Raw genomic sequence first — 57671 nt, 5'->3', positions numbered from 1 at the left:
TCCAAGCACCGGATGTTTGTTGCAACAACGGTTAGGCATCAAAAATTGCGTGGCCTTCGATATACAAGCGGCGTGTTCTGGGTCCATTTTCGCGATGAGCGTGGCGGATCAATACATCAAAAGCGGCGCGGCCAAGACGGTGTTGGTGGTGGGTTCGGAAATCTGTTCCCGCATAGTCGACTGGACGGACAGAAGTACCTGCGTATTGTTTGGCGACGGGGCGGGCGCAATTCTGCTCCAGGCTTCGGATAAACCCGGCATTATCTCTACCCATATTCATTCGGACGGAGAATTTGAGGAATTGCTTTATTTGCCAAATCCGCAGTCTGCCTCGGAATCGAATAAAAGCGAAGCCGGTTTTGTGCGTATGCGCGGTAATGAGGTTTTTAAAGTGGCGGTTAATACTTTGGGGCGCATTGTCGATGAAACCTTGTCGGCAAATGATATGTCGCAAGAGGAAATCAACTGGCTGGTGCCGCATCAGGCCAACACTCGCATCATTGCTGCGACAGCCAAAAAGCTGAGGATGTCCATGGACAATGTCATATTGACTTTGGAAACTCAGGGCAACACGTCTTCTGCATCCGTTTTGCTTGCCTTAAACGAAGGTGTACAAGACGGCAGAATTCAACGTGGCCATGTGCTCCTGCTGGAAGCCTTTGGAGCTGGATTCACCTGGGGTTCCGCGTTAATTAGATACTGATTGAGAGAAAGCAATTCATGAGCGAGCAAATTTATAGCCTGGCATTTGTTTTTCCTGGCCAGGGTTCCCAGTCAATTGGCATGTTGTCGTCACTGGCGGCTGCATATCCAGAAATAAAGGATACCTTTGATCAGGCATCCGATATTCTGGAAACCAATTTATGGTCTCTGGTAGAAAACGGTCCCATTGAAGATCTGAACCAAACTCAGAATACACAACCCGTTATGCTGGCTGCCGGTTATGCGGTATGGCGGCTGTGGTGCAAACTGAGTGATGTTAGGCCCGGATGGGTCGCGGGACATAGTCTTGGCGAGTACACTGCATTAGTCTGTTCAGAATCCCTGTCTTTTGCCGATGCGATCAGGGTCGTTGCCGAAAGAGGAAGATTGATGCAGGTTGCTGTGCCTGCAGGAGAAGGCGCGATGGCGGCAATAATCGGCCTTGAAGACCACCAAGTGGGCAAGGTCTGTCTTGATGCGGCCCAAGGCGAAGTGGTATCGGCTGTTAATTTTAACGCGCCGGGCCAGGTCGTCATTGCCGGTAACGCCGCCGCAGTTGAAAGAGCGCTGGTGCTGGCAAAAGAATCCGGTGCGAAACGAGCGTTGCCGCTGCCGGTCAGTGTGCCCTCGCATTGTGCGTTGATGGAAGGCGCTGCAGAAAAATTAGCGGCCTACTTAGAAGGAATTAATCTGGAAACACCGCGGATGACGTTAATTCATAATGTCGATATCAGCACGCACAGCGCTCCCGAAGTTATCCGGAATGTTTTAAAAGAACAGCTCTATAAACCTGTTCGCTGGGTCGATAGTATAAAATTTATGTCGGAACAAGGGGTTAGCAGATTTGTTGAATGCGGGCCAGGCAAGGTTTTAATTGGTCTGAACAAACGTATTGTCAAGGAAGCAGATCATCTTAGTATTTTTGATCCTGAATCTTTAGATCAGGCTTTGGAGAAACTCAATGGATAAGAAAATAGCGCTGGTAACCGGTGCGAGCAGGGGAATTGGACGTGCTATCGCTGAACAATTGGCAAGTGATGGTTTTTTTGTCATTGGAACGGCTACCTCCGATAGCGGCGCAGAGGCGATTTCAATTTATCTGGGCGATAACGGCAGAGGATTGAAATTAAATGTAACCGATTCTGACTCGATTGAAAACATCATAAAATCAATCAATGACGAATACGGGACTCCTGCAGTATTGGTCAATAATGCAGGCATTACCCGTGATAATTTACTGATGCGGATGAAGGATGATGAGTGGGATGAAATCATTGCCACTAATCTCACTTCAGTGTTTCGTATGAGTAAAGCGGTACTTCGGGGAATGATGAAAGCCAAGTCGGGTAGAATCATTAATATCTCGTCAGTGGTAGGTGCCACCGGAAATGCCGGTCAAGCCAATTATGCCGCTGCCAAGGCTGGGATGATCGGCTTTGCCAAATCGATGGCTAAAGAAGTAGGTTCTCGAAATATAACGATCAATACAGTTGCGCCGGGCTTTATTGATACCGATATGACGCGAGAATTATCTGTAGAACATAAACAGACACTGTTAAGTGCAATTCCACTGGGGCGTTTGGGCGAGGCAAACGAGATAGCGAATGCTGTTTCATTTTTAGCCTCTGACAAAGCAGCCTACATCACTGGAGAAACGCTGCACGTCAATGGTGGCATGTTTATGCCTTAATATTGTGATATGGTTGAAAATTAAAGTATAATCCCGTTCGCCGTCTGGAATTGAGAATGGCGAGATTTCTAACAAGATAAATATACTATTGTAAGTATTAAATATAACTAAAAGCTTACATTGTTGAGGATAATAATTATGAGTAATGTTGAAGAACGAGTAAAAAAGATTGTCGCAGAACAGTTGGGTGTTAAAGATGACATAGCGAACGATGCATCCTTTGTCGATGATCTTGGTGCTGATTCTTTAGATACAGTTGAACTCGTCATGGCTCTTGAAGAAGAATTCGAATGTGAAATTCCAGATGATGAAGCTGAAAAAATCACAACCGTACAACAAGCTATCGATTACGTAGAAAAAAACGCTTAAATTTTGATTTCTTGGTGGGTGAATCAGTTCATCCACTAAGAGACTCCGCACTTCCCCCCTATCTATATCAATTACTTCAGGTAAATCAAATTGAGCAATCGCCGCGTTGTAATAACAGGATTAGGCGCAGTTACGCCTATTGCAAATACAGTTGCTGAAACTTGGGACGGAATTATCAATGGCAAAAGTGGAATAACTCCGATTGATTCCTTTGATATTTCTGCATTTTCAACAACATTCGGTGGCGTGATCAGAAATTTCGATATCACCCGGTACATTGCCGAAAAAGATGCCAAGCGTATGGACGGATTCATACATTATGGTTTGGCGGCTGGTTGTCAGGCCTTTGAAGATTCGGGCCTGGAAGTCAACGAACAAAATGCAGAACGGATTGGTGTTGCGATAGGTGCAGGTATCGGCGGAATCACTGGAATTGAGGAATGCTACGCCACTTTTGAAAAAGGCGGACCACGAAGGATCTCACCTTTTTTTGTTCCGGGTAATATCATCAATATGATTTCAGGCAATTTGTCCATTAAATACGGATTGAAAGGGCCAAACTTTGCCATTGTGACAGCGTGCACAACCGGCACCCATAATATTGGCGATGCAGCCCGATTGATTAAATACGGTGACGCCGACGTGATGATTGCCGGTGGCGCTGAGCGATGCACTTCGTCCCCCACAGCAATGGGCGGATTTGCTTCAGCTAAGGCATTGTCAAGAAGAAATGATGATCCTCATGCTGCCAGCAGGCCGTGGGATAAAGACAGGGATGGCTTTGTTTTGAGTGATGGTTCCGGTGTTGTTGTCCTGGAAGAGCTGGAACACGCCAAAGCGCGCGGCGCGAAAATTTATGCCGAATTGATCGGGTATGGCTTGAGCGGCGATGCTTACCATATTACTAGCCCATCCGAGGGCGGTGAAGGCGCGGCACGATGCATGAAAAATGCAATGCGCGATGCCAAGATCAATCCGGAAGATATCGATTATATCAATGCTCACGGCACCTCCACTCCTGCGGGAGATATCGGGGAGACGCATGCCATGAAATCAGCATTAGGTTCACATGCCTACAATTTGGCTGTCAGCTCGACAAAATCCATGACCGGGCATCTGTTAGGAGCGGCGGGTGGTATTGAAGCTGTTTTAACGGCATTGGCTTTACAAAACCAGATCGCTCCGCCAACCATCAATCTTGATAACCCGGATCCCGAATGTGATCTGGATTATGTTCCTCACACGGCCCGTGAAATGAAAATTGATGTGGCGATTTCAAATTCGTTCGGATTTGGCGGAACAAACGGCACACTGGTTTTTAGACGTTTTCAATAACGCTGCCCCCCTCGGTCCTGATAGCGCAGTCTCATCATGTATTTGGTAAACGGCCAAATCAAGCATGAAATAGCTATCACTGATCGAGGCTTTAGCTACGGTGACGGTCTTTTTGAAACCATAGAAATCGATCACGGTATCCCCGTTTTTTTCTATCGGCATCTAAAAAGACTGACCGCTGGTTGTCAACGACTTCGAATTCCTTTATTTGAGACCGACCAGCTGATTGCTGAAGTTAAGCAAGCTTTGCAAGGTGTGGAGCAAGGCGTTCTCAAAATTATAATCACGCGAGGTTCCGGAGGTCGAGGCTATCGTCAACCCGATCCTGTCATGCCCACCCGAGTGATCAGTGTTCACCCTTTCCCTGGCTATCCAGCCGATTTTCAAACGCAAGGCATCAGCCTGACCTATTGTGAGACGCGCTTGGGTCTTAACCCGGCCTTGGCCGGAATCAAGCATCTAAATAGACTTGAGCAGGTCTTGGCCAGAGCCGAATGGAATTCGGATGCCATTCATGAAGGTCTTATGCAGGATATCCAGGGTCATGTCATTGAGGGAACCATGAGCAATTTTTTTCTGGTAAAGGGCAACAGGCTAATCACTTCATTCATTGATCAATGCGGTGTTGCAGGCATAATGCGCTCTGTAGTAATGGAATGCGCAGATGAACTCGATATGGCTCTTTCAGAGCAATGGATCGACAAAACTGATCTTTTGGAAGCCGATGAACTCTTTGTTTGCAACTCATTGATTAAAATATGGCCGGTCAGCAAGCTGGAAAACCGGTTTTATCCAGTAGGTCCTGTGACCCTGGCAATAAGCCGAAGGGTTGATATAAAAAGAAGTAGAGAAAAAAATTTATGACGAGTAAATTTTTGGGCATTGCCATTTTGTTAACCAGTTTGTCCGTTGGGTGGTTATGGCTGGACTATCAAAACGCAATACAACAAGCGCTGGTTGATAAAACGGTTTATGTCGAAATTGAAAAAGGCGATTCCCTAAACCGGATCACCGAAAAATTGCAAGAACAAGGCGTTTCAATCAAACCCATTTGGTTTAAATGGTATGCCTACGTGAATAACAAAGCGGCTCTTTTAAAAACCGGCGAATATGAATTGGCGGAGCATTCAACCGTCCCCGAACTGATCGATCTCTTTGTTTCAGGCAAGGTAAGGCAGCATTCAATTACCTTTCCTGAAGGTTGGACCTTTTCGCAATTATATGAATTAATTAGAAAAAACGACAAGGTGCATAAAACCATAGACACGATGGATTTGGGATCAATTGCCTCTATGATCGACCGAAATTACTCGCATCCCGAGGGTTTGTTTTTTCCTGATACCTATTTTTTTGAAAAAAACACAACTGACATTGCTTTGCTTAAGAGAGCTTATGACCGGATGCGTTCAGTTTTGGAAACTGAATGGCAAAACCGGCAACCCGATCTGCCGTTGACGTCGCCTTATCAGGCATTGATTCTGGCATCTATCATTGAAAAAGAAACCGGGCTGGCTTCTGAACGACCCGCCATTGCCGGTGTTTTTGTCCGTAGACTCAAACAAGATATGATGCTGCAGACCGATCCTACTGTGATTTACGGCATGGGGGCCGGATATGATGGGGATATAAGGAGCAAGGATCTCAAAACGCAGACACCTTATAATACTTATGTTATCAAGGGATTACCGCCTACACCCATTGCCTTGCCTGGCCGGGAAGCTATCCGTGCTGCATTGCATCCGGAACCCGGAGAAAGTCTGTATTTTGTAGCCAAAGGCGATGGCTCTCATGTTTTTTCAGCCACATTAAAAAAACATCAGGAAGCCGTCAATCTTTATCAATTAGGCCGATAATGAAACTGAGAGGGAAGTTTATTACTTTTGAAGGCGGGGAAGGAGTCGGTAAAACGACTAACTTGACCTTCTTGAGAGACTATCTGATTCAGCATCATATTCCTGTGGTGGTTTCGCGCGAACCGGGCGGGACGCAACTGGCTGAAAAAATTCGCAGCCTGCTCTTGACCAAACATAAAGAATCCATCACTGAGCAGGCAGAGCTTTTACTGATGTTTGCAGCCAGATCACAACATATCAGGCATGTGATTGAACCGGCATTAGCTGAGGGTTCTTGGGTGTTATGCGATCGATTTACCGATGCGACCTATGCTTACCAGGGGGCCGGGCGAAACTTGGGAGCTAGCACTATTCAATGGCTGGAGCATTTTGTTCAACAGGGTTTGACGCCGGACTTGACGATTTTACTGGATGCGCCGGCCGAGACAGGTCTTAAACGCGCTAAGCAGCGGGGTGAACTTGATCGCATCGAAGATGAAACGCTGAGTTTTTTTGGCCGGGTCAGGCGGGGGTATTTGCTGCAGGCAGAATTGGAACCGGCCAGGATAAAAATAATAAAAGCCGATCAACCGTTGGTAGATGTTCAAAATGATATCATCGGCTTGATAAAACATTTTTTTGTCAATGAGCATTGATAGCCAAATGCTACCCTGGCATGAGCCTTATTGGCATCAATTAGCCGCCTATCTTCAACAGAAGCGAATTCCTCAAGCACTGATCGTCAATGGTCCGCGTGGATTAGGTAAACACCAGCTGGTTAATCAGTTCGCCTATTCATTACTCTGTATTCAGCCCTTGGCTAACGGCATTCATTGTGGTCAATGCAGTTCATGCTTACTGGTTAAGGCGCAAACGCATCCTGATTTGTTATATCTGGAACCGGAAGAAGCGGGTAAAGCCATTACAATCGGACAAATACGCGAACTGATTCCTACGCTATCACTGAAGCCCCAGTACCAAAGTTACCGGGTTCTGATTATTAACCCTGCCGATTCGATGAACAGAGCGGCTGCCAACGCCTTTTTAAAGTTTTTGGAAGAACCTACCGAAAGAACGATCATTCTGTTGATTACCGAGATACTTTCCCAATTACCGGCCACGATTGCCAGCCGCTGCCAAAAAATGACCTTAAAAAAGCCGGAACCGGACGCCGCGAGGCTTTGGCTGGCGGCTCAGGGCATTGAGCAGAACAAGTCGGCCCTATTGCTCAGTTTGGCTTTGGGATCTCCTTTGCTGGCAAGCGCTTATGCAGAAGACGGTACGATAGAACAAAGACAAAACTGTCTGACGCAATGGCTTAAAGTTGGAAAACACCAGTTATTGCCTACCGTGGTAGCGGAAGAATGGAGCAAACTACCAACGGGCAAGCTGCAGTTCTGGATGACAAGCTGGGTTATTGATTTGATTAAATGTTGTTTCGGATTGCCGGTTAGCGCCCTGATCAATCCTGATTTAAAAGTACATTGGCAAGAATTTAAGCAGCCGCTAGAATTAAACCAGCTTTATTCACTGTACGATTTGTTGCTGCTAAGCCGCGAACGTTTTGAAAAACAGCTCAATAATCAGCTGTTATTAGAAGAAATTTTAATAAACTGGTCCCACGTAACCAGGAGTCCATAACACCATGGCAGAACCGACGAACCCAAGACAAGGAATATTGTCGCTTTCGATCAAGGACAAAAACGCACTTTATTCCGCCTATATGCCCTTTGTACTGAACGGCGGGCTTTTTATTCCTACCAACAGGGAATATGAGATGGGGCAGGAAGTGTTTATGTTGCTGAATCTTATGGAAGAAACAGAGCGTATCCCGATAGCGGGCAAGATTATCTGGAAAACTCCGGCGGGGTCCGAAGGCTACCGGACGACCGGCATAGGCGTTCAATTCAGTGATCAGGATGGCGGTCTTGCCAGAAGCAAAATTGAAAACTACCTGGCCGGAGCACTGGAGTCCGATCGGCCGACCCATACCATGTAAGCGTAACAGAACCTTTACTTTTCCTTATTACGGTTTCTGATGGCGGTTTTTAGCTGTCAGAATCCGGCAAAATACTCCCATTCAATCCTTCATTATGTTCATTGATTCGCATTGCCACCTCGACCGTATAGACCTTTCCCCCTACGATAATAATTTTGCTACCTTCATGAATGCTGCTGCCGAGGCAGGCATAGATCACATGCTTTGTATCAGCATTGATTTGGAAACCTATCCGGCCATGCGGGAGCTGGTTATCAATTATCCGCAAATTTCTTTAAGCGTAGGGGCTCATCCGAATACAACAGAAGGTATTGAACCCGATGCAGAACAACTTTTGGCATTGGCTCAGGATGACAGGGTCGTTGCCATCGGCGAAACAGGGCTCGATTATTTTAGAAGCGAAGGCGATTTGACCTGGCAACAGCAACGCTTGAGAGAGCATATCAAAGTTGCATTAACAATAGACAAGCCCTTGATTATTCATACCCGGGAAGCCAGACAGGATACCCTCAAGATCTTAAAAGAAGAGGGCGCTGAACGTGTTGGTGGCGTGATTCACTGTTTTACTGAAGACTGGAAATTTGCAGTGGAAGCCATGGCAATGAATTTTTATATTTCGTTTTCAGGGATTGTGACGTTTAATAATGCAAAAGACATTCAAGAAGTAGCTAGACAAATCCCGGCTGACCGTTATTTAATTGAAACCGATTCACCTTATCTGGCGCCTGCCCCGCACAGAGGGCGGCCGAACTATCCGCTTTATGTGCGTCATGTTGCCGAATTTATTGCCAAATTAAGAAACGAATCACTGGAAACGGTGGCCCGACAATCAGCGGAAAATTATATAAGGCTTTTTAATAAAGCGGCTTAAGCGGAGGATGACTCAGGCGCAAAGCATTTTCCTTATGCTTTGATGTAACAAGAGTAGGCATTACCGGAGCGATATCACCATGGCTACTCAACAGCCGATAAGTATTTTGGAATACCATCAGCGAACCAAACATTTTCTTGATCATTATGCTCAAGGGCCCGGGACTTTGGATTGGGCCGATCAACCGGATCCATTTAGACGGTTTGAAGGCTGCACACGATTTCAACTCCCTTTGGCCGGGCACGTTCCGTCGCCTGCTTTTAGTTTGTTGCAGCAAGGTGAAAAAATCGAGGCTCAAGCAGTAAGTCTTCAAAGTCTGGGATTAATGCTGGAGTTGGCTTTCGGTCTTTCTGCCTGGAAACAATACGGTGGCGACCGCTGGGCGCTTCGCTGTAATCCATCCAGCGGCAACCTTCATCCCACCGAAGCTTATCTGATCAACACGGCTAATGAGGATTTACCGGCTGGCCTTTATCATTACCTGAGTCACGATCATGTTCTGGAAAAACGCGGTGAATGGAACACGTTGCCTGAATTTCAGGGGCTATTGATCGGTTTGTCTTCCATTCATTGGCGCGAAGCGTGGAAATATGGCGAGCGCGCTTTTCGCTATTGCCAGCATGACATCGGCCACGCCTTGGCTGCCTTACGCTATGCGGCTGCGATTCAGGGCTGGTCAGTAGAAATACTCGCCGAAGTAAGCGATGCCGCTATTTCAGGCTTGTTGGGTTTGGATAGAGAGCAGGATTTTCTTCCCAAGGAAACCGAGTCTCCTGATGTGTTGTGCCGGATTCACACCGGCGCATTCGAATCCGTCACCGTTATGGATCCTGGAGGTCTGGCCGATTTGGCTGTTGATCACTGGTTTGGCAAAGCTAATCGCTTAAGCCATTATCACCATTATCAATGGCCTGTGATCGATGAAGCGGCTCTAGCAACTCTAAAACCCAGCACATCTGAACACTACGAATCTCGAACGTCCGATCATCGTCTTGTCTTAAAGCCTTCATCGCAATCGGCCGGCGACATTATTCGTCAGCGAAGAAGCGCACAGCAATTTGATGCACAAACCTCAATATCTCTGGTCAATTTCTTTCAGCTTTTGCTGGCGCTGATGCCTTGCAGGCCAATGCCTTTTGATCTTTGGCCCTGGTCTCCAAAAATTCATTTGTTTCTGTTTGTACACCGGGTCGAAGGATTGCCGCCGGGGGTCTATGCTTTACCGCGTGAGTCGGAATGTCTGATGACGCTGAAAGAAATGATGCAGGATGCGTTTATCTGGGAACCTGTAGACGGGACTCCCGATCAGATGGATCTTTACTGTTTATTACGCGCCGATTGCAGAAAGGCGGCAAAAACATTGTCGTGTCATCAGGGCATAGCTTCAGATGGCGCGTTTAGTCTGGCGATGGTGGCCGAATTCGGCGACGAGTTGGAGAATCAACCCTGGCGCTACCGCCGCCTGTTTTGGGAATGCGGCCTGATCGGTCAGGCCTTGTATCTTGAAGCTGAAGCTATCGGCATGCGCGGGACGGGTATTGGGTGCTTTTTTGACGATGCGGTTCATGAGGTATTGGGTATAACCGGCAGCCGTTTTCAAAGTATTTACCATTTTACCGTCGGCAAGGCTTTAGAGGATAAACGCTTGCAAACCCTTCCGGCTTATTTTCATCTTAATCAAGCCGAGTGATGAATTTCCAGTTTGAACTATTAAAGTGGCTTTGAGGGTTGGTGTAAGCCTTGCGGGGAAAGTCATGGATAACCATCCATGGGGGCTTTATGGTAGCATCCCTGCTACCGACATCCCCGCAAAGCTTTTTATCATCAAGTTGGGAATTGCTGGATGTTATTACCTTATAAACTTAAAAAGCTGTATCGTAGCTTGTATTCTAAAATCAGGAATCAACCTTTTTTCTAAAAATTCGGCCATGAAACAAACGCGCATAAATTATTTGATCGATATCATAGCTTTTGCAGGCTTTGTTTTTCTGACCACAACCGGTGTGCTCTTGCGTTATCTGTTGCCGCCGGGTAGCGGGCGGACCAGCACGCTAATGGGACTTGACCGGCATGAGTGGGGGACTGTTCATTTCTGGATTTCAGTCGCATTTTTTTCCGTACTGGCACTGCATTTGATAGTCCATTGGCGGTGGATAGCCGGTGTCTTATCGGGGCGTGCGTCAGAGAGCTCAGGTTTGCGTTTGGGCTTGGGCGTGGTGGGTATTCTCACACTGGTCGCAATTGGTGTGGCTCCCTTGATTGTTCCAGTTGAAACTTCAGAAGGACATGTCCGTCAAGGCTCTCTTTTTGAGAATCCGGATGTCCGTGGGAGTATGACTTTACTGGAGCTCGAACAAGCTTCCGGCGTGCCTACAGACTACTTGCTGTCAAAACTGGGATTGCCGGACACTGTTTCTAAAGAGGAAAAATTAGGGCAATTAAAAAGAAAATACGGTTTTGAAATGGCAAGCGTTAGAAACGCGATTAAATCTTACCATGAATAAATTGGCTGCTTGATTGGGTGTTTGTTTCGTCTATCAATTAACTTATTGGATTCAACTCAAAAGTGCAATCGTTAAATTCATGAAGCTTTGCGCTTAGAATGTTTCGATCGTTGGGTTAGGTTCTCCGAGCTAGACCCAAGCTTGTGCATCACCTTTGTTTTGTTGATCCGCTGGTAGCTCTCGCCCGCTTTAAATTAAGGGCGTAGGTGCTTGATTTCAAAGGACGCGTAAATACGTCCCTGTAGCTCTCTGCAACATCCCTGTTGCAGAGAGCCTTTTCAATCAACCATCTACACCCACTAAAATTGGAGGGGGTGAGCAGATACATCCGCTGAACTATTACAAATAGTTAAAAAGAACGAGTTGCTTTTATAGCATACGAAAAATGGAATTATTCCTGAGATAAGCAAAAACCGCGCTATCACCAACAGCTTAGGCTCGGGGGCACAGTAATTTTATTCAATTGGGTTTTTGACCCGAGACAATTACGATATTGACGCTGCAATAAAAAGAGCCGTTTTGCGCCGCCAGTTCCATCTCATTTCGCCAATAACTTAGTTCTTTTTCTGAAATGACCCGATCGGCCAGCGCTTGTTGCTCAATGGCATTTTGTAAAGAGATAAAATAAAAAAGATCAACATCGGTGAGGTAAATAGGGATAACCTCGATCTTTATGTTAGAAATATCCAGGGATTTAAATTGCCTGTAAAGCGAGCGTCCCGAGTAACCGTTTTTAAGCACATGGCTGATACGATAGTTGGACAGGGTTCGTTCCGTTCCTGGTAGAGTGGTATCGATTGACAGGCTGGCCCAGTCCGTATCGACAATCACGATGTGCCCTGACGGTTCAGTGACCCTGAGTAGTTCTGACAACGTTTGATCGGGTTGGCTAAGATGCATAAAAAGCCTCTCACTTCTGCAACTGGCAAATAAGTCCGATTTAAAAGGGAGCTGATCCGCACTGCCTTGCACAAACAGATAATTACTCATCAGGTTAGCATCCAGGCAATTTTGGCTTCCTTTTTTTAACATGTCTATATCATGATCCAAACCGACTACTTGCCCCCCCGGCCCAACACGGTCAACCAATGTGATGACGTCAATTCCGCTGCCGCAGCCTAGATCGAGCACCGTATGCCCGCTTGCTATGAACATTTTTTCATAACTGGCTTCTTTGATTGACGAAAAGAGTTTGGCTGATTCTGCCAGATAGTGGGATGTAACTTCGCCTTTAAAACTTTGCATGGGATGATTGCCTGTTGGTTAATTTCTTTGATTCGACTATTCTTTAATTTTAGCGAAGTTCCTCTAAATTAATAGGGAGTTAGGTTTTATGATCAGTGGGCAGGATGTCTCGTCTCATTATCAGCACTATTTTCAAATGCTTAAAGCCACCACAGAAGAGTTAAAAAGCCATGCCTATCAAATCCGGCATGATGTTTACTATGTGGAGGAGCAAATGATTACGGAGCAACAGGTTTATAACCAGCGCGAATCAGATTCATGGGATGAATGTGCGGATCATTGTTTGTTGCTTCATAAACCCAGCCAAACCTATATAGGTACCATCAGAATGATTCCAAAATCATCAAGTCCCTGCTCTTCCTTACCCATAGAAAAACATTACCAAAAGCCATTTGAACTTAACGGCACTTCTATTAAAGACTTGGAAGGTGTTAAAACCGGAGAGATTTCCAGGATGGCGATATTGTCTTCGTTTCGAAGACGTTCTTGCGATACCGATTTTAGTGAAGTCAATGAACAACCATTCGATCAACATAATCGCCGATTTGCCGTTAACTATATGCCCATGTGTCTGACTTTCGCGGCTATTCATCTCTTGCTCGCATCAGAAAAAGAGTATGGCATTGCCTTGATGGAGCCTCGTCTGGCTAAATTACTGAAGCGATTTGGGGTGGTACTGATGCAAATTGGCGGTACGGTCGAATTTTACGGTCAGCGGGCTCCATTTTTAATTAATCCTGCCGGTACAGCTAAGCAATTAACCCCGGAATATCAAGGCTTATTTGATTTGGTCGGTTCTGAATTGGGGTGTTAGGCGGTAACGTTCTTCTGATTTATTATCCATGACTTCAAAAACAACCGGAAAACTTCTTTTCTTTAGTCTTGTCTGGAAAGCAATTCTGGCGGTCAGTTTTGCTACTTTTCTTGCCTCTGCAGCGATTGTGATGCTCGGAGAGATTACGCTCGAAAAAAACTATGAACAGGAACGGGAGCGCGTTAGACATTCGTACCGGCAAATTTTCTCCGGCATTATCGAGCGCGTGCAAAGTGAAAGAGTCGATATCGGATGGCTGATACCGGCGATGACAGATGAATCAACAAGCAAAAAAAATGCGTTGGATGTCATAAAAAATCAGTTAGATCGCAATTGGTTCAAAATAGAAATAGAGTCTGACATAGAGTCCGCCTTTCTTTTTAATCGGCAAGGGAACTTGGTTGGATCGTGGGGCAATACGCTGTATGAAGGTCAATTCAGTGAATGGCTTGAGTATGTGATAAGCAAGGAAGAACCTTTCGATAATATTTTATGCCAGGAAACCTGTATTCATTTTCACGCAGCACCGTTTTTATTTAAAGGCGAATTTATAGGAATTTTCATTTTTGGAGTAGATCTTTCCGATATTGTTCTTCAAATGAAAAATATCACCGGATCAAGTGTTGGCATTGTCAATATGGCTGAGATATCGCCAAACAACGCAACTTCAGATTTAGCGCCTTGGAGCGCTAATATTGTGGCTTTGACGGATTCTGAGAAAAATAAACGTTTACTGGGCGAGTTGAGTAAAAAACATTCTTTGGCTCAAACAAAAAGTTCGGTTTTTTTTGAGTTTGAGAATAGACAATATGAAATTCTCGGGCTGCCGTTAAATGGTCATAACAAAACGCTACTTATCCTTATCGAAGACATTACCAAAGGATTGGCGGATATCAAAAAAGCGACGGATTTATATGCAATCAATGGGTTGCTCAGTTTTGTTTTATCCGGCTGTGTTCTTTTGTTTTTGTTAATCAGTCCCACCCGACGCCTAAAGAGTTTGATAACTGCATTGCCGTTGATTTCACAAAAAAACTACAGTGACGCAAAGAAATTCATGCCCCGCAAACGCAGAAAACTGTTTTTTAAGGATGAAATTGACGATCTAGAGGATACCGCACACGAGTTTATTTCTACACTCAAGCACCTGGATGAACAGGTCAATCAACGGACCCAAAAATTGTCCAGGCAAACTCTGGAGTTACAAGCCGAAAAAAACTTTATCGATACCATTCTGAATACTGCGCAAGTGATGATCATCACGATTGACAGTAAAGGCTTGATCAGTTCTGCAAATAAATTCACAGAAACATTAACCAATTATTCCGAACAAGAGTTGTTGGGTAAGCAGTTCATCAATTTAATGATTGACCAAAGAGCACGCTTGCATATACGGACTTCAATTGACTTGTTGCTGAAAACCCATAAGGGGACGCAACATAGAGAAGCAGCCATCCTGTCTATGGGCGGCGGCGAACTTTATATTTCATGGTATTTTTCTCCGCTGCTTTTGGAGGAAGGGGAGACCGACGAGTCCAATAAAATTTTAGTGGTTGGTCTGGATCTCACCGAACGGCGAAAATATGAAACTCAACTCACCTGGCTGGCCGAACACGATCCCCTGACAGGGCTTTATAATCGTCGAAAGTTCGAATCCGAATTGGTACACGCTTTAGCCATGGCAGTTCGCTATGATCATAATTCAGCTTTGATTTTTTTTGATATCGACCAGTTTAAATATGTAAACGACAGCAGCGGTCATCATATCGGTGATGAATTGTTAATAAAAGTAGCCGAAAAACTCCGCGCTACCACTCGAAAAACCGATGTTGTGGCACGATTCGGTGGTGATGAATTTATTATTTTATTGCCCGAAGTTACTCAAATAGAAGCTGAAGAATTTGTTCAGAAACTGTGTAATGATTTAAAAACGGTACACATTTCAGTGGGTGAAGAACTGCATAAGGTTTCAGTGAGCGCCGGTCTGATTGTATTTCCCGAACAAAGCTGCACCAGTCAGGATTTACTGGCTACGGCTGATTTGGCGATGTATCGGGCCAAGCAAGGAGGAAGAGGCGGGTGGCGATTGGCCAACCAGGAAGATATTAACCGGCTGGAAATCAAGACCCGTGTTAACTGGAAGACAAAAATAGACAAGGCGCTGGCTGAAGATCGCTTTATTCTCTATTTTCAACCGATTATGAAGATTTCAGATAGAAGTGTTTCCCATTATGAATGCCTGCTCAGAATGAAGGATGATGATGGCAGTATTATTCCTCCGGTCATGTTTGTTCCTGTTGCAGAACAGATGGGATTGATCTTGCAACTGGATCAGCGTGTGTTGGAACTGGCTTTTAAAGAACAGGCCAGCCTGCTAAAAACAGGAAAAAAGATAAAATTAGCAATCAATCTTTCCGGTGAGATGTTGTCCGCACCGAATGCTTTTGGATTAATTTCCCATCTTTTAACCGAATTTGACCTGGATGCCGGCCACTTTATTTTTGAGGTTACGGAAACACAAGCGGTTACGAATCTTCAGGCAGCTCATGACTTCATCACACAAATAAATCGTATTGGCGGGAGTTTTGCGCTGGATGATTTCGGTTCAGGATTTTCATCAATGAATTACCTGAAACAATTGCCGGTGAGCTACCTAAAGATAGACGGTGCTTTTGTTAAAAATATTCTCGACAATCAGGTTGACGAGTTGTTTGTCAAAGCGATAAACAGCATAGGACACGGAATGGGTATTAAAACGATCGCTGAATTTGTGGAAAACGACAGTATTTTTGAAAAGTTGTATGAGCTTCAAATTGATTACGCTCAGGGATATGGCATTGCCAAACCCTTGCCATCGCCCGACTATGACTTTTATCAATCACAAACGCATTAAAAGCGTCATTGTCTTAACTGATTATAAAGATAATTCAGCTCTAACTTTTTTTCCCTAGTCGACCGCATCATTTCGGCAGAGCCTGCCCCGGTCAGGGAATGCCGGGGGATTGCCGAAATCCGGACTACATGGATAGCTCGAAGCTACCATCCATGGCACTGGATGCCCGTTTCCCGACGGGCATGACGGGCGCTTAGGGATTTAGCTGAAACATCTTGCTAATCAGGTTGTCTTATGTGTTAAAAGCTGTAGGACAACATGAAGATCATCATATTCCAATGTTGAGTGGTTCCATTTTTATTTTCCAATTCTGATAGCCAGCCGGTGCCATTGATATAATGGTATTCGCCGCTCAACATCAAAGACGGCAATATCTTGTAGCGTAAGCCTACAGTCCAATCCTGAGCAAACCTTGAGTGTCCTGGTTTTCCGGTCAGATCGGCAAAATCGTCGCCTTTTTTATCATCCAGATCCCAAACAAGTTCATCGTACCGGACAATACCTTCAATTGATTCGGTCAGTTCGTAGGTACCCTGGAAATAAAAGCTTTGTCCGGTAAATTCAATCATTGGAAAACCGAAGTTCTTCAATTTGGCCCGTCGAAGCGCATATTCGGCGGTTAAAGACCAGTTTTCGCCATTATATTGAGCAGACAAGATTAAAGGATTGAATCGCCATGAGCCCGGATCCAGAAAAGCGCCGGCATCGGGTTTGTAATCGCCGTTAAAATCGGCATAAGTGGCCGCCAATCTGACGCGTCCACCCTGCCATTCATAACCGAGTCTGCTCACCCAGGATACGTCACCCTCCATGTTTCCTGGAGAACTCCCAACAATGACATTCTTAAAATCCGGATCATCCATACGTGGAACGATCAAGCCAAAATGAGCCGAAATATCACCGTAATCGGTTTGATGTTCGCCGTATAAATAGCCGCCATCTGCCGATAACGCAAGATTTCGGTTCACATCAAAATAAATCGATTGAGGCAGCAAAATGCTGGGTCTTGTTGTGGCGACATCACGGGTATCGTTATAAAAACCCAGTGGGGTGGGCACTCGTCCGCCCCTGACTGTAAGCACAGACGATTCCGAGGAATAAAGATTGTAACTGGCTAAGCCGTAGTCAATTCTTACGCCGTCATCGTCGGTTTTACCGGCATCGCGCCAAACGATTTGCATGGCGAGTTGAAGATCGGTCAATGCGTTCCATGAACTGTTAAGGCCGATTTCTCTGAAATCAAACGAAACTGAATCGTCCGTTTTGCCAAAAAAATTATTATCCGTTGTGGTAATTAAACCTTGGGATGCAAAGCCGTGTATTTGAACGGACTTGGGCAACCATTCGGGGGCAGCAGATAACATTGCAGAATACAAGCAACCCTGGATGAGAGTGAAGGCTAAACCGATTTTTATAAGTTTTGTATGGCGCATGGTTAAGTCCTTACTGAATTTGCAAAATACTGATCGAGTCGCTGATGTCGTCTTCGACTAAATAGCCGACTCCACCCGGAGTGCTATTAAGTCGATCGATCATTTCCTGTTTGTCTTTAACCAGCACGGGTGCTTGCCCTGTTCCGCTAAACACCAGTTTGTTCCAGCCACGCCTCATTTGATGCGGAAAAACATTTAAAACCTGTTTGCAAAAAAGCTTATGTAACTGATGTTACGCAGCCCGTAATTTCTGCAACTCTGCATAAGCTATCTGGTTAGCTTTTATGAAAAGTTTAGCCCGCATGGCGAAATGGTTGGTTTTATGTTTGATCTTCAAACATTCCAGCTTGAACACGGCATAGATGGTCATGAATATGTGGTTGTTTTGGGTGGTGACGGTGCGGGTAGGCGACTTTGCCAGCCCCGCATTGGATTTTAATGATTTATGGAACTCCTCGACCTTCCACCGTTTTTCATAGAGGGTTGAGGCTTGTCCGCCGTCGCACGCCAAATCGCTGCACACCAGATTCAACAAACCGGTGCTGCCGTCTTTGTTTGTAAAGACCCGCCGGACGAACAGCACTTCCTGGGGGAAGCCCTTCATCCAGCCGCGCACCGCCTGTTGATCCGTCAATTCCAGCTGACTGATCCGCACAAAGCGCCCTTCGTTCTTGTCTGTTTCGGTCAACGCCACCAAGCGGTTGTCCTTCAAGGCGCTGATGAAGTGTTTGCCTTTCTTGAGGATGAACTCGAAGTTCTCTTTCGACGCAAACCAGCTGTCGGTCAGGACATAGCGGAACTTGATGGCGTTCGCCACGCAGGTGGCGACCATTGACCGCATCAGTTCGTTCTTGGTGAACTCCGCCGCCCGCTTGACCTTGCGGGTTTTTATGTCGCAAAACTGATGGGGCTTCTTCACCACTTCGAAGGCGACCGGGATCGACACGTCCCCGCTGTGGTACAACGCATTCAACAGGTTGATGCCTTTGACCGAGCGGCCTTTGCAGTGGTCATAGTGCCAGCACATCATCTCGTTCTCGTCAGTAAACGCCTTCTCCTGGACGGTGTCGTCGAAGATCAGACAGCCGTCGTCCCGCTCGATCTGACGCACGGTGGGTTTGACATCAACCCACAGGTCTTTTGAGGTGTATAGCCTCGCGGACAGGTGGCGGGTTATTTGGTCATGACTCACTTCACCGTCGAGCATCGCCGACAGGCTGGTCGCCGTTGCCAAGCCTTGGTTGCAAATCAGGTAGTCTGTATAGAGCGCTGTTTTTTCTTTATCCATCCTGAAATGATACGCTTTTTGGGATGGGGCTGCGTAACATCAGTTATGTAAGAAATCATCATCCTGTAAAACGAATACGGTGATGGCGGATCCATCTTGCCAGTGTCGTAAGCGCATTTTGAAGATTGCACTGATACCGTTGCGGCTGATTATTTTTTGGGGTGAATTTTGATTGACGACCGGATAAATTAATTGTTCGGAAGCAAAAGCTGCTTGTTCAGTGCCGTTTTTCAGTAAAAACCCACAGACTATAAACAATACGACTGCGCGATATTTTAGTGTGATGAAAGGTAGTACGGTAGGCTTCAACAGGATTTTCCGGATAACGGTTAGGAGTGCATTATTTTAGGTAATCAGTCTAGCTATAAAGAAAAGGAATACAACTGACATCAAAATCAAAGGTCAAGTTTCTTGAATATAATGCAACCTGCGTGTGTCGAAAATATTCGTGAATGAATTAACTTTTTTTTATTTGGTTGACTGCAAAGCGTCCCGCGTGTGCCAGTTGTTTGCGAATCAATGCCCATTTCTCCCGTTGTTTGCCTTCGGCCAGGCTCCTTAGATGCTGCGCCCTAAGCATAGCCGGTGTTTTTTCAATCAGCGCCGACCATAGTGCATCTATATTGTATTCATGCTTTTGCTTCAGGCTGACCGGTATACAGTCATTTACCGGTATATCCAGTGTGCTGGAAATGTAATCCAATGCTTCCCTGATCGCCTGCGATTTCGCGTTTTGCGGCGAGATAATATCGTAGGGGGGATCCCATTCCCGGGTCGGCCGAAGTTGATCAATATGCGACACAATAGCCAGAACCGGTGGGAAACGGCGCTTTAAATGCTGATCAAACCAGGTCCTTAGAGCGCTCATAAATTTTACATCGGCTGCTCTTGCTGCCTGATTGGCCGCGCAAACGACCAAAATTAAATCAAAGCCGCCCAAATTCTGATCGAGCTTGGGTTCATACCAGGCATTTTCATTTTCATAACCGGGACTGTCAAAAATCAGCAGGTCACCGATTTCATCATGATTCAGCTTATAGGGAGTGAGTGCGCCGGTTAGCGGTAACACATCGACCGGAGCCGTTAACTCAGCCGAAAGCGCATTCACAAGGCTTGATTTGCCGGATTTTAACTGTCCGGCTATCAATACGCGCAGGGGCTTTTTGCTTAAAGTCGAGGCGATCAGTTCGGGTTCTTGCTCTGTTTCTGTGATGCGCAAGGGGACTGATTGACCCCCGTAAAGTTCTATCGCGTAGTAAGCGATGGTTTTAACCAGGGTCTGCAGCAACCAGCGTTCGAATGAGCCTATGGGGTAAGCTGCGGCTTTACCACCAATAAAAAACTGTTTCAGTTCTCTGGGCAATGATGAAACAGGGCTAAAAAGCAGGCTGCCCATACGGAAAAGGATGTGACCACTTTCCAGGCGTGCTTTCCATTTCCAGATTTGTAAACCGTTATTGACGGTTAATAAGTGGCTGAAAGGAATTTTATCATCCAGTAAACAGCGCATATCACGGCTTACTTTTTCGGTGATATAGAGAATGTTTCGCAGGGGAACATCCAGGCCGGTTTTATCTTTATTCGATGAATAATAGCCCGCGACCTCGCCAGTGACTTTTTTAGCCAGTTCCATAAGGCGTTGGCTGTCAGTGAGCGGGTAATCGGCCGGATTCAGTGTTTCAGCCAACGCATTGATTCGCTCCCATATTTCTGTTGTTTCAGGCGGCCAATCTTCATTTGCAGTAACCGATGGATAATCCGGAGATGAGATTGTTTTCTTTTTAACAAGAATTTTCAGCAGCCCCACGAAAGCATAGAAGACGGCAAACACGATCAAAAAGCCCTTCTCGTGGCCGGTTTGCCATAACCCGTAAATCCCTAAACCCGATAGCAACAGCAAGGGAAGCGCAAGGAATAAGTTGAGAACCTTGTTTAGCCAATTCAACCGGGTTTTCATGATGATGGCGTTCGTTTAAATCGTTTACGTAACATGAGGCGTCCTCGCTCAAATTCGGATTGGTACACTTTACGCAAGAGTTCGGGATTGACGCTGCCGCCCCGTTTTGACTGAGCAAAATAATAACAAAGTGTTTTTCCAAGGCCATAGGTAACGCCAGCGGTATACAGTGCGGATATACCCAGGCCAACGCTTTGTCCGTAAATCGGAATAAACTTCATCAGTTCCCGCCCACCCAGCCCGGCCAGAACGCCGACTCCTATTGCACTGCTGATCTCGCTCAGACTTTGCCGGGTTAACGGCAAACCGTAGACATGAGCAATGCTATGAAACATTTTAGCCTGCACGGTGACAACCGAGGTGATACTCGCTGCAGGAACAGGAATCGCAGCTGCCAAACCGGCTGAAACAGCATACCCTATTATGTGTGGATGGGCCGAATGCCAATGGATGCCGGTAAAATCGTCTGCAGAACTGTTTTGTTCCAACATGGCTTTAATGCCATACGGAAATATGTCTTCAATACTTTGCCATAAAGCGTCGATGCCGTAATCGGCGGGATCATAGCCTTCTTCTTCCGTTGTAAAATCAACCGGGATAAAGCTAGCCTTGATGTCCTTGAAATCCTCCCTCTGTTTTAATAGCGAACAACGCAAATCAGGCGGCACAGCCGGGTCGATGTTACCGTTATCAAAGGGGTAGGGGAGCACATGTTCGTAAGCGTTATCAGGATAGCCTTCATGCAAAGCCGTTTGAACGACAATGACAGGTTTGCCGGGGTGGGTTTTATGAATCCGGCGAACGGTATTGATGACCGTTGATTGTTGCTGATCCATGGCCTTCATCACAACGATCAAAAGATGGGCCTGCTGGTCGCACCAATGCATATCCTCGCTGGGATCATAGCCGGCTTCAGCGAGCCCTCGGGTGTCCAGAAAGCGAATGAAAGCGGTGTCCGGGTCAGGATAATCAAACAACATGGCCGTGCGGGTACAGGGTCTAAAGCCGTTGCCGATTTCGGCCTGAGTGGAGCCTGTCAGCGTCCGGATCAGCGAACTTTTGCCGCTCTGGGTTTTGCCTAGCAGCCATATGACCGGCGGCGGCAGTTCGGAACGAATGGCTTCCAGTTTTTCGTGGATCAAGTGTTCAGGCGGTTGAGGCCTTAGAATTTGTTCAATCCAGGATTTCCAGTTCGTAAAGGGATTAGATGAGCTTGACATAACGGTATTTGATTCAGCACCAAAACACTACCATAAAGGATTTAAGCCTGGAAAAGCAAACAGTAGCTTTTGTGGATAGTGGCAGGTGCGCGACCTCATTATTTAATAATGCCGTCTTCCAGTTCGACAATCCGGTCCGCAATATCCAGTATCCGGTAGTCGTGTGTCACCAGCAGAATGGTCGTGCCGGCCTCTTTAGCGAGTTTTTTTAATACACCCACGGCGTCCTGTCCGCTGTGTTTATCCAGCGATGCCGTGGGTTCGTCTGCCAGTACGATTTTTGGTTTTCCGACCAGTGCCCTGGCAATTGATACACGTTGTCTCTGTCCGCCGGAGAGCTGATCGGGCTTATAATAGAGGCGATCATCCAATCCTACCGAACAGAGCATATCGGCCGATCGTTGTAAGCGTTGGGATTCAGTCAGCCCCGGGTGCATTTCCAGGGCCATTGCCACATTTTGAATAGCCGTTAATGATTTAAGCAGGTTATGTTGTTGAAAAATGTAGCCGATTTGCTGGCGAATTTTGACTTTGGCGTGTTCGGAACTATTGACCAGTTGTTGTCCGATGACGCAGACATTGCCTTCCGTAGCCTGCCTGAGTGCGCCGATGATGGTCAAGAATGTCGTTTTTCCAGAGCCCGAAGGTCCGGTCATGATGACTATTTCACCGGCATGTATCGTCAAGTCAACGTCTTTCAGTACCGTATTTTTTAGTTCACCACTGCCAAAACTGAAGCTGAGGTCACTGACTTCAATCATTTTGTCCATCAGAACATATCTGCCGGGCTTGCCGCTTTAAGTTTGCGCATTGCCAGTAAACCGGCCGATGCACACATTGAAAGTATGAACAGAAAGACGGTGAATACTTTATGAGGTGTCATCGGCATCGGCATAAAGGTCTGTGATTCAGCCAGTCGGTATAATCCCAGCGACATCAGGAAGCCGGGTAAAAATCCCAGAATGGCCAGAAAAAAGGCGGAAGCAAAAACGACTCTAATAAAATAGCCATGCTTGTAACCCATGGCTTTGAGTGTCGCAAATTCGTTGAGATGATTGGTAATATCGGTAAAAAGAATTTGATACACAATCACCATGCCGACTACCAGTCCCATAATGGTGCCGAAGCCGAAGATAAAACCAATGGGTGCGGTGTTTTCCCAGTAACTTTTTTCATATTGAACGAGTTCGTCATAAGTAAAAATATTCACGAATTCATTCAGTCGTGTTTTCAAGTCAGCCTGTACTTTTTTGACATCGCTTCCCGGGCGTATTTTGATCACGCCGATATCGATCTGATCAGCCCTGCGGTCGGCAAAAATACGCAGAAAATTTTGATCGCTGGTCATCACATTACCGTCTGCGGCAAACGAAACACCCAGCCGGAACAGGCCAATAATGTTCAATTTATAGTCATTGATTTCGGTGCTGTTTTTACCGGCATCCAAAAGAGCTCGCATCGGACCAAACTCAGGACGGGATGATTCGTCAAATAAAGCCGTATCTTTAAGTCGCAGTTCGGTGCGTTTTTCGATAATGGCCTCAACAGCCAGCAGATCCGCATCCGGATCGTAACCGTAGACCATCAGTGTTCTTTTGGTTTGTGTCTCGATATTTTTAAACTGGGCCAGCGATAAATACATGGGGTAGGCGCTGTCAACATCCGGATGACCTAGGGTTCGCATCAGCTCACTGCGGTTGAACCGGGTGGGTCGCCACATCGCCTCGGTTTGTTTATGCATCAGGAACAAATCTCCATTCATCTTCAATGGCGCTGACGCGGCGCTGTTGTAGAGCGAATCTTTAAATCCCAGTTGCATAAAAACCAGCACACACGCAAACAAGACTCCGCAAATGGCAGCAAAGAGTTTTGTTTTATCGAAAACCAGCTGTCTCCAGGCCAGACGGCCAGGAAAATAAAAGTAATTGAAGGGATTCATGGCCAGCTAGGGTTGAAAACGGATTTTGACTTGCCGGTAAATCTGGTGTTTCAAGTCGTTGGCTGTTTGGGCGTTTAAACTGAGTCTAACCTCTATGGTTCGGTTGTCTCTGTCGGCTAAGGGGTCGGTATCGTTCAAATCATTTTTTTTGACCAAGAATCCGAGTTCCCTGACTTCTGCTTCATAAGTAATAGAGAAACCGTCGATTTGCACCGTTGCTTTTTGGCCGGTGCGAATTCGGGGAAAGTCACTCTCATACACTTCCGCAACCACATCCAGGTCTGATAAATCCGCCATTTCCAAAAGCCCGTCATCATCTATTTTTTCTCCCGGACGCGTATGAATTTTCAATACAGTGCCTGCTATCGGTGCGCGAATAACTGTATTTCCGAGAATAGCTTTGGCGATTGCCTGGTCGGCTTGATTCCGTTCGATTTCAGCCTCAATTTGTTTAATCAATACTTTGGATTGCTCGTAATCCCGTTTTTTTTCGTCTTTTAAAGAAAGGCTGGCGGAGGCTTGTTCTGATAGCGTCTGATAGCGTTGGTATTCTTTTTCGTTAAAAGCCAAATTGATCTGTTCTCTGGCCAATTTCGCCGTGAGTTCACTGCCGGTTGCTTGTGCTGCTCTATACTCAGCCTCTCGCTGAGGGCGATCCGCCAAAACTGCCAATACGCTATTCTTCGGGACCTGCTCGCCTTCATTAAACATCAGATCAAGGACTTGTGATCCCTCGGGGCCGACATTATGAGATATCCGAATAACCCGCGAACGCGGCTCAATTCTGCCTAAAGCGCCTATGCCTGAAACCTTGTCAGCAGCCACGGCAGGCGATGCACTAATTTGATCATTCGCAGCCTGACAGATCAGGCTGATCAACAACAAAGCCGAAAAGGGTAAAACTTTTTTCGAGAAAGGCACACGGAATCCTAAAGTGGTTTTTTATAACAATTACGTTAAATTTATCAGTTGATGTGTTTTTAGTTGAACATCAGCAATTCCCAGTTTGAACTTATAATGTGATTTTGAGGGTTTGCGTAAGCCTTGCGCGGAACGCCGTAGACTCATCCCAGGGGGCTTGACGGCAGCATTCCTGTTGCCGACATCCCCGAAAAGCTTACTCCTACCCTTTTTTAGCATCAAACTGGGACTTGCGGGTTAAACATGGACGCAATCATTTTTTTATAAGTGGAGAGTATAAACTGTTCAGTACAGGTTTTTGATGTTTCCAAAAACAAAATCCTGGTGGCTACAAAGCTATACGGTAATTGCTGAAGCGGGTTAAAATGGGCGCTTTTTGCAGGTTGGTCAGCAGATAAGGCCAATCTGATATTTTTAATACTCCAATGCTATATTTTTCCACACATGAAAATTAATTTTTTGTTCAGCGTTTTTCTGTGCGCGTTTTTATTGGTGACGGGTCAGCTTGCTTTTGCCGGTCATGGTAATCAGAAAATTGCCGCCGGCTGGGTTGAAAACGTTATTTTTGAGGAGGGGCAAACTCATCTAAGAGCCAAACTGGACACAGGCGCTAAGACTTCCTCCATCCATGCTGAAAATATTAAACGTTTTGAACGGGACGGTAAAACGTGGGTCAGATTCACGCTGCCTGAAAGCTATAAAAAAAATGCCAAGAAAAGACAGGTTGTTGAAAGGCCTTTGGCAAGAACGGTATTGATAAAAAGACATAAACTCGAATCTGTCAGGCGATCCGTAGTTGAATTGAGTTTTTGTATGTACGGACATTACTACACGACCGAATTCACATTGGCCAACCGGTCAAATTATATTTATCCCGTTTTGTTGGGCAGGCAGTTTCTTAGCAATAATGTGCTGGTTGATTCTTCAGATAAACATGTCCACTCACCTATGTTGAAAGAGCTTGTTTGCAGTCCAGAACTGGCTGGCGAACCCAGTGAAAAGTAAATCAAGCAGCAAAGTGGACTCATTGCTACATTTCTTAAGAAAAGCGCGGCGGAAAATTTGAAAAACTTACATGTAAATCTGTTGGCGACACTGTTAATTCTAGTGAGCGCATCAATTTGTTATTACAAAGTCACTGAACTTAAACTCCCTTTGCTGCCGGTTCAAGAGTCTGAACTTTGGACTATCGAGGCAAAAGTCACTTACAAAAGAACTGCCGGTCCTTCAAAAGTCAGCATGATGCTGCCCAAGCAAGTACCGGGTTTTGTGGTTCTGGATGAGAATTTTGTGTCAGGCCGGTACGGTTTGACATTAGAAAATGATGACCTTAATCGCGTTGCCCAGTGGGCGATTCGACGTTCTCAAAATGATCAAACGCTGTATTACCGGATGCAATTGATCCCGGGCGAAACACCGGAATTCAAAGATAAAAATGTGGTCTATCCCGGCGAGCAGGAATACCCTGAAATCATGAGGACTGCATTAACGGCTCTGCTGGAGCAAGTCAGAAATAAGTCAGCCGATACAAAATCATTTACTCATGAGTTGTTGCAGAGGCTTAATGCGGCTGATTCTGATGAGAATGTCAAATTGTTACGTAAAGACGCGGCCACGTCAGAGGCCTGGGTCAGCCGGATCATCAGTATTCTGCAGGGTGCTCGTATCCCCTCCCGGCAAGTCAATCTGTTGATATTGTCCGATGGCGCCCGTCACAGCCGATTAGTTCCCTGGCTGCAAGTCTATTCCGGCGAGCGATGGGTGACGTTTAATCCTAAAACAGGCGAATCCGGCTTTCCTTCCAATGCGGTGCTCTGGAAATACGGCGATAAGCCTTTGCTGGATGTCAGCGGAGGTAAATCGGCCAACGTCGACTTTTCTATTTATAAACAATCGCGCGGGATGACCGCTGTAACTCAGCAACGGGCCGGTATTATCAACGGTCCGTTGATGGAGTTTTCGTTGTTTAACCTTCCTGTTCAAACGCAAAATGTCTACCGTATCCTGATTATGATGCCGGTTGGCGTTTTGTTGATCGTGTTGCTGCGTAATATCGTCGGACTTAAAACATTCGGTACCTTTATGCCAATTCTTATTGCCATGGCATTCAGAGAAACCGAATTAGCCTGGGGGCTGGCCTTGTTCTGTCTGCTGTTGGCTTTGGGTTTAATGATCCGGTTCTACCTGGAGTACTTGCGCTTGTTGCTGGTGCCTCGTCTGGCTGCAGTTTTGATCATCGTTATTATTCTGATGACCTTCGTCAGTTTGTTGAGTCATAAGCTGGGCATTGACCGTGGTTTGTCCGTAGCTCTATTTCCCATGGTCATTATTGCGATGACTATCGAACGGATGTCCTTGGTTTGGGAGGAGCATGGCGCCGGTGAATCGTTACAGCAATGTGCCGGTAGTCTTTTTGTAGCGTCAATCAGCTACTTGTTAATGACTAACGAATATCTTGAGCATTTGATGTTCGTTTTCCCTGAGCTTTTATTCATGCTTCTGGCATTCACGTTATGGTTAGGCCGTTACACCGGTTACCGGATTTCTGAATTATGGCGGTTCAGATCAGTGATTGTGAAGGGTAATTGATCATGCTCTGGAAAAATCTGTTAAATCCCTCTAAACGCTTGCGGGAACTGGGCTTGTTGGGGATGAATCAGCGCAACGGTGATTACATTCTCAAATACAATCAACGGAAATTTTATCCGCTGGTCGATGATAAATTACGCACCAAAAAACTGGCTCAACAGGCAGGCATTGCAGTCCCAGCGCTGTATGCAGTGATAGAAGCCGAATATCAGGTGGCTCAATTAACTGAAATATTGGCGCCTTACAGTGAATTCGTCATCAAGCCTGCGCACGGCAGTGGCGGCGAAGGAATATTGATCATCAAGGGTCGGAGCAAGGAAGGCTGCAGGAAGCTGAATGGCGCTTTATTGACCAAATCCGAGGTTGATCACCACATTTCGAATATTCTCAGCGGCATGTACAGTCTGGGGGGGCAGCCCGATGTCGCCTTGATTGAATATCGGGTTGATTTTGACCCGGTTTTTGAACAAGTCAGTTACCAGGGGGTTCCGGATATTCGTACCATTGTTTTTCAAGGCATTCCAGTGATGTCCATGCTGCGTCTACCGACTAGAATGTCTGACGGTAAAGCCAATTTGCATCAAGGCGCTATCGGTGTGGGTATTGATATGGCTAGCGGGCGAACGACCGGCGGCGTATGGCATCATGATTTGATTGATGCGCATCCGGATTCGGGACATACCATCAATCATCTCGAAATTCCCGGCTGGGATAACATCTTGTTACTGTCAGCAGGTTGCCGAGAACTGGTTTCACTGGGTTATATCGGCGTCGATATTGTGCTGGATTCGAAATTAGGGCCATTGATGCTGGAAATCAACGCACGTCCCGGGCTCAGCATTCAATTAGCCAATAAACAGGGCTTGCTGCCCAGACTTGAAGCGGTAGAGAAAATCAAGTCTATTCCCTCGTCACCGGAAGAACGGGTCAAACTGGCCAAATCTATTTATCGGCAGACCCAAAACAGTCAGGCTTTATAAGTAACGATATCGACTCCGGCAATTCCCAGTTTGAATTTTTAATGTGGCTTTGAAGGTTGACGTAAGCCTTGCAAGGAATGCCGTAGACACATCCATGGGGGCTTGACGGCAGCTTCTTTGGTGCCGATATCCTCCAAGCTTTTTTATCATCAAATTGGGAATTGCTGGTAAAAATGCTGCTACTTGAACATAAGCGGGTTTAATGCTTGAATGCTCACTCTATAAGCCCTCACTGTTTTTTTATGAATCCCGTATTTGTTTCTATTTTCTTGCTGGTCTGCAGCAACGTGTTCATGACTTTTGCCTGGTATGCCCATCTTAAAGAACTCAATGACAAACCCTGGCTTTGGGCGGCAGTTATAAGCTGGGGTATAGCTCTATTCGAGTATATGCTGCAAGTGCCTGCCAACCGGATCGGTTATCAGACACTCAACATAGGTCAGCTGAAAATAATGCAGGAGGTCGTTACCTTGTCTGTATTTGTGCCTTTTGCATTTTTTTATATGAAAGAGCCTTTAAAACTGGATTATCTGTGGGCGGCGCTTTGTATCATGGGTGCTGTTTTTTTTATTTTCAGGGAAAAGCTTTTTTCCTGATTTCAGGTAAAGTGTTACTTCGTGTTTGTAAGCCGCGCTAATCTTCACTCTGAATTCTTTGCAATGCGGCAACAAGCAATATCAAAGCAAGCAAAGACGCCTTGTTTTAGGGGTGAAATATTAAGCGCCGCTTCATTTAGTTTTGATCTACTGTTTTCTCGTTCTCTCATCTTTTCATCCTTTTCCATCCGTCATGCATTCACTTTATATCGTTGTCGACCATCTTCAGGATTGGGCTCCTTATTTTCCAAGTAGCGACCTGATTACGGTCGAAGATTATCTTTCGCTACAAAATAAAAAAATGCAGCATCGCGCGCAGGTGATCAATCTTTGCCGCGATTACGACTATTTGGGTACCGGGTACTATTGTTCTTTGCTGGCAGAAGCGAGAGGGCAGCGCGTTATTCCCTCCATTCGCAGTATCAACGATCTTGCCAATCATCATTATTACCGCTTGTACGATAATGATCTTGATAAATATCTGGGCAAGCATCTTGAAAAATGCGGTCAGGCTGAAGCCGAAGAACTGAAGATCAAAATTTTTTTCGGCAAGACTTGCTATCCGCCTTTGGAAAAAATGGCGCGCAGGCTTTTCAAGTTTTATCCGTGTCCTATCCTTGAGGTTGATTTTAAGCGCACATTGCGTTGGGAAATTACCGGTATTGATCCTGGGAATTTAGCTTCATTATCGGAAGATGAACAAAACCAATTTGCTTCGGCAATTGATGCCTTCAGCCGTAAAATCTGGCGTAAACCCAAGTCCCGCAAACGCTATCGTTTTGATATGGCAATCTTGTGTAATACCGAGGAAGAACTGCCTCCCAGTGACAGCAAAGCGATTAAAAACTTTATCAGGGTTGGCAATGAATTAGGCGTCGATATCGATATCATCAATAAACATGATTTCGCTAGATTGCCGGAATATGATGCTCTGTTTATTCGGGAAACCACAGCAATCAATCATTACACTTATCGTTTTGCCAAGCACGCGGAGAGTGAGGGACTTGTGGTCATGGATGATCCGGACTCCATTTTGAAATGCGCCAACAAGGTCTTTTTGGCCGATTTGTTCGCTACCCATAGTGTGGAGACTCCAAAAACGGAATTGCTGCTGCGTAACAAGGAGATGGATTTTGACGCGCTGGAGCAGATGTTCAGTTATCCCGTTGTGTTAAAAATTCCCCATGGCTCATTTTCACGCGGCGTAGTCAAAGCGCATAATCGTGCCGATTTGGTGCAACACTGTCAGGAATTGTTCAAAGAATCCGCCATCTTGCTGCTTCAGGAGTATGTCTTGACGGACTATGACTGGCGTATCGGTTTTCTCAATTATCGCCCGATTTACGCCTGCAAATATTTTATGGCGCGCGGACATTGGCAAATTTATAACCACAGCAGCGGCAAACTCCTGGAAAAAAGCGGCGGTTTTGCGACTATGGCGATTCACGAAGTCCCCAAGGAAGTCATTAAAACAGCGACCAAGGCAGTCAAGTTAATTGGTGATGGCCTTTACGGTGTAGATTTAAAGCAGGTAGGCGAACGAACTGTCATCATAGAAATCAATGATAATCCCAGTATCGACAGTGGTGTTGAAGACTTGTATCTGGGAGATGATTTATACCGCATTATTATGGAAGAATTTATCCGGCGAATGGAACGCAAACACAGCGCTTACCCTTGAGGAAATGCCATGTCTTTTGATTTTGATACCGCTTCATTTGGCCAAGACTTTTGGCAAGCCCGGGAAAAATTTTTAAGCGCGTGCAGTCTTTTACCCGGCCGTTTGACAGCCTTGCTCCATCCTCTGCATTCGGAGGAGCAGCCTCTGGCGACTGATTTGTTTTGGTTGGGTGACGACAAGGCTGAGAATGTTCTGGTTGTTATCAGCGCCACGCATGGCGTCGAAGGTTTTTGCGGATCGGCAGCCCAGGTTAACTGGTTAAGGCATGAAGTATTGCCTGACAAGGTGGCCGTGCTATTCATTCATGCCTTGAATCCTTTCGGTTTTGCTCACTTGCGCAGGGTCAATGAAGACAATATCGATCTCAATCGAAATTTTATTGATTTTAATCAAGTACCCGTCAACGAGGGTTATCAGGCGTTAGCTGATGTTCTGTTGCCCTCTGGTTGGGATGAAACTTCCATCTCTGATTGTGATCTGGCATTGGCTGAGTTCCGGAATAAACACGGTCAGCGCAAAACAGAGGAGGCCATAAGCGGAGGCCAGTATCAGTATCCGGGTGGTTTATTTTATGGCGGGATGGAACCTTCCTGGTCCAGACGCAATATTGAGCAATTGATACAGGATTATCAATTAATGGATCGGAAAAAAGTCGCCGTAGTGGATATTCACTCAGGCCTTGGGCCTTACGGTTACGGCGAGATCATTTGCGATCATCTGCCTGATACAGAGGGTGCGAAGCGGGCCAGACGCTGGTTTGGCGATAGCGTGACGGAACCTGCGCTGGGAACTTCGACATCGGTGCCAAAATCCGGTTTACTGGATTACGCTTGGCAGAAGGCGTTAGGCGATAAAGTGTGTTACGTCACGCTGGAATTCGGGACTTATGCGTTGGAAGAAATGTTTGAGGTGCTGAGAGAGGAAAATTACGTCTGGCAAAAAGAGGGGATAACAACGCGTCCATCGAACTCAATCAAAAGGGTTCAGCAGCGACTGCGAGGTTATTTTTATCCCGATAAAACCGATTGGAAAGAAATGGTGTTATTTCGAAGCAGCCAGGTTTTAGCCCAAGCCCTGCGAGGTTTGCAAGAACAGGACGGCTTCAGTGGCTGAGGCCCGTGTACCCCAATTGACTTTTCGTGATGCTGAAAAACGGGATATCAGCCAGCTGGTCAGCATAGAAAATCGGTGCTTTATTCTGGATAGATTGAGTCATCGGAGCTTTTTGCGGATGCTGGAAAAAGGGCACAGTGACATTATTATTGCCGAGTTTAATAACGTTGCAGTCGGTTATGCCTTGTTGCTTTATCGAAGAGGGGCATCGCTGGCGCGTTTATATTCTCTGGCGGTGTTGCCGGAATACCGTGGAGCCGGATTCGGTGCGGCATTGATCGAGCAAGCGGAACAGCGTGTCAGAGCTCATGATTGCGTTTACCTGCGTCTGGAAGTGCGGCCGGATAACCTGGGTGCGATCAAGTTATACACGCATTTAGGCTATCGCCAATTTGATGTCAAGCCCGATTATTACGAAGATCACAGTGAGGCGCTGTGTTTTGAAAAAAGGATCATTTATCCGCATCCGGTTACCCGTTTGCAAGTGCCTTTTTATTGCCAGACGACTGAATTCAGTTGCGGCCCGGCTTCATTGCTGATGGCTATGGCCGGACTCAATCGCGAAATTGCAATGACTCAAGCCGATGAATTGCAATTATGGCGCGAGTCAACGACCATTTTTATGACTTCCGGTCACGGTGGCTGCGGACCTCATGGTTTAGGTCTGGCTGCCTGGCGACGCGGGTTTGAAGTGGATATGTACCTGAGCCATGAGCAAGTCCTTTTCATCGACAGCGTGCGGAGTCAGGAAAAGCGGGATGTCATTAGTCTGGTCCAAAAGGATTTCCTGCGTCAGCTGAACGCAACCGATGTGCGTGTTCATTATTGTAATATCACGATGCAGATGCTCATCAACCATCTGGATGCTGGCCATATCCCTCTGATTCTGATCAGCACCTATCGGATTAATCGCAATAAAGCACCACATTGGGTCGTTTTGACCGCGCACGATCCGCATTTTATCTATTTGCACGACCCCTATGTTGATAATGAGCACCCTGCCAGCGAGTCTGACAATTGTTATGTGCCTGTTTCAAAAGCCGAGTTTGTCGCAATGGCCCGTTTTGGCCGGTCACAGCTCCGGGCTGCGGTTGTGATATCAAGGCGGACATTTGACAGTGCCGGTATCAGCAAGTCCTGACTCCGCCGCTTTAAATTCAACATAATCGCCCTCTGTAATTCGTTTAAACCGCTCAACAGGCCGGTTATAGAGATAAAACCAGGCTTCCAGGCTTTGGCCATTGGATCTGAAAACAGGCGTTTTTATACGCAGGTATTCATGCGGGATGGAAAAATGCTCCGTGCATTCTTCAAATTCATCGAGCTGGCCTAAAATGTTTGCGCAGCTAAGATCATCATCCATCCGGTAAATATCGCCCCAGACTTTATCGGTGCAGTCAGGGATGCTGATTGCACCCGGATAATCCCCAATGTCGAACAATTGGCCTTTGATAAAGGAGGTTTCAAGCCAGTCAGCCTGATGTTCGAGCCATTCCGCCATGGCATTTGGCATGCCTTTTCTCAAGCTGCCGTAGACAAACAGATAAGGGCACTTATCGATTGTCATACAATTTTTCGACGAGGTTTTTAAACCAGTTTGGTCGGCTGAGTAACACATATAACGCGATTAACGAAGTAAACGGTATGGGTCCTATATCGATGACGACTAAAAACAGGATGCATAAAAAGCACTTAATACGGGTTATTACGTGACTCATTTATTGCATATCAGGGTAGATTTTTATCATTTGCCATTATATGGGACTTTTTCATATTATTTTGCACCATAAAGTTGCAAACCGGATAAACAGTGGTAAGTTTTAAGTGTCGGGTTATTTGGTTTTATATTGATGGCTGTTAGCAAAGGCTTAAATCTTCTGGTTTGACTAGAGTTGACCCGGCAAACTTTTAAAATATAGTTACTTTGGTATTAATATTGCCTGAGATTATGTGAGTCCGTCAGTAACTGAATGTTTCTTAAGGGTTCGATTACAACGTTCTCATCGTGTTTACTTTTTACTCTTGATTTAAGGGGAACAACATGAAAACCGTAGCGGCTAAGATAAGCGTAAAGAATGATACTTCTCGCGCAAAATTTAATCTTGTCCTTTTGCAATTGGTATCGATAGCCGTTCTGGTGGCTATTAATCTTTCATAAATAGCATTAGTGAATAATGTCCCCCTAACTCGCCCGATTTGAATGAGGGTTTTAAGTAGCCAAGGATGGCCGAAGAGGTGCATCATTGCTCTAAATTATCGTAATTTTGGCGCCTAAGCCAGCTGTAAACCCGTTTTACAATCAATTTTTCATCATCTGGCGAATCGGTTTTTTCAAACTCCAGCCTGTCTTGTCGATAGCCCTTATTTTCTTTAGCCGCTAACCGCCTTTTGTTAGCTGTAATGATTATTTCAGGCCTGTCCAGTCCTCCATAGAGATCTAAAACCGGGACCTCAACTTTTTTGAGTAATTCTACCGTCTGGTATTCCGACTGAATCGTCTCGTCCATAACAGGCAAACTGATTGCCACAACCGCCTTGAATTGGTCTTTGAGTTGTGTTTCGCCATAGAGCGCCATTAAAGCGCCCAGGCCGTGACCTATTAATACGACGTTTTCAATCTTCTTGTTCTTCAGATATTCGTTTGCGGCCTTAAGCCTTGAAATGAGTTCAGGGAATAAGCTCAAATAATCAATTGTTTGAGCGCCTTTCTCGAGAACAGGTACCTGTAATGACAGTGTTGCCCATTGATGATGGGGGAGATTCGTTCTCAGTGAATGGATTAAGGCCTTTTGATCGGGATAGCTGTCTTTGTCATGAAGCAGAATCGCGGCGTATAGAGTGTCCGTTTGAGGCGTTTCGGTATAAATGGCCAGAAACTTTTTATTTTCGGCATTGAGCCGGATGACTTCCCCAAATTCGAGTTGTTTGCCAATGAAGCGAGCGTATTCAGCTTCTCTTTCAATATCCGTTGCAAAGGAATTTAACGGCAGTAAAAGGGCGCCCAAAAGCAGTAATTTTCCTCTCATTATTCACCCTGTTTTGGACCCGTTTTAGATTCTGCTGGTTGGGCTATTTTAAACGGCTATTGACGTTGTGTCATGCTTGCACACAAGGTCATGTGTTATCAAGGTTGGCGTTTTTATTATGTCTTTTTGTTCAAGAAATGTTAAATGCTCGTGTTTTTGATGAATGAGTCGGAAAAGTTTCGCCGCCCAAATTCCTTTCAGGCGGCATTTTCGTGGTTAATCAGATTTCTTCCATTTCAAAGTTTTCTTTCGATGCGCCGCAATCCAGGCATTCCCAGTCTTCAGGAATGTCTTCCCAAAGCGTTCCCGGCGCGATGCCATCTTCAGGCAGTCCTTCGGCTTCATCATAAATAAAACCACATAAAATGCATCGCCACTTTTTCATCTTTATTTCCTTGAAATTTAAAATTGTTTTTTAACATATCAATAGGGAATCACCCTTTTTAAGGATGAATTCCGCCAACGCTAAGGATAAATTTCGATAGTCGTTAGTTTGTAAAATCAATGGCATCCTGCCATGTTGTGCCGGCACTTACTGAATTTTAGAAAACGCGGCTTGAGCGCATTAAAAAGGGTGTCAGCTTATACTTCCGGAGAGTCCAAGATTTTAATCTATCAGCTTGCCGGAAAATCTCAAGTTGCCGGAATGCATTTTATTAAAAATTCCAAGCTGCGAGTAGCAACTCATACGGTATCAAATGATCTATCAATCGGACCTGATTCACAGGTGTGTTAACGACAAGGACGTCTTCAAGCGTCCTGATTAATCAAATGCTGGCGCCAATCCAACAAAAAACACTGAATAGTTACACTTTGTTATTAACTGAAAATGGCTATTCAGGACTATTCAGTGTTTCCGGACACACCCAAAATCACTCAAATGCTTTATCATTAAGCTTTTTTTAAACTTGGGTCTGATTTTTCCGGCTATTTACTCGGTACCAGCGCTGAGCTTTAAGCCGGTATTGATCAAGAACTCAATTCTTAAAACATCTATCACACAACATATAATGATAAATACGACAGATGAGCGTTTAGATAATCGCCGTTATTGGCTGATAGCGTTATTTGCCATAACACTTTTTTCCAGTGCTACGCTGATGTTTATTATGCAGCCTATGTATGGCAAATTGTTATTGCCTCTTCTTGGCGGCACTCCGGCTGTATGGAATACCTGTATGGTGTTCTATCAAACAATTTTGTTTCTCGGCTATCTGTATGCGCATTTAATATCGATAAAATTTAAAGCGCTTTGGCAGGTTCAGATTCATGCTGTGGTTATTTTGCTGAGCTTGGCCGCGTTGCCTTTGGGTTTGCCTGAAAATGCCTTGCCGCCCACGGACAGCAATCCTACATTCTGGTTACTGACCGTGCTGACAATGACGATTGGCCTACCTTTTTTTGTTGTGTCTACAACGGCCCCCTTATTGCAAAAGTGGTTTTCCGGGTTAGGTCACCATACCAGTCATGACCCTTATTATCTGTATGCTGCCAGTAATGCCGGAAGTCTCATCGCTTTATTGAGTTATCCTTTTTTGCTGGAGCCCAATGTTGGACTGGGCTACCAACAATTGGCCTGGAGTGCCGGGTACAGCGTACTCTGTTTGATGATCGTTATCAGTGCGGGCGTTGTCTGGACCGAACACAGTAAAGTGGAGCCGGACACTCAGCTTCCTAAAACTATCACTGATAAACCTGCGCTTTTGACCCAGGTGCACTGGCTGCTTCTGGCCCTGGTGCCTTCGAGTTTATTACTGGGATTGACCAATTTCATCAGCACCGATATCGCTTCAGCACCCTTGCTTTGGATCATTCCGCTGACGCTTTATTTACTGTCGTTTGTTATCGTTTTTTCCCGCTGGAACAGGCTTGTTCATCCGTTGATGGTCAAGTTGCAGCCGATGGTTTTATTGCCGTTTTTGGCTTATTCCTACATTAATCCGGCGGTTTTGCCTTACTGGCTGGATCTTTGTATCCACGCTCTGGCATTTTTTCTGGCGGTGATGGTGTGTCATGGCGAACTGGCCAATCGGAGGCCTGCAACGCAACATTTGACGCACTTTTATCTGATCATGTCATTTGCAGGCATGCTGGGCGGTATGTTCAATACGTTTGTTGCGCCTTTTGTATTTGATGCAGTGTATGAGTACCCCATCATGATTGTCGCCGCGTTGTTGCTGCGGCCAGGGCTGAATCTGGCATCCATGTCGGATAGCAGAGGCCTTCTCAAGCAAAGCCTGTTTCCTTTGCTGGTTTTATTTTCGGGCGTACTGATTTATTTTCTCGTCGATAATGTACTGATTTACCTTGATGCTTTGGGGGCTGGCCTAATCCTGCTGGCTGGATTGACTTATGCCTTCAGGCATCAGCCGCTCTCATTAGGTTTGTTGACCGGGACACTTATTTTCTTTACGGTCGGCCTTCATGCGATGGTGTCGAATACGATGTTCCAGGACCGCACTTTTTTCGGTGTGCTCTCGGTGCGAGAAAGCATGCTCATTGACGAGCAGGGTAATCCAGAGCGTTACAACGAGATTTTCCACGGTACAACCAAACACGGTGCGCAACGCCGTATCGCTCAGGAAGAATTGACGCCTTATACCTATTACAGCCGTCCAGGGCCGATGGGGCAGTTATTCAAAGAGTTTGATCAGGTGAATGAGAACTGGAATATCGGTTTAGTCGGTCTTGGTGCCGGTGCAATGATGTGCTATGCCAAAGATCGGCAACACTGGACACTTTACGAGATTGATCCTCTCGTCGTATCAATTGCCAATAATCCGGAGTATTTCACCTATTTATCCAAGTGCAGCCACAACGCCACAACGGTCATCGGTGATGCGCGTCAGTCGCTGGTGAGAGAGGATGCTGAAAAGTTTGATTTCTTGATCGTCGATGCGTTCAGTTCGGATTCAATCCCAACCCACCTTTTAACCCAGGAAGCTATCAAGCTTTATTTTTCCAAGCTTAAACCGCAGGGGATTCTTGCCTTTCACATCACCAATCGGCATTTGGCCCTTAAAAAAGTATTGGCCGATCATGCCAAGCAGTTGAATTACGCAGCGTTGATACAGGAATTCAAACCTCAGGACGAGCAGCCGCTGGTGGTTGCAACCGATTGGGTGGTGATGGCGAATAATGCTGAAATGCTTATGCCACTGGCTAACAGTCAACTGGGCAAATGGCAAAAAATGCCGCTTTATTTTGATATGAAACCCTGGACGGATGATTACACTTCAATAGTTAGTTTATGGAAATAGCGGCTTAGCAATAATAGAAAGCGAATTCGATACTGCTTTTTATTGAAATAAAACCTTTTAGAGAAAATTTATAAACTATGGCTAATATCCTCATCGTCTATTCATCCATTGATGGTCACACTCAAAAAATCTGCCAAAGACTGCAGCAAGTGATTGAACAGCGCTCCCATCAGGTTACCGTTGTTTCAGTCAATGAGGAGCCAGAACTGGACTTAAGCGTGTTCGACAAGATTGTTGTCGGCGGCAGCGTCCACTATGGCAAACACAGTCCGCTGATTGTTGATTTCATTAATAAAAACAGGCTCATTCTTGAAAGCAAACCGAACGCGTTTTTCTCGGTCAATCTGGTGGCCCGAAAGCCTGAAAAAAGCATACCAGGGAATAATCCGTACCTTCAGAAATTCCTTAAGCGGATAACCTGGAAACCTAAAGAACTGGCGGTTTTTGCCGGCAAGATTAATTATCCCGGTTACAGTTTTTTTGATCGTTTAATTATTCAGCTCATTATGTTGATTACCCATGGCCCCACCGATCCAAAGGCCGTTATCGAATTTACAGACTGGGAGCAAGTTGAGTCTTTTGGTCAGCGTATCAGCGAGATGGAATAAGTGCTGATATTATCGATAGGAGCGCGATTATTTTGCGTCCTTTTTTATTGAAAAATTAACATCAGATACATTTTTTGTCAGCGGCATAAATTTAAAAAACACCTCCTCAAAGGGATATTAAACGGTCAAATTTAAATAAGGTTCAGCTAATTCAATTATTTATTAACTTCGGTTGGTAAATGGCTGATTAAACGAATAAAATTAAACAAGATTTTTATAATTTTTGATGTAATTTTTATCGGTAAAGCGCTAGAATTGAACTATCATTCTTAAGCAAGTCTTAACGGTCTGGGTCCGTTTATCGGCAATTATGTTTGCTGATAAACCGGCATACTATTTATTCTGGACACCTCCGGATAACATCATGAAGCGACACAAACTTTATACCCCTCTTATAACTGTGATACTTGGTTTACTTAGCGCCTGTAGCAGCACGCCGCCAAAGCACGAAAAGCAAGCTGTTGCGTCCGTCAGGCCGCAGGTTAGTCACCATCAGGCGTATAGATCTCCTTCCCCGCATCTACCAGCCATGAAATCGCTGGGGGTATTTCCCAAACCCCCTGCACTTGAGCCAGCTGTAGATTTTTGGCGTAAAACGTATGGTGTATGGCGGCGATCAGAGGTTGCTTTTTATGACGACCGTGACATGGATGTTATTTATGAGGTGTTGGTTTTACCGGGGTCTGTTGGCGAGGGTTTGACCAATGAGCAAAAGGAAATAGTCAGCCGGCGCAAAGAATATTGGAAAAGCCAATTAACGGCTTTGGATTTTAAAGTCCGTGCTCGGGTGCCGCTCAATCCATTTGAAAAACAGTTGTACGCTAAGCTGCAGAATAGCCGTAATAAAGGCTTTATTTTAGCCGGGGCAAGTGAAAGGCTCCGCTCTCAGCGAGGGATCAAAGAAAGGTTTAAGCGTGGGTTGGAAATCAGTGGGCGTTATGATTCGCAGTTCAGGAAGATTTTCCGCGAATACAGCCTTCCGGAAGATTTTGCATTTTTGCCTCATGTGGAATCCTCTTTTCAAGCCTCAGCCAAATCTTCGGCAGGGGCTGTCGGTATGTGGCAGTTTACCCGTGGCGCAGCGGAAACATTTATGCCAGGCAACAACAAACCTGACCGGCGTCATGATCCAATTGCATCGGCCTACGGAGCGGCCCGTTATCTTCGCCATGCCTACAATAAACTGGGGGATTGGCCAACAGCCGTTACTTCCTATAACCACGGCATCAACGGGATGAAACGTGCGCAGAATCAGATAGGTAATGATTTTGCCCGTATTGTTCAGAGATATAACAGCCCCTTGTTCGGTTTTGATTCACGCAATTATTATGCTCAGTTTCTGGCGGCCAGAGATATTGCCAGTAATCCTATGGCCTATTTCCGGGAAGGGGTGAGCTACGAGCGGCCAATGGTAAGAGCTCAGTATCTGGCTGCAGAATAATCAAATCGATAGGCAATATTATAGGAGCGGGCCATGCCCGCGATTGGACCATCTGAGGTCGCGGGCATGGCCCGCTCCTGCAAAATACGCTTAACTTTACGGTATTGGCTATTTACCATCGGGTGACGCTTTTAATGTATCAAACGATAATTACACGGTCGTCAATAAAAACATTGGATTACCTGGCGGCCAAAAGGATAGTGTTATCCGCTCAAACTGCCGGGCTGCTTAACTCACTGATCAATTTTAGTCCCCGATCCAGTTCTTCCTCTGTTTGGTAAAAGTGGGCTGACAAACGGATGCCTTCTCCTCGCATTGCGCAGACTAGCCCATTCGCTTGTAAATGGTTGTAAACGAAAGAATTCTCCAGGGTTTTATGTTTAAAAACCACAATGCCGGATTTAAGCCGTGATGCTGCTTTTGAAAGTAATTTCAAATGAGGGTTTTCTTGAATCTTGACACTCAAATAATCAGCATTCTGGAGAACACGTTGTTCGACATTTATCATTCCGGTTTCCAGCAAAAGCGATAAGCTCGCCGATAATGCATGAATACCCAGCATATTGGGACTGCCGCATTCGAACCGACGCGCACCTGGGTGAATTTCCCAGGGTTTGTTTTCGTAGTTATGCGTATCTTTCATCATGTGCCAGCCGTATTGCGTCAATCGCAGTTGACTTCTTGCGGCGGGGGTTGAATAAAAAACCCCTAAGCCTTCAGGACCACATAACCATTTGTGGCCATCGGCCATAACAAAATCGGCTTGGCAGGACTGGACGTCGAATTGAACAGCTCCCAGGCTTTGAATGGCGTCTACGCAGAGCAAAATCCCCTTTTTTTTACAGAATTCGCCGATTTTATCCAGATCCATCCTGATGCCTGATGCAAATTGTACAGAGCTGATGGTCAATAATCGTGTCTGATTATCCACCAGGGCAAATAAGGCATCTTCAGGCGTCGTTGAAGACTTTAAATCCGCTTCTCGTAGCTCAATACCCTGATCTGTCAGCGATTGCCAGGGTATTCGATTGGATGGGAATTCTTCATTACTGGTGACGATATTCTGTCCAGTCCGCCAATCCAGCCCATAAGCGACGAATGAAAGCGCCTCAGAGGTGTTTTTTACCAGTGCGATATCTTCATCGGATGGCGCATTCAAGAGTTGTTTGAATTGACTGCGCAAATCAGCTTCCTTCTCCAGCCACTGACCGTAGAAGTGTGAGCCGTAAACACAGTTCTGGCGGGCGAAATCTATCACGGCCTGACTTGCGCGAAGTGGCCAAGGGCTTACGGCTGCATGATTCAGATAAATGAGCGTAGGTGACAGTGGAAATTCGGGATGCTGCATATATTTTACCGGTCTAATTGCTGATGGGGTTCTTCTAATTGCATTTTTATCATGACTGTGATGTAAATGGAGAAAAATCTGAGTGTGAAAAATTTACTCCCAATGCCATTCAAAACACGTTGAACTTTAAGATGAGGGGATTTACTGCATAAGGATGAGGTCATTAACGACTTGAGCAGATTCATTTGTGAGGACTTATGACTAATAAAAAAATAATTATTTGCTGTGATGGTACCTGGAATTCACCGAATCAGGCAGTACCAACCAATGTCTACAAATTAAAAAGGGCTCTTCTGCCTGTCGATTCGCACCAGGTAAGGCAGTTGGTTTTTTATGATCCCGGAGTTGGCGCCAATGGCGGATTGACGGATAAATACATCGGCGGGGCAACCGGCATGGGGATATCCGAAAACATTGAGGATTGCTATCGCTTTTTAACGGATAACTATCAAGAAGGTGATGAAATTTTCGGTTTCGGATTCAGTCGGGGAGCCTATACGATTCGTTCCTTTGCAGGCTTTGTCACCCGTTATGGCTTGCTTGCTGCTAAAGATTTCGATCAATTCAAGTTGATTTATGATTTGTACAAGACACCACCGGAAAAACGGTCAAGTCATAAAAACTATGCAAAAAGTGAAGCGTTAAAAGCTAAAACGGTTAAACCGCATTTTAAGTTTATCGGTGTCTGGGATACGGTGGGCGCCTTAGGAGCACCGACTCCTTTAATGGGTTGGATTAGCCGAAAATTGTGGGTAGGCTTTCATGATACCGAATTGCGTAACACCGATTATGCCTACCATGCTCTAGCGGCCGACGAGCGGCGAGAGCCTTTTCGCCCCAGCGTTTGGACTAAAGCGGATGAATGCAAGGAAATGAAGCAAGTCTGGTTTTCCGGTACACATTCCAATGTGGGAGGCGGCTATAAAGAGACGGGGCTGTCCGATACTGCTTTTTCATGGATGATCAAAAATGCTCAATTGCGGGGACTTGAATTTGATCAGTCCTATTTGTCTGACCCCAAAAATGTAAATGAAAATTTCCGTGGTCAGCTGGTTGATTCCTTCTCGCTCGCCTATAAAGTGTTTGGGCCTTATTTAAGGCCGATCGGGCAATTGCATGAGGATGTAAGCGTTGATCGTACCGGAGTCAACGAAATGCTTCATGAGAGCGTTGTTAATCGCAATGCCGACGCCCTGTTTACCTATAATCCTGAAAACATTGCTTATGGGTTGAAAAACCTGCCCGTGGAGCCTTACTGATGCAAGTCCTATCGATAGGCTCATTGGTTTTAGGGGGCTTGATCACTGTTTTAGCCGGTTGTGATCATCTGCAAACGAGCAAAACGATCATCCCTGAATCCTGGCAGCCTTCGCTGACAACGCTGCAGGAGTTTGTAGAGTCTTCATCGGTTCATCAAGCGGCAGTTAATCAACGTGAGTTAAACGATCAAAGCCAGTATCTTGCCGATATTCTCGATGCGCAGTTATTCATCGTTTATGTTCAACTGCTGCAGACACTGGACGGGCAAAATCGTGACGCACTTTTTGAGGAACAAAGGCGTTGGTTAACTGACCGTGAAGCCGGATCAAAAAGTGCGGTGATTTCTACAGGTGGCTCTCTGGCTACGCTGGAATACAATGGCGCTTTTATCAAGTTTACGCAGGATCGATTGGCAGAATTAAAAGGACGTTTTCATCCTGATACCTAGCATGGGGCTTGTTAAAAAGAGTTACTGAACACATCCTTCGATATGATCTGATCGAAGGGTAAGTGCCTGATCGGTTCTTGGTATGCCTGTCCAGCCATTTACGGGATCAGCTAAATAGCCCCTGCTAATCGGGCGCTCGTGCATTATTTTACTCAGGAGAACACTATGAACCTGACACCTCAGCAGAAAAAAACGTGCGAACAAATCATTAATGTTTTTGAAAGCGGCAGCCTTCAGGGAGATTACAGCGCTATTTCGATTTATCGGGACGGGCCGCACGGGATGAGGCAAGTGACCTATGGGCGCTCGCAGACAACTGAATACGGGAATCTGGAGACCCTGGTGCAAATGTACGTTGATCGAAACGGACTTTATAGCGGACAGTTAAAACCCTATATAGTAAAAATTGGCGTCGTTCCACTGGCAGATGACGCCGGGTTTAAAAAATGGTTGCGTGAAGCAGCAAAAAAGGATCCCATCATGCGTGAAGTGCAGGATGATTTTTTTGATCAGCGTTATTTTCAAAAAGCGATGAAATGGGCGTCCGGTCAAGGATTTACTTTGCCGCTGTCGGCGCTGGTTATCTATGACTCCTTTATACACAGTGGTTCCATTCTTGATTTTTTACGCAAACGCTTTCCCGAGTCTCCGCCCGTTAAAAACGGTAATGAAAAGGTTTGGATCAAACAATATGTTGATGCCCGTGAGGCGTGGCTATCGACGCACCCTAACAAAATATTACAGAAGACCGTTTACAGAACGCAGTGTTTCAAGCAAGAAATAGCCAAGGATAATTGGCAGTTATCCAAATTACCCATTATGGCCAACGGCATTGCGGTGACGGTTTAATGTCGTCGGATAAACCGGCAGCATCTGTTCCCCGGGTGGCGGCGCTATACCGCTATCCGGTAAAAGGCTTTACACCGGAGTCTTGTGAATCATTGACCGTGCTTGAAGAAGGCCGAATCGCCGGCGACCGTGTCTTGGGTATCCGCTTTGCCGATGCGGGTGGCGCGCAGGATGACTGGTGTAAAAAACAGGCTTTTCTAAGTTTGATGAATACTCCGGGTCTCGCGCGTTTAAGTTTAAAGTTTGATCATCAGCGCTTGCATTTGACGATGAGTCTGGGAGATAAACTGATGAGTGAGGCCGGGCTCGATAAAACCGGCAGACAGCGCATCGTTGAAATGATCACGCAATACGTGCTTGATCTTCATGAAAATCCGTTACAAAAAAACCCCGAAAGACTGCCGTTAAACCTCGTTGGCGACGGCATATCGCCGCGCTATCAGGACAGCTCTGCCGGGCGAGTGACTTTGCACGGACGTGAAAGTCTACTTGCAGTAGCGGGCATGCTGGATTCTTCTGAGCTAGACGAGAGACGGTTCCGGTCCAATATCGCGGTTGAAGGTCTTAATCCCTGGGAAGAACAGGGCTGGATTGGTAAAGTGGTATCTATTGGTGAGGTTCGCTTTCGCGGCTTCGCTGCCAAGGAAAGGTGTCTGGCTACCCATGCCAATCCTGAAACCGGAGCGCGGGATTTGCCCGTGTTAAAAGCCTTGCTTAACAGCTATGATACTAAAAAGCCGGTCTTTGCTATTTCGTTAATGCCTGAAAACAGCGGAATTATCCGTATTGGTGATCCTGTTCTTTGTTCTGATGTATGCGCTTAAATGAAACCCATGCAACCCGCAATTCCAAGTTTGATGATTAAAAAAGGGGAGATGTAAGCTTCGGCAGCAGGAATGCTGACGTCAGGCCCCCATGGATGGGTTTACGGCGTTCCTAGCAAGGTTTACACCCACCCTCAAAGCTACAAAAAAGTAATTATTTAGCGTAGGTTGGGCTGCATGCTTTTCGCAACCCAACAATTAACTCCGCTGAATAGTTACCATAAAAATTCAAACGGGGAATTGCAGCCAGGCAACAGGAGGTTTGTCGCTGTTTCTTAATTGCGTCATAATTTCCCGATAAACTGATAGTTTGAATCCGCTTTTAGCCACAATGGCTCAGTGATTCAGCCTGAAAACTCCCCTCCCAAAAAAATAGCAGAGATAAATTCAATATGGTTAACAACGTAACTTTGACTCAATTCATTATAGAGCAGCAACGCGAATATCCCGGCGTATCCGGGGCGTTTACCTTGTTACTTAATGATATTGCGACCGCCTGCAAGCAAATCTCGCACAGAGTCAACAGGGGCAATTTGATCGGTGTGCTGGGCAGTGCCGACTCGGAGAATGTGCAAGGAGAAGTTCAGAAGAAACTGGACATTATCACCAACGAAATCATGATCAATTCACTCAACTGGACCGGTCATTTGGCCGGTATGGTTTCGGAAGAAGTCGACGATATCATCACTATTCCTAGCCATTACCCTAAAGGCAAGTATCTGGCCTTATTCGACCCCTTGGATGGCTCATCCAACATTGATGTGAATTTGACGGTGGGAACCATCTTCTCTATTTTACGTTGTAGGGAAGGTGTGGATCCGGCGCTGGAAGATTTTTTGCGTGTGGGTTCGGAGCAAGTCTGTGCCGGTTTTGTCTTATACGGGCCATCGACAATGATGATTCTGACCACAGGACACGGTGTCAACGGCTTTACCCTTGATCAGGATATCGGAGAATTTATCCTGACGCATCCTGCAATTAAAATTCCGGAGGAAACCCACGAATTTGCGATTAATATGTCTAACCAGCGCTTTTGGGAAGCGCCGGTAAAACGCTATATTGAAGAGTGTCTGCAAGGTCACGAGGGGCCAAGAGGCAAGGATTTCAATATGCGCTGGATTGCGTCCATGGTGTCAGAGGTTTATCGCATTCTGACGCGCGGCGGCATCTTTATGTATCCTTATGATTTGAGAGATCCTTCCAAGCCGGGACGTTTGCGTTTGATGTATGAAGCCAATCCCATGGCCTATATCATTGAGCAAGCCGGAGGCGTATGTTCAAACGGCCGGGAACGGATTCTTGATATCAAACCTCAAGGCTTGCACCAGCGGGTGCCGGTCATTTTAGGTTCCAAAAATGAAGTGGAGCGGCTGATCAGCTATTATCAGGAGTCGGATAAATCAGCTCCAGGTTCTTAGGGTTTCTTCGGAATCAACTTCGCGATTTACCAACCTATCTCTCGTGTGTGGACAAATTCATACGCCCTGCAATTGAATTTGGCATTTCCAATCGGACCCTAAAAAGTGCTTGATTTGCCAAGATGTCACCTTAAATTGAATAGGGATAAATTTTGTTTTAAGCCTTGGATAATGGAATCCAGCAAATGAATCACCCCGCACACAATAAACTCGTTTCCTTTATTTGGTCGATCGCCGACGATTGCTTGCGCGATATCTATGTCCGCGGCAAATACCGCGATGTCATCCTGCCGATGGTGGTCTTGCGTCGTCTGGATGCACTATTGGAACCCAGCAAAGCCAAAGTTTTAGAAGAATTGGCTTTCCAGCAAAACGACATGGGACTGACCGAGCTTGACGATAACGGTTTGCGAGACGCTTCAGGCTATGTGTTTTACAACACCAGTAAATGGACGCTCACGCAATTACTAAAAACCGCTACCAACAATCAGCAAATTCTGTTGGCGAATGTCGAAGAATACCTTAACGGCTACAGCGCTAACGTCAAGGAGATCATCGACAAGTTCAATCTCAAAACCCAGGTTCGCCATATGGCCAGCAAGGACGTTTTGCTTGGCGTCCTGGAAAAATTTACCTCGCCCTACATCAATCTCACGCCCTATGACAAGGAAGACCCGGACGGCAATCGCCAGCCCGCCTTAACCAATCTGGGCATGGGCTATGTCTTTGAAGAGCTGATCCGCAAGTTCAACGAAGAAAATAACGAAGAGGCCGGTGAACATTTCACGCCTCGTGATGTAATCGAATTAATGACCCATTTAGTCTTCGATCCCGTGAAAGATCAATTGCCGCCGGTCATGACCATTTACGACTCGGCCTGCGGTTCCGGTGGCATGCTCACCGAGTCGCAAAACTTCATCAAAGATGAGGAAGGCGCGATTCGCGCAACCGGCGATGTGTATTTGTACGGCAAGGAAATCAACGACGAAACTTACGCCATTTGTAAATCCGACATGATGATCAAGGGCAATAACCCGGCCAACATTCGCGTCGGCTCCACCCTGTCTGTGGATGAATTTGCCGGTATCTGCTTTGATTTCATGCTCTCCAATCCGCCCTATGGCAAAAGCTGGGCCAGCGAGCAGAAATACATCAAAGACGGTGGCGACGTGATCGACCCCCGGTTTCGGGTGATACTAAACGATTACTGGGGTAATCCGGAAACGCTGGATGCCACACCACGTTCCAGTGACGGTCAATTGCTGTTTCTGATGGAAATGGTCAGTAAAATGAAACCGTTGGAAAAAAACAGTGCGGGTTCAAAAATAGGCGGCTCGCGCATCGCTTCCGTGCATAACGGTTCCAGCCTGTTCACAGGTGATGCAGGCAGCGGAGAAAGTAATATTCGTCGCCACATCATCGAAAACGACTTGCTGGAAGCCATTATCCAGCTACCCAACAACCTGTTTTACAACACCGGCATCACGACTTATATCTGGTTGTTGTCCAACCATAAGGCGCCCGAACGTAAAGGTAAGGTGCAGTTGATCGATGCCAGTCAGCTTTACCGTAAACTGCGCAAAAATCTAGGCAATAAAAATTGCGAATTCGCGCCGGAACATATCCAGACCATCGTCGATACCTATTTAAGCTTGGCCGCTCAAGAGCGGCAAAACGATGATGCGGGTATCGCCGCTCAGGCGTTTGACAACAGCGATTTTGGCTACTACAAGGTCAATATCGAACGGCCCGATCGCCGCAATGCACAATTCAGCCTGGAGCGCATTGAAACTTTACGTTTCGACAAGGCATTGAGTCAGCCGATGCAGTGGATTTATCAGCAATGGTGCGATGCCGTCTATAAACCCGGCTGCTTGAACCAACACGAAAAAGCCATTCTGGCCTGGTGCGAAGGCAATGAACTAAGCCTCAACGCCAAAAATCGGGCAAAATTGCTAAATCTGGATACTTGGTTGAAACAGCAAAACCTGATGAAAACAGCGCAAACTTTGATGGCGGCGATCGGTACCGACGTATCCAGCGATTTCAACCAATTCAAGGCCTCCGTCGACGCCATACTCAAGGCGCAAAACCTAAAACTCAGCGCCAGCGACAAAAACGCCATCCTCAATGCCGTCAGTTGGTACGACAGAATCGCCGAAAAAGTCATCGCGCAAAAACTCAAGCTCAGCCGCGACAAGCTTGATGCTTTAATGCACCACCTGGATTGCAGCGAACAAGAGTTGCCGGATTTTGGCTATTACTCAACCGATAAAAAAGGTGAATTTCTCACCTACGAAACCAACGCCGACCTGCGTGACAACGAATCGGTGCCACTGAATGACAGCATTCACCGCTATTTTTTGGCGGAAGTTAAACCACATGTCGAAGAAGCCTGGATTAACCTCGACTCTACTAAAATCGGTTATGAAATCAGCTTCAATAAATATTTCTACCGGCATAAGCCGCTACGCAGCATGAACGCAGTAGCGACAGACATTATCGCTTTGGAAAAACAGGCCGAAGGCTTGATTGCCGATATTCTGGGTATTGACGTAAATCGGCTATGATTCGGCTTTACCAACGTATAGACGATAAAACAAATAAGATACACATTGTGTATCTTATCGGCTAAGATTAAAGTAATTAAACTTCATTAAAGGATGTTGCCATGGCTATTCAATCCACCATCGCCGACCCTCAAACCCATGCCGTTAATTTGCGGATTCGCACCGAGATTCGCGCCTTGATTGACCAAGCCGCCAAAGCTCAGGGCAAAACCCGCTCGGAATTCATGATTGATGCCGCCCGCCGCGCAGCCGAAGAATCCCTGCTGGATCAAACGCTGGTGCGGGTCGATCAACAAACCTACGACCACTTTCTGGAAGTACTGGATCAACCGCCCAGCGGTGAAGGGTTTGAGCGCCTGATGGCTGCCCCAAAACCCTGGTAAAATTAATGCTGTCCGAACTGGTTTTGTTGTCCGCACCGCATCAGCTAGGTAATTTTAGCTGTGGGGTGGCCAGTTTGGACGATTGGCTCAAACGCCGCGCAAGGCCCAACCAAATCAGTGGCGCATCGCGTACCTATGTCGTGGCGGCGGGGGAGATGGTGGTTGGCTATTACTCTCTGGCTTCCGGTGCACTGGCGTTAAACGAAGCGCCGCCAGCAATGCGCCGTAACATGCCCGCCCCCTTACCCATCGCCGTATTGGGCCGCCTTGCCGTCGATCAGTCTTACCAGGGGCGCGGTCTTGGCGTTGCCCTGCTGCAAGACGCCGTATTACGCACCCTGCAAGCCGGCGATATACTCGGCATACGCGGCTTGCTGGTGCATGCTTTGTCCGCCGAGGCGCAAGCTTTTTATCAACACCATGGTTTTGTTGCATCCCCAACACAGCCTATGACCTTGATTTTGTCGTTGAAACGGTCTTCAACGACGCGAACGGTTGACGAACATCATGGAAAAATCTGGATTGCCGACGATTTCGACGAGCCGTTGTCGCTGACAAATCAGGAGACAGTGTCACCCAAATCCATACTGTCGTCACAACATGATGAATAGCCATCCAACAAGCACTAACCTAACCAATTCGGAACGCACTGCGTACCTAATTGGCTACTTTTTAACTTACAAAGTCTGTTTAACAGCAGGCCAATAAGGAAGACACTATGCAAATCGCCATCGACCTCCCCAATGATTTCGTCAACTTTCAATCCGTTGCCGACATCGAGAAAGACATGCGTTTGAGCTATTCATTGTGGCTATTCAAAAATGCCAAGGTCACCATTACCAAGGCCGCGGAACTGGCTCATCTGGATATTTACGACTTCATGGCAGCCTGTAAACAAAATCAAGTCCCGGTCATCGACATCAGCCCGCAGGAATTACTGGATGAAGTTGCCGGGATGCAATCGGTATGATTTTGGTCGCGGATTGTTCCGCATTGGTGGCCTTGTCGGTCTGCGACAGTTTGCATTTGTTAGAGCAATTATTTGCCAGCGTGGCGGTACCGGAGACCGTATATTGGGAAGCAACCCGGCCCGATAAGCAACAAGCTCAAGCCCTCAAACAGTTTTTGCAAGGAAAGGTTCATAAAGTCGATTTACGCAATTATGTGTTTTTGGATGCCTTCGCCGACGCCGGAGAAACCGAGGCAATGGTGCTTTACAAGCAACTATCGGCGGATAAATTATTGATCGATGACCGGCGGGGCCGCAAAGTGGCAAAGATCAATCAAATCGACACCATCGGCTCACTAGGCATTTTGCTAGCCGCCAAAGCCAAAGGCATATTGCCGGAAGTTGCGCCCTTGCTCAGACAAATCGAGCAATCGGATATTTACCTGAGCCCTGATTTGATCACGACTGTTCTGGAATTGGCCGGTGAGATTTGATCTGCGGATGGCGGATGGACAAAGAGGCGCAATTGCTGAGCAAAACGGATGAGGCGGACGATGATTGAGCAACTGGCAGAAATGCCCACTTACGAGGCTTATAAGGATTCCGGTGTGGAATGGTTGGGGGAGATTCCGACGCAGACTGTAGGCCGGAATAAGCGCAGCGTTTCCGGCAAAGGTTGCCAATGCCAGAAACGCCTATCGGCTTATTCTGGCCTACGAACTATTCTGCCGCCACAGAGCGACGAGGCAAACGATGATTGAACAGCTGGCGGCTTTGCCGACTTACGAGGCTTATAAGGATTCCGGGGTGGAATGGTTGGGGGAGATTCCGGATCATTGGATAGTCAAAAGAACAAAATATCTTTTCACTGAGATTAATGAAAGGAGTAATAATGGAATAGAGGATCTGTTGTCTGTATCCCAATATACAGGGGTCACAAAAAAATCAGACAAAATCGAAGAAGGTAAGTTGCTTACTAATGCTGAATCATTAGAGGGCTATAAAAAAGTTTCAAAAGACGACCTTGTTAGCAATATCATGCTTGCTTGGAACGGAAGCTTGGGGTTTTCGCCATTCGCTGGAATCACAAGCCCTGCATATTCGGTTTACCGATTAGTTACTGAAGATTGTAAGCGTTATTTTCATTATTTATTACGAACAGATTTATATAAGGCTGAATACAAACGGAGATCATCAGGAGTTATAGAAAGTCGTTTAAGACTTTACACCGAAGATTTTTTTAATGTTTGGTCTTTGTTGCCACCAAATCCAGAACAAACCGCCATCGCCGCTTTTTTGGATCGTAAAACCGCGCAAATTGACCAAGCCGTAGCGATCAAAGAACAACAAATTGCCTTGCTGAAAGAGCACAAGCAAATCCTGATTCAAAACGCCGTCACCCGTGGTCTTGACCCCAACGTACCGATGCGCAATTCCGGTGTGGAATGGATCGGCGAGATTCCGGTGCATTGGGTGGTACTGGCAAACCGTGCTTTATTCAGGCAACGAATTGAACCGGGTAAAGAAGGATTGCCTCTATTATCCGTTTCAATTCATACGGCTGTTTCTTCAGAAGAAATCTCTGATGAAGAAAATATCCGTGGCCGAATCAAAATTGAAGATAAGACCAAATACAACATGGTTCAACCCGGCGACATTGTCTTTAATATGATGCGAGCTTGGCAGGGGGCAATTGGTGCAGTGGCAGTTAAAGGTATGGTTAGCCCTGCCTATATCATTGCCACACCGAACCAAATAATAGTTTCTTCATACTTTGAGTATCAATATCGTTGTCCTGAATTTATTCAACAAATGGACAGATATTCAAAAGGAATTACCGATTTTCGGAAAAGACTGTATTGGAATGAGTTTAAGCAATTGATGACTGTCGTTCCGTCCATTGAGGAACAAACGGCCATCGTCACCCACATCGAAACCCAATCCACTAAAATCGACCAAGCCATTGCTATCCAGCAACAACAAATCACCAAACTCAAGGAATACAAAACCACGCTGATCAACAGCGCTGTCACTGGAAAAATTCGCGTACCTGAGGTTACTTAGACCCGGTAGGCCGGAATAAGCGATAGCGTTTCCGGCGATTTAGGTATTTGCCTGAAACACTATCGCTTATTCCGGCCTACAATTTTGTGCGTAAGCGAAAGCTGTATTGGATATGGCAAGGATTTTGGCACCCATGCGCTGTCGTTTCATCTGATTCCTAAGGTTGTTTTATGAGTAATTATCGACGTTTGTACATTCCAGGAGGCACGTATTTCTTTACGTTGGTTTGTTATCGAAGACAGGCAATTTTTGCCGATGAACAACGTGTGATATTGCTTCGCCAGGCATTCCGAGAAGTGAAAAACAAACGGCCTTTCGAGCTTTTGGCTGCGGTGATACTGCCCGACCATTTGCATTGTTTGTGGAGTTTGCCTTGTGGTGATGCCGATTTTTCTACCCGCTGGCAAATGGTGAAAACGGCATTCTCTCGGCGTGTTCCTACCAAGGTCAAAATCAATGGCTCGAAAATGGTTTGGCAGCCGCGATTTTATGAGCATTGTTTGCGCGATGACGCCGATTTTCACAATCATTTGGATTACATCCATTTTAATCCGGTTAAACATGGTTTAACGGCCACGCCGGGTGAATGGCCGTATAGCTCGTTCAAGCGCTTCGTGCGTCTTGGTTGGTATGCGCCCAATTGGGGAGGCAGGGTAACAAGCGATGTCAGTGACCTTTATCATGATTAGCGATTTACTGGATCGATCAATAACACTTTATGACGAAGCGCTTGCCGGAAACGCTGCGCTTATTCAGGCCTACCTCGCTATAAGCCATTTTGGGGATGACATGTTTTCATTTGATGATGATTGATGTCCGACTGTTTTATGGACTCCGCGGATTCAACAAACCCGTTTGTGGAGCGCCCGTGCTCTGCAAATGCCCTTTTATTTAGCAAGTGAGTGCTATGGTCAGCAAAACCACCGAGAAAGAACTGGAAATCGCCATTGAAAAGCAGCTGACCGGTACCTGTCTGGAAGCGCAAAAGGGTGTTGCCGACCATGGAGATCTGCCGTTCAGCTCCAACCACGGTTACCAACTCGGCTTGCCGCAGGATTTCAATGCCCGTTATGCTGTCGACAGTCAATGCTTTTGGGCGTTTCTGGAACATACCCAGCCTAAAGAGCTGGAAAAGTTGCAAAAGCACGGCGGCGATTGGCAGCTTAAAGTGTTGGAACGCTTCGATAGGCTGATCAAAAAATACGGCCTGTTGCATTTGCTGAAGAAAGGCCTGAGTATCGACGATGCTAATTTTCAGCTGATGTATCCGGCACCGCTGGCCAGCAGTTCCGAGAAAGTGAAGCAGAACTTTGCCGACAATATTTTCAGCAGTACTCGCCAGGTGCGCTATTCCTTGAGCAATACGCTGGAAGAAATCGATCTGGTGCTGTTTATCAACGGTCTGCCGTTTGCCACGCTGGAGCTGAAAAATCCCTGGACCGGCCAAAGCGCCCGTTATCACGGCCAGAAACAATACCGTGAAGATCGTGACATTAACCAGCCTTTACTGCAATTCGGCCGCTGTCTGGTGCATATGGCGGTCGATACCGATGAAATCTACATGACCACCAAGCTGGCAGGATCCAGTACCTTCTTTTTGCCGTTCAACAAGGGCCACAACTACGGTGCCGGTAATCCGCCCAATCCCAACGGCCACAAAAGCGCTTATTTATGGCAGGAGGTGTTCAGTAAAGACAGTGTCGCCAACATCATTCAGCATTTCGTGCGACTGGACGGCAGTAGTAAAGAGCCGTTGGATAAACGCAGCTTATTTTTTCCGCGTTACCATCAGCTGGATGTGGTACGTAAACTGGTGGCGCATGCCAGTCAAAACGGCGTAGGGCAAACTTATTTGATTCAACACTCGGCGGGTTCGGGAAAATCCAACTCCATTACCTGGGCGGCGTATCAATTGATAGAGGTATATCCGGCTAATACCGAAAAACCGTTGTTCGATTCGGTCATTGTCGTCACCGACCGTCGGCTGCTGGATAGGCAGCTGCGTGAAAACATCAAAGATTTTTCCGAAGTCAAAAACATTGTCGCCCCGGCGTTCAAGTCTTCGGAGTTGAAAAGCGCCCTGGAGCAAGGCAAGAAAATCATCATCACGACCATCCAGAAATTTCCTTTTATTATTGACGGCATCGCCGATCTGAGCGACAAGCGCTTTGCCGTGATTATCGATGAGGCGCACAGCTCACAGAGTGGTTCTGCCCATGACAACATGAACCGGACGATGGGCAAAACCGAGCAAATTGAGGAAGCGGTGGTGGATGTGCAGGATAAAATTCTGCAAGCCATGGAATCAAGACGGATGCGTGGTAATGCCTCCTATTTTGCCTTTACCGCGACGCCGAAAAACACCACGTTGGAAAAATTCGGCGTTAAACAAGCGGATGGCAGCTTTGAGCCTTTTCATCTGTATTCGATGAAACAGGCGATTGAAGAAGGCTTTATCCTGGACGTGCTGGCCAATTACACTACCTATAAAAGCTATTACGAGATCCAGAAATCCATCGCTGATAATCCGTTGTTTGACAGTGCCAAAGCGCAGAAAAAGCTGCGTAGCTTTGTCGAACGCCATCAGCAGACCATTGCTATCAAAGCGGAAATCATGCTTGATCATTTCATTCCGCAGGTGGTCAACAGCAAAAAAATGAAAGGCAAAGCCAAGGGTATGGTGATTACTCAGAATATCGAAGCAGCCATTCGCTATTACCAGGCGATTAACCGGCTATTGAACGAGCGAGGTAATCCGTTCAAAGTGGTCATTGCCTTTTCCGGCACCAAAGAAGTGGATGGCATCGAGTACAGCGAGGCTCAGATGAACGGCTTTGCAGAAAACGAAACCCGCGACACTTTCGATAAAGACGAGTACCGTTTGTTGATTGTGGCCAACAAATATTTGACCGGATTCGATCAGCCCAATCTGTGCGCGATGTATGTCGATAAAAAGCTGCAATGGGTTTTGGCGGTGCAAGCCTTGTCGCGCTTGAACCGGGCAGCGCCCAAGTGGGGCAAGAAAAACCGAAGATTTATTCATTCTGGATTTCTTTAATTCGGTGGACGATATTAAAATGGCTTTCGATCCGTTCTATACCGCCACGCGATTATCGGAAGCCACGGATGTCAATGTCTTACACGAACTAAAAGACTCACTCGATGATGAGGGTGTCTACGAGTGGCATGAAGTTGAGCAGTTTATTCAACTGTATTTTGATAATGCCGATGCCCAGCGGCTGAGCCCGCTTATTGACAGGGCTGCATCCCGTTTCAACAGCGAATTAGAGTTAACCGACCTGCAAAAGGCTGATTTCAAGATTAAGGCGAAACAGTTCGTCAAAATCTATGGCCAAATGGCCTCTATCATCCCGTTTGAAATTGTCGTTTGGGAGAAGTTATTCTGGTTCCTGAAATTTCTGATTCCTAAATTGGTCGTGAGCGACCCGAATGCGAATCAGATTGACGCATTGCTGGAATCTGTGGATTTGTCGTCTTATGGTTTGCAACGCGTCAAACTTAATCATAGCATTGGTCTGGATGCCGGCGAAACCGAAGTGGAGCCACAAAATCCTAATCCTCGGGGTGTCCATGGTAGCGACGAAGAACGCGACTTGTTAGATGAGATCATCCGCAGTTTTAATGAACGCTGGTTCCAGGGCTGGGGGGCAACGCCGGAAGAACAGCGCATCAAGTTCATCATTATCGCCGACGGTATCAAGGCCCACCCTGATTTCCTGGAAAAATATCAAAACAACCCCGATGTTCATACCCGGCAATTGGCGTTTGAGAAGATATTTGAAGACGTGATACTTAAGAATCGACGCAATGAACTGGAGCTCTATAAACTGTTAACCAACGATCCTGCATTTAAAGCCGCTATGCAGCAGAGTTTACGGCAAATGGTTGCTTGATAGCTTATTCAAATGGCCTTTGTTTATAATGCCGGATATATAAAAGGTGAGTCGTTGCTCGACAGGTATTAACGTAGGTTGCAGTTGATCCATAGCCAACCCAACGTAGTCAGTCCGTTAACGCATTGGCGGATGCGGCAGGCGCCTTATCCTCCCTACAACGGCCTTTCATTTTCCGGGGTGATGCCCAAGCCTTTATGAACGCCAGGATAAAAATTTTAAACATGCACGAGCAGTTATTGGAATTGGAAGGGAGTTTTAACCGTTCAGTTTTGACTCAAATCAAGGAGCCTCTTCTGATTTCTCATGACATCCAGTTGTATTTAAAACGTGACGACTTACTGCATCCTATAATTTCCGGTAATAAATGGCGTAAGCTCAAATATATTCTGAATCATGCGCTTTCATTGAACGCTCAAAAAATAATCAGTATGGGCGGTCCTTTTTCCAATCATCTTCATGCCTTGGCGTACACTGGAAAAAAATTAGGTTTGGCAACTGCAGCATTTATAAGAGGAGAGCCTCATGCCAATCCTACGCTGGACGATCTGACTGACTGGGGAATGGAACTGACCTTTATATCGAGGTCAGATTACCGAGAGCTTAGAAATTACGCTGAATGGAATTCGCTGCCTGGCTTAAAACCGAGTGAATATTGGCTGCCGGAGGGTGGGGCTTTAAAATGGGCGTTGCAAGGCGTGGCTGAATCGGTTGCCGAAATAGATCTGGACTATGACATGATTTGTGTACCCTGCGGAACCGGCACAACGATGGCAGGGGTAATAGAATCGGCACCCTTGACGTCTCAAATTTTAGGGTTTTCTGCCCTGAAAGGCGGTCATTTTTTAGTTGATGATATTACAAAACGGCTGTCAGTCCCTCGCTCAAATTGGCGTATCAACACCGATTACCATTTTGGGGGATTTGCCAAAACAAAACCGGCACTGACTGATTTTATGTCGGCTTTTACTGACACAAATGGGATTGAACTGGATCGGGTTTATACGGCAAAAATGATGTTTGGTCTTTATGATTTGATAAAAAAGCGTAATATTCCACCCGGTCAAAAAATAATTGCCATTCATACTGGTGGAATGCAAGGGAACAGAGGAATTACAGCTGATGCTACGACAAACTGAACCGGAATTGATGCTGGATCCAGCGCAAGTGGAAGCTTATGCTTTGGCCGATTTTTCCATCCCCCACAATCGTTTTATCGAACTGTTGCAGCAACGGGTTTCGGCTGAATCATTTTGCGGTATGGCGCTGGATTTAGGCTGCGGTCCCGGCGATATTGCCGCCCGTTTCATAAAAACGTATCAAAAGGCCGGTTTGCAT

Annotated in this window: 57 protein-coding genes (2 of these 57 cut by a window edge); 43 read left to right on the top strand and 14 right to left on the bottom strand. The window is 46.1% G+C overall.

The features are described from left to right. The 13 genes from GO003_RS22375 to GO003_RS22315 all read left to right on the top strand — a co-directional run. Window positions 1-703 carry the 3' portion of a beta-ketoacyl-ACP synthase III gene (locus GO003_RS22375; protein WP_159653356.1) on the top strand. 266 nt of this gene lie to the left of the window's left edge, so the window shows 703 of its 969 coding nt (coding positions 267-969); its start codon lies off the left edge, out of view; it ends in the stop codon at window positions 701-703. Window positions 704-720: 17 nt separating this feature from the next. Next, complete coding sequence (fabD, locus tag GO003_RS22370; RefSeq protein WP_159653354.1) at window positions 721-1671, top strand: ACP S-malonyltransferase; 951 nt, start codon at window positions 721-723, stop codon at window positions 1669-1671. Further along, window positions 1664-2392: a 3-oxoacyl-ACP reductase FabG gene (gene fabG / locus GO003_RS22365; protein ID WP_159653352.1), complete on the top strand. Its 729-nt coding sequence runs from the start codon at window positions 1664-1666 to the stop codon at window positions 2390-2392. Before fabD ends, fabG begins: the two co-directional genes overlap by 8 nt. Window positions 2393-2530: 138 nt before the next feature. Next, window positions 2531-2761, top strand: coding sequence for an acyl carrier protein (acpP, locus tag GO003_RS22360; protein WP_159653350.1), 231 nt, complete (start codon window positions 2531-2533; stop codon window positions 2759-2761). A gap of 90 nt (window positions 2762-2851) precedes the next feature. Then, on the top strand, window positions 2852-4096 hold the full coding sequence (gene fabF / locus GO003_RS22355; RefSeq protein WP_159653348.1) for a beta-ketoacyl-ACP synthase II: 1245 nt from the start codon (window positions 2852-2854) through the stop codon (window positions 4094-4096). A 36-nt stretch (window positions 4097-4132) separates the two neighbouring features. Next, window positions 4133-4960: an aminodeoxychorismate lyase gene (gene pabC, locus GO003_RS22350; RefSeq protein ID WP_159653346.1), complete on the top strand. Its 828-nt coding sequence runs from the start codon at window positions 4133-4135 to the stop codon at window positions 4958-4960. Next, on the top strand, window positions 4957-5949 hold the full coding sequence (gene mltG, locus GO003_RS22345) for an endolytic transglycosylase MltG (protein WP_159653344.1): 993 nt from the start codon (window positions 4957-4959) through the stop codon (window positions 5947-5949). Before pabC ends, mltG begins: the two co-directional genes overlap by 4 nt. Then, window positions 5949-6584, top strand: coding sequence for a dTMP kinase (tmk, locus tag GO003_RS22340; protein ID WP_159653342.1), 636 nt, complete (start codon window positions 5949-5951; stop codon window positions 6582-6584). Before mltG ends, tmk begins: the two co-directional genes overlap by 1 nt. A gap of 7 nt (window positions 6585-6591) precedes the next feature. Beyond that, window positions 6592-7569 (top strand): DNA polymerase III subunit delta', encoded by a 978-nt coding sequence (holB, locus tag GO003_RS22335; RefSeq protein WP_231089151.1) that lies wholly within the window; start codon window positions 6592-6594, stop codon window positions 7567-7569. Between the two features lie 4 nt (window positions 7570-7573). Continuing rightward, window positions 7574-7927 carry a PilZ domain-containing protein gene (locus GO003_RS22330; RefSeq protein WP_159653337.1) on the top strand — a complete coding sequence of 118 codons (354 nt, stop codon included), beginning with the start codon at window positions 7574-7576 and terminating at the stop codon, window positions 7925-7927. 94 nt (window positions 7928-8021) lie between these two features. Continuing rightward, the gene (locus GO003_RS22325; RefSeq protein ID WP_159653335.1) at window positions 8022-8798 is read left to right on the top strand and encodes a TatD family hydrolase; all 777 of its coding nucleotides are present in this window, start codon (window positions 8022-8024) and stop codon (window positions 8796-8798) included. Window positions 8799-8877: 79 nt separating this feature from the next. Further along, window positions 8878-10488, top strand: coding sequence for a SagB/ThcOx family dehydrogenase (locus GO003_RS22320; RefSeq protein WP_159653333.1), 1611 nt, complete (start codon window positions 8878-8880; stop codon window positions 10486-10488). A 64-nt stretch (window positions 10489-10552) separates the two neighbouring features. Further along, window positions 10553-11302: a DUF4405 domain-containing protein gene (locus tag GO003_RS22315; protein ID WP_231089150.1), complete on the top strand. Its 750-nt coding sequence runs from the start codon at window positions 10553-10555 to the stop codon at window positions 11300-11302. A gap of 459 nt (window positions 11303-11761) precedes the next feature. Here the strand turns inward: GO003_RS22315 and GO003_RS22310 are convergent, their stop codons facing one another. Beyond that, window positions 11762-12547: a methyltransferase domain-containing protein gene (locus tag GO003_RS22310; RefSeq protein ID WP_159653331.1), complete on the bottom strand. Its 786-nt coding sequence runs from the start codon at window positions 12545-12547 to the stop codon at window positions 11762-11764. A gap of 88 nt (window positions 12548-12635) precedes the next feature. Between GO003_RS22310 and GO003_RS22305 the strand changes: the two genes are divergently transcribed. Further along, window positions 12636-13361: a PEP-CTERM/exosortase system-associated acyltransferase gene (locus GO003_RS22305; RefSeq protein ID WP_159653329.1), complete on the top strand. Its 726-nt coding sequence runs from the start codon at window positions 12636-12638 to the stop codon at window positions 13359-13361. Between the two features lie 28 nt (window positions 13362-13389). Next, window positions 13390-16254 carry a bifunctional diguanylate cyclase/phosphodiesterase gene (locus tag GO003_RS22300; protein ID WP_159653327.1) on the top strand — a complete coding sequence of 955 codons (2865 nt, stop codon included), beginning with the start codon at window positions 13390-13392 and terminating at the stop codon, window positions 16252-16254. 239 nt (window positions 16255-16493) lie between these two features. Here the strand turns inward: GO003_RS22300 and GO003_RS22295 are convergent, their stop codons facing one another. The 9 genes from GO003_RS22295 to GO003_RS22255 form a co-directional block, all read right to left on the bottom strand. Beyond that, the gene (locus GO003_RS22295) at window positions 16494-17687 is read right to left on the bottom strand and encodes a hypothetical protein (RefSeq protein WP_206444595.1); all 1194 of its coding nucleotides are present in this window, start codon (window positions 17685-17687) and stop codon (window positions 16494-16496) included. A gap of 10 nt (window positions 17688-17697) precedes the next feature. Further along, window positions 17698-17865 (bottom strand): hypothetical protein, encoded by a 168-nt coding sequence (locus tag GO003_RS22290; protein ID WP_231089149.1) that lies wholly within the window; start codon window positions 17863-17865, stop codon window positions 17698-17700. A gap of 54 nt (window positions 17866-17919) precedes the next feature. Then, the gene (locus GO003_RS22285) at window positions 17920-18975 is read right to left on the bottom strand and encodes an IS701 family transposase (protein ID WP_159655360.1); all 1056 of its coding nucleotides are present in this window, start codon (window positions 18973-18975) and stop codon (window positions 17920-17922) included. A 39-nt stretch (window positions 18976-19014) separates the two neighbouring features. Next, on the bottom strand, window positions 19015-19284 hold the full coding sequence (locus GO003_RS22280) for a hypothetical protein (protein WP_206444805.1): 270 nt from the start codon (window positions 19282-19284) through the stop codon (window positions 19015-19017). Window positions 19285-19432: 148 nt separating this feature from the next. Then, a complete protein-coding gene (locus tag GO003_RS22275) occupies window positions 19433-20932 on the bottom strand; it encodes a GTPase family protein (protein ID WP_159659010.1) in 1500 nt (499 codons plus the stop codon). Then, window positions 20929-22152: a GTPase family protein gene (locus GO003_RS22270; protein WP_159659011.1), complete on the bottom strand. Its 1224-nt coding sequence runs from the start codon at window positions 22150-22152 to the stop codon at window positions 20929-20931. The genes GO003_RS22275 and GO003_RS22270 overlap by 4 nt, the downstream gene beginning before the upstream one ends. Window positions 22153-22250: 98 nt before the next feature. Then, the gene (locus tag GO003_RS22265; protein WP_159659012.1) at window positions 22251-22922 is read right to left on the bottom strand and encodes an ATP-binding cassette domain-containing protein; all 672 of its coding nucleotides are present in this window, start codon (window positions 22920-22922) and stop codon (window positions 22251-22253) included. After that, the gene (gene devC, locus GO003_RS22260) at window positions 22922-24091 is read right to left on the bottom strand and encodes an ABC transporter permease DevC (RefSeq protein ID WP_159659013.1); all 1170 of its coding nucleotides are present in this window, start codon (window positions 24089-24091) and stop codon (window positions 22922-22924) included. Before devC ends, GO003_RS22265 begins: the two co-directional genes overlap by 1 nt. A 6-nt stretch (window positions 24092-24097) precedes the next feature. After that, on the bottom strand, window positions 24098-25012 hold the full coding sequence (locus GO003_RS22255) for an HlyD family efflux transporter periplasmic adaptor subunit (RefSeq protein ID WP_159659014.1): 915 nt from the start codon (window positions 25010-25012) through the stop codon (window positions 24098-24100). Between the two features lie 444 nt (window positions 25013-25456). Here GO003_RS22255 and GO003_RS22250 point away from each other — a divergent pair, with 444 nt between their 5' ends. The 7 genes from GO003_RS22250 to GO003_RS22220 all read left to right on the top strand — a co-directional run bounded on the left by GO003_RS22250 (window position 25457) and on the right by GO003_RS22220 (window position 33112). Next, on the top strand, window positions 25457-26017 hold the full coding sequence (locus GO003_RS22250) for an ATP-dependent zinc protease family protein (protein ID WP_159659015.1): 561 nt from the start codon (window positions 25457-25459) through the stop codon (window positions 26015-26017). Between the two features lie 57 nt (window positions 26018-26074). Continuing rightward, entirely contained in the window at window positions 26075-27601 is a 1527-nt protein-coding gene (locus GO003_RS22245; protein ID WP_159659016.1) for an inactive transglutaminase family protein, read from the top strand. Window positions 27602-27603: 2 nt separating this feature from the next. Beyond that, entirely contained in the window at window positions 27604-28581 is a 978-nt protein-coding gene (locus GO003_RS22240) for an alpha-L-glutamate ligase-like protein (RefSeq protein WP_159659017.1), read from the top strand. A 242-nt stretch (window positions 28582-28823) separates the two neighbouring features. Next, window positions 28824-29177: a DMT family protein gene (locus GO003_RS22235; protein ID WP_159659018.1), complete on the top strand. Its 354-nt coding sequence runs from the start codon at window positions 28824-28826 to the stop codon at window positions 29175-29177. Window positions 29178-29370: 193 nt separating this feature from the next. Next, the gene (locus GO003_RS22230) at window positions 29371-30858 is read left to right on the top strand and encodes a RimK family protein (RefSeq protein ID WP_231089148.1); all 1488 of its coding nucleotides are present in this window, start codon (window positions 29371-29373) and stop codon (window positions 30856-30858) included. 9 nt (window positions 30859-30867) lie between these two features. Further along, the gene (locus GO003_RS22225) at window positions 30868-31971 is read left to right on the top strand and encodes a M14 family metallopeptidase (protein WP_159659020.1); all 1104 of its coding nucleotides are present in this window, start codon (window positions 30868-30870) and stop codon (window positions 31969-31971) included. Next, a complete protein-coding gene (locus tag GO003_RS22220; protein WP_159659021.1) occupies window positions 31964-33112 on the top strand; it encodes a GNAT family N-acetyltransferase/peptidase C39 family protein in 1149 nt (382 codons plus the stop codon). The genes GO003_RS22225 and GO003_RS22220 overlap by 8 nt, the downstream gene beginning before the upstream one ends. Here the strand turns inward: GO003_RS22220 and GO003_RS22215 are convergent. The 3 genes from GO003_RS22215 to GO003_RS22205 form a co-directional block, all read right to left on the bottom strand. After that, entirely contained in the window at window positions 33071-33538 is a 468-nt protein-coding gene (locus tag GO003_RS22215) for a gamma-glutamylcyclotransferase family protein (RefSeq protein WP_159659022.1), read from the bottom strand. The two genes, GO003_RS22220 and GO003_RS22215, sit on opposite strands and share 42 nt — an antisense overlap. A 673-nt stretch (window positions 33539-34211) precedes the next feature. After that, the gene (locus GO003_RS22210) at window positions 34212-34997 is read right to left on the bottom strand and encodes a DUF3530 family protein (protein WP_159659023.1); all 786 of its coding nucleotides are present in this window, start codon (window positions 34995-34997) and stop codon (window positions 34212-34214) included. A 220-nt stretch (window positions 34998-35217) separates the two neighbouring features. Continuing rightward, window positions 35218-35382 (bottom strand): rubredoxin, encoded by a 165-nt coding sequence (locus GO003_RS22205; protein WP_159659024.1) that lies wholly within the window; start codon window positions 35380-35382, stop codon window positions 35218-35220. Between the two features lie 625 nt (window positions 35383-36007). On the opposite strand from GO003_RS22205, the gene GO003_RS22200 reads away from it, so the two are divergent. From GO003_RS22200 to GO003_RS22190, 3 genes are all read left to right on the top strand, one after another. Next, entirely contained in the window at window positions 36008-38257 is a 2250-nt protein-coding gene (locus GO003_RS22200; RefSeq protein ID WP_159659025.1) for a spermidine synthase, read from the top strand. Window positions 38258-38334: 77 nt separating this feature from the next. Next, window positions 38335-38865: a menaquinone-dependent protoporphyrinogen IX dehydrogenase gene (hemG, locus tag GO003_RS22195; protein ID WP_159659026.1), complete on the top strand. Its 531-nt coding sequence runs from the start codon at window positions 38335-38337 to the stop codon at window positions 38863-38865. 364 nt (window positions 38866-39229) lie between these two features. Continuing rightward, window positions 39230-40306: a lytic transglycosylase domain-containing protein gene (locus GO003_RS22190; RefSeq protein WP_159659027.1), complete on the top strand. Its 1077-nt coding sequence runs from the start codon at window positions 39230-39232 to the stop codon at window positions 40304-40306. Window positions 40307-40517: 211 nt separating this feature from the next. On the opposite strand, the gene GO003_RS22185 is transcribed toward GO003_RS22190, so the two are convergent. After that, on the bottom strand, window positions 40518-41654 hold the full coding sequence (locus GO003_RS22185) for an aminotransferase class V-fold PLP-dependent enzyme (RefSeq protein WP_159659028.1): 1137 nt from the start codon (window positions 41652-41654) through the stop codon (window positions 40518-40520). A 197-nt stretch (window positions 41655-41851) separates the two neighbouring features. Between GO003_RS22185 and GO003_RS22180 the strand changes: the two genes are divergently transcribed. The 18 genes from GO003_RS22180 to GO003_RS22100 all read left to right on the top strand — a co-directional run. Further along, on the top strand, window positions 41852-42913 hold the full coding sequence (locus tag GO003_RS22180; protein ID WP_159659029.1) for a DUF2235 domain-containing protein: 1062 nt from the start codon (window positions 41852-41854) through the stop codon (window positions 42911-42913). Then, the gene (locus tag GO003_RS22175) at window positions 42913-43362 is read left to right on the top strand and encodes a lysozyme inhibitor LprI family protein (RefSeq protein WP_159659030.1); all 450 of its coding nucleotides are present in this window, start codon (window positions 42913-42915) and stop codon (window positions 43360-43362) included. The genes GO003_RS22180 and GO003_RS22175 overlap by 1 nt, the downstream gene beginning before the upstream one ends. Before the next feature lie 165 nt (window positions 43363-43527). Continuing rightward, window positions 43528-44211, top strand: a complete 684-nt coding sequence (locus tag GO003_RS22170) for a chitosanase (RefSeq protein ID WP_159659031.1) — start codon at window positions 43528-43530, stop codon at window positions 44209-44211. Next, complete coding sequence (locus GO003_RS22165; protein ID WP_159659032.1) at window positions 44211-45035, top strand: MOSC domain-containing protein; 825 nt, start codon at window positions 44211-44213, stop codon at window positions 45033-45035. The genes GO003_RS22170 and GO003_RS22165 overlap by 1 nt, the downstream gene beginning before the upstream one ends. Window positions 45036-45427: 392 nt before the next feature. Beyond that, window positions 45428-46453: a class 1 fructose-bisphosphatase gene (locus GO003_RS22160; RefSeq protein ID WP_159659033.1), complete on the top strand. Its 1026-nt coding sequence runs from the start codon at window positions 45428-45430 to the stop codon at window positions 46451-46453. A 185-nt stretch (window positions 46454-46638) separates the two neighbouring features. Further along, window positions 46639-49023 carry a type I restriction-modification system subunit M gene (locus tag GO003_RS22155; protein ID WP_159659034.1) on the top strand — a complete coding sequence of 795 codons (2385 nt, stop codon included), beginning with the start codon at window positions 46639-46641 and terminating at the stop codon, window positions 49021-49023. 101 nt (window positions 49024-49124) lie between these two features. Further along, window positions 49125-49406 carry a type II toxin-antitoxin system TacA family antitoxin gene (locus GO003_RS22150; RefSeq protein WP_159659035.1) on the top strand — a complete coding sequence of 94 codons (282 nt, stop codon included), beginning with the start codon at window positions 49125-49127 and terminating at the stop codon, window positions 49404-49406. Between the two features lie 5 nt (window positions 49407-49411). Next, window positions 49412-50017 (top strand): GNAT family N-acetyltransferase, encoded by a 606-nt coding sequence (locus tag GO003_RS22145; RefSeq protein WP_159659036.1) that lies wholly within the window; start codon window positions 49412-49414, stop codon window positions 50015-50017. Between the two features lie 107 nt (window positions 50018-50124). Then, on the top strand, window positions 50125-50376 hold the full coding sequence (locus GO003_RS22140; RefSeq protein ID WP_159659037.1) for a UPF0175 family protein: 252 nt from the start codon (window positions 50125-50127) through the stop codon (window positions 50374-50376). Then, entirely contained in the window at window positions 50373-50849 is a 477-nt protein-coding gene (locus GO003_RS22135; RefSeq protein WP_159659038.1) for a DUF3368 domain-containing protein, read from the top strand. The genes GO003_RS22140 and GO003_RS22135 overlap by 4 nt, the downstream gene beginning before the upstream one ends. Window positions 50850-50909: 60 nt before the next feature. Next, window positions 50910-51116: a hypothetical protein gene (locus tag GO003_RS22130; RefSeq protein WP_159659039.1), complete on the top strand. Its 207-nt coding sequence runs from the start codon at window positions 50910-50912 to the stop codon at window positions 51114-51116. After that, on the top strand, window positions 51109-52419 hold the full coding sequence (locus GO003_RS22125; RefSeq protein ID WP_159659040.1) for a restriction endonuclease subunit S: 1311 nt from the start codon (window positions 51109-51111) through the stop codon (window positions 52417-52419). Before GO003_RS22130 ends, GO003_RS22125 begins: the two co-directional genes overlap by 8 nt. A gap of 170 nt (window positions 52420-52589) precedes the next feature. Beyond that, window positions 52590-53108 (top strand): REP-associated tyrosine transposase, encoded by a 519-nt coding sequence (locus tag GO003_RS22120; RefSeq protein ID WP_159659041.1) that lies wholly within the window; start codon window positions 52590-52592, stop codon window positions 53106-53108. Beyond that, on the top strand, window positions 53101-53232 hold the full coding sequence (locus GO003_RS26305; protein ID WP_269144443.1) for a hypothetical protein: 132 nt from the start codon (window positions 53101-53103) through the stop codon (window positions 53230-53232). Before GO003_RS22120 ends, GO003_RS26305 begins: the two co-directional genes overlap by 8 nt. 94 nt (window positions 53233-53326) lie before the next feature. Next, window positions 53327-55477 carry a type I restriction endonuclease subunit R gene (locus GO003_RS22115; RefSeq protein WP_231089147.1) on the top strand — a complete coding sequence of 717 codons (2151 nt, stop codon included), beginning with the start codon at window positions 53327-53329 and terminating at the stop codon, window positions 55475-55477. A 4-nt stretch (window positions 55478-55481) separates the two neighbouring features. After that, window positions 55482-56333 carry an HsdR family type I site-specific deoxyribonuclease gene (locus GO003_RS22110; RefSeq protein WP_231089146.1) on the top strand — a complete coding sequence of 284 codons (852 nt, stop codon included), beginning with the start codon at window positions 55482-55484 and terminating at the stop codon, window positions 56331-56333. Between the two features lie 224 nt (window positions 56334-56557). Next, entirely contained in the window at window positions 56558-57472 is a 915-nt protein-coding gene (locus GO003_RS22105) for a 1-aminocyclopropane-1-carboxylate deaminase/D-cysteine desulfhydrase (protein WP_159659042.1), read from the top strand. Continuing rightward, a protein-coding gene (locus GO003_RS22100; RefSeq protein ID WP_159659043.1) for a class I SAM-dependent methyltransferase crosses the window boundary here: on the top strand, window positions 57456-57671 show its beginning. It continues 444 nt past the right edge of the window; 216 of the gene's 660 nt are visible here — the first part of the coding sequence; its start codon is at window positions 57456-57458; its stop codon lies off the right edge, out of view. Before GO003_RS22105 ends, GO003_RS22100 begins: the two co-directional genes overlap by 17 nt.

Source organism: Methylicorpusculum oleiharenae (assembly GCF_009828925.2).
Taxonomy (GTDB): Bacteria; Pseudomonadota; Gammaproteobacteria; order Methylococcales; family Methylomonadaceae; genus Methylicorpusculum; species Methylicorpusculum oleiharenae.
Note: the sequence above shows the minus strand (reverse complement) of the source record. Positions and strands in the feature narration are given on the sequence as shown.

Excerpts from the sequence above, each read along its gene's own strand:
- GO003_RS22315 (WP_231089150.1), top strand. The coding sequence starts at position 10,553 with ATGGATAACCATCCATGGGGGCTTTATGGTAGCATCCCTGCTACCGAC.
- GO003_RS22140 (WP_159659037.1), top strand. The coding sequence starts at position 50,125 with ATGCAAATCGCCATCGACCTCCCCAATGATTTCGTCAACTTTCAATCC.
- GO003_RS22230 (WP_231089148.1), top strand. The coding sequence starts at position 29,371 with ATGCATTCACTTTATATCGTTGTCGACCATCTTCAGGATTGGGCTCCT.
- GO003_RS22325 (WP_159653335.1), top strand. The coding sequence starts at position 8,022 with ATGTTCATTGATTCGCATTGCCACCTCGACCGTATAGACCTTTCCCCC.
- GO003_RS22120 (WP_159659041.1), top strand. The coding sequence starts at position 52,590 with ATGAGTAATTATCGACGTTTGTACATTCCAGGAGGCACGTATTTCTTT.
- GO003_RS22310 (WP_159653331.1), bottom strand. The coding sequence starts at position 12,547 with ATGCAAAGTTTTAAAGGCGAAGTTACATCCCACTATCTGGCAGAATCA.
- GO003_RS22165 (WP_159659032.1), top strand. The coding sequence starts at position 44,211 with ATGTCGTCGGATAAACCGGCAGCATCTGTTCCCCGGGTGGCGGCGCTA.
- GO003_RS22135 (WP_159659038.1), top strand. The coding sequence starts at position 50,373 with ATGATTTTGGTCGCGGATTGTTCCGCATTGGTGGCCTTGTCGGTCTGC.
- GO003_RS22320 (WP_159653333.1), top strand. The coding sequence starts at position 8,878 with ATGGCTACTCAACAGCCGATAAGTATTTTGGAATACCATCAGCGAACC.
- GO003_RS22250 (WP_159659015.1), top strand. The coding sequence starts at position 25,457 with ATGAAAATTAATTTTTTGTTCAGCGTTTTTCTGTGCGCGTTTTTATTG.
- GO003_RS22175 (WP_159659030.1), top strand. The coding sequence starts at position 42,913 with ATGCAAGTCCTATCGATAGGCTCATTGGTTTTAGGGGGCTTGATCACT.
- GO003_RS22300 (WP_159653327.1), top strand. The coding sequence starts at position 13,390 with ATGACTTCAAAAACAACCGGAAAACTTCTTTTCTTTAGTCTTGTCTGG.
- GO003_RS22235 (WP_159659018.1), top strand. The coding sequence starts at position 28,824 with ATGAATCCCGTATTTGTTTCTATTTTCTTGCTGGTCTGCAGCAACGTG.
- pabC (WP_159653346.1), top strand. The coding sequence starts at position 4,133 with ATGTATTTGGTAAACGGCCAAATCAAGCATGAAATAGCTATCACTGAT.
- GO003_RS22215 (WP_159659022.1), bottom strand. The coding sequence starts at position 33,538 with ATGACAATCGATAAGTGCCCTTATCTGTTTGTCTACGGCAGCTTGAGA.
- GO003_RS22115 (WP_231089147.1), top strand. The coding sequence starts at position 53,327 with ATGGTCAGCAAAACCACCGAGAAAGAACTGGAAATCGCCATTGAAAAG.
- GO003_RS26305 (WP_269144443.1), top strand. The coding sequence starts at position 53,101 with ATGATTAGCGATTTACTGGATCGATCAATAACACTTTATGACGAAGCG.
- fabD (WP_159653354.1), top strand. The coding sequence starts at position 721 with ATGAGCGAGCAAATTTATAGCCTGGCATTTGTTTTTCCTGGCCAGGGT.
- GO003_RS22270 (WP_159659011.1), bottom strand. The coding sequence starts at position 22,152 with ATGTCAAGCTCATCTAATCCCTTTACGAACTGGAAATCCTGGATTGAA.
- GO003_RS22225 (WP_159659020.1), top strand. The coding sequence starts at position 30,868 with ATGTCTTTTGATTTTGATACCGCTTCATTTGGCCAAGACTTTTGGCAA.
- GO003_RS22160 (WP_159659033.1), top strand. The coding sequence starts at position 45,428 with ATGGTTAACAACGTAACTTTGACTCAATTCATTATAGAGCAGCAACGC.
- GO003_RS22295 (WP_206444595.1), bottom strand. The coding sequence starts at position 17,687 with ATGCGCCATACAAAACTTATAAAAATCGGTTTAGCCTTCACTCTCATC.
- GO003_RS22275 (WP_159659010.1), bottom strand. The coding sequence starts at position 20,932 with ATGAAAACCCGGTTGAATTGGCTAAACAAGGTTCTCAACTTATTCCTT.
- GO003_RS22150 (WP_159659035.1), top strand. The coding sequence starts at position 49,125 with ATGGCTATTCAATCCACCATCGCCGACCCTCAAACCCATGCCGTTAAT.
- GO003_RS22130 (WP_159659039.1), top strand. The coding sequence starts at position 50,910 with ATGATTGAGCAACTGGCAGAAATGCCCACTTACGAGGCTTATAAGGAT.
- GO003_RS22200 (WP_159659025.1), top strand. The coding sequence starts at position 36,008 with ATGATAAATACGACAGATGAGCGTTTAGATAATCGCCGTTATTGGCTG.
- tmk (WP_159653342.1), top strand. The coding sequence starts at position 5,949 with ATGAAACTGAGAGGGAAGTTTATTACTTTTGAAGGCGGGGAAGGAGTC.
- GO003_RS22105 (WP_159659042.1), top strand. The coding sequence starts at position 56,558 with ATGCACGAGCAGTTATTGGAATTGGAAGGGAGTTTTAACCGTTCAGTT.
- GO003_RS22290 (WP_231089149.1), bottom strand. The coding sequence starts at position 17,865 with ATGAGGCGTGGCTGGAACAAACTGGTGTTTAGCGGAACAGGGCAAGCA.
- GO003_RS22330 (WP_159653337.1), top strand. The coding sequence starts at position 7,574 with ATGGCAGAACCGACGAACCCAAGACAAGGAATATTGTCGCTTTCGATC.
- GO003_RS22170 (WP_159659031.1), top strand. The coding sequence starts at position 43,528 with ATGAACCTGACACCTCAGCAGAAAAAAACGTGCGAACAAATCATTAAT.
- GO003_RS22210 (WP_159659023.1), bottom strand. The coding sequence starts at position 34,997 with ATGAGAGGAAAATTACTGCTTTTGGGCGCCCTTTTACTGCCGTTAAAT.
- GO003_RS22180 (WP_159659029.1), top strand. The coding sequence starts at position 41,852 with ATGACTAATAAAAAAATAATTATTTGCTGTGATGGTACCTGGAATTCA.
- GO003_RS22205 (WP_159659024.1), bottom strand. The coding sequence starts at position 35,382 with ATGAAAAAGTGGCGATGCATTTTATGTGGTTTTATTTATGATGAAGCC.
- GO003_RS22240 (WP_159659017.1), top strand. The coding sequence starts at position 27,604 with ATGCTCTGGAAAAATCTGTTAAATCCCTCTAAACGCTTGCGGGAACTG.
- GO003_RS22305 (WP_159653329.1), top strand. The coding sequence starts at position 12,636 with ATGATCAGTGGGCAGGATGTCTCGTCTCATTATCAGCACTATTTTCAA.
- holB (WP_231089151.1), top strand. The coding sequence starts at position 6,592 with ATGCTACCCTGGCATGAGCCTTATTGGCATCAATTAGCCGCCTATCTT.
- GO003_RS22190 (WP_159659027.1), top strand. The coding sequence starts at position 39,230 with ATGAAGCGACACAAACTTTATACCCCTCTTATAACTGTGATACTTGGT.
- GO003_RS22285 (WP_159655360.1), bottom strand. The coding sequence starts at position 18,975 with ATGGATAAAGAAAAAACAGCGCTCTATACAGACTACCTGATTTGCAAC.
- GO003_RS22145 (WP_159659036.1), top strand. The coding sequence starts at position 49,412 with ATGCTGTCCGAACTGGTTTTGTTGTCCGCACCGCATCAGCTAGGTAAT.
- GO003_RS22185 (WP_159659028.1), bottom strand. The coding sequence starts at position 41,654 with ATGCAGCATCCCGAATTTCCACTGTCACCTACGCTCATTTATCTGAAT.
- hemG (WP_159659026.1), top strand. The coding sequence starts at position 38,335 with ATGGCTAATATCCTCATCGTCTATTCATCCATTGATGGTCACACTCAA.
- acpP (WP_159653350.1), top strand. The coding sequence starts at position 2,531 with ATGAGTAATGTTGAAGAACGAGTAAAAAAGATTGTCGCAGAACAGTTG.
- fabG (WP_159653352.1), top strand. The coding sequence starts at position 1,664 with ATGGATAAGAAAATAGCGCTGGTAACCGGTGCGAGCAGGGGAATTGGA.
- devC (WP_159659013.1), bottom strand. The coding sequence starts at position 24,091 with ATGAATCCCTTCAATTACTTTTATTTTCCTGGCCGTCTGGCCTGGAGA.
- GO003_RS22265 (WP_159659012.1), bottom strand. The coding sequence starts at position 22,922 with ATGGACAAAATGATTGAAGTCAGTGACCTCAGCTTCAGTTTTGGCAGT.
- mltG (WP_159653344.1), top strand. The coding sequence starts at position 4,957 with ATGACGAGTAAATTTTTGGGCATTGCCATTTTGTTAACCAGTTTGTCC.
- GO003_RS22125 (WP_159659040.1), top strand. The coding sequence starts at position 51,109 with ATGATTGAACAGCTGGCGGCTTTGCCGACTTACGAGGCTTATAAGGAT.
- GO003_RS22155 (WP_159659034.1), top strand. The coding sequence starts at position 46,639 with ATGAATCACCCCGCACACAATAAACTCGTTTCCTTTATTTGGTCGATC.